Genomic DNA, 56,594 nt, shown 5'->3' with positions numbered 1-56,594 from the left:
GAGACTCGTTCGCCCACTCCCCCTCGGGCGAACGACAGGGGCGCCGCTGTCCCCCCATTTCTGCGGCGCCCCGTCCCTCTTGCGGGGAACGGCGCTTACTTGACGCCGTGCATCCAGCGCTTGAGCGGCCAGCTGAGCAGCAGCAACAGAAGCCCAAGCCCGATCGCCCATTCCGAGATCAGCGTGAACACGCTGAGATAGGTCTCCAGGCTGACCTTCAGATTGGTCACCTGGCCGCCCACCGTCTCGACGCTGGCGAACTGCGCGATCACGCCCGCCACGTACTGCGCGACCGAGATCGACAGGAACCACACGCCCATCATCATGCCGACGATCCGCGCGATCGACAGCTTGGTGATCATGCTGAGGCCCACCGGCGAGATGCACAGCTCGGCGAAGCTGTGGATGAAGTAGAGCCCGGCGATCCACCAGACCGACACCTTGAAGCTGGTATCGGCCCATTGCGCGCCCCACACCAGGAACAGGAAGCCGCCGCCCACGGCAATCAGCGCGATGCCGAACTTCACCGGAATGCTCGGCTCGAGGCCGCGCTTGGCGAGGCCCGCCCACAGCATCGACATCAGCGGCGCGAGCAGCACGATGAACAGCGCGTTGAAGCTCTGCGTCTGGCCCGCCGTCATGGTGAACCAGCCGAAGATCGACAGATCGGTGTTGCGATCGGCGAACAGGGTGAGCGAGGAGCCGGCCTGCTCGAACAGCGTCCAGAAGACGACATTGAACACGATCAGCACCATCGCGGCCATCATCATCTGGAATTCGCGGCGATCGCCGGCGAAGAAGGACCAGATGAGGATCGCCGGCACGCCGATCAGGAAGGTGCCGAACAGCAGCTTGCCCATCAGCGACAGCGACGCGACATAGCCGAGGAGGCCCGAACCGGCCGGCGCTGGCTCGGCCGCCATCAGATTGATGTAGAGCAGGTAAAAGAGCGGGATGACGCACAGCGCGCCGATATAGATCAGGATCTGCTGGCGGCCGGTCGCGGCCTTGGCCGGCGGCTCGCCGATGCCGTTGAGCTTGCCGCCGTCCAGCTGGATCAGCGCCCAGGAGCAGAGCATGCCGATCGCCGCGAGGCCGAAGCCGGCCCACCAGCCGACCGCAACGGCCAGCCACGGGCACAGTGCCTGCGACAGCATCGAGCCGAGATTGATGCCCATGTAGAAGATGGTGAAGCCGGCGTCGCGGCGACTGTCTCCGGCCGGGTAAAGCTCGCCCACCATGGTGGAGATGTTCGGCTTGAAGAAGCCGTTGCCGACCGAGACCATCGACAGCGCGATCAGCATCACCATCACGTAGAAGGGGCTGCGATCGGCCTCGGATTCGAACCCGCCCTTGGCGATGGTGCGGACCGTCTGTCCGTTCTCGCTCAGCGTGATCGAGCCGTCGTCATTGCCCTTGATCAGCTGCTTGTGGCCGGAATCGAGCACATAACGCTGCTCGCCGGCTGCGGTCTTCTCGATCGCCACTTCGTAGCGCTGGCCGTCGATCTTGGCATAGGGCGTCGCGGTCTGGCCGCCGAAGCACAGCACGAAATAGCCGATCGACATCAGGATCGCGCCGAACTTCACCGCGCGCTTGGAGCCGAGGAACTGGTCCGCCAGATAGCCGCCGACCAGCGGGGTCAGATAGACCAGCGCGGTATAGCCGCCGTACAGGCCGGTGGCCTCGCGATCCCCGAACAGAAAATGCTGGGTGAGGTACAGCGTCAGCAGCGCCCGCATGCCGTAGAAGCCGAAGCGCTCCCACATCTCGGTGGAGAAGAGGCGCGCCAGCTGGCGGGGATGGCCAAACCAGGTCTTTTCGTCGGCGGGGTTTACGCGGGAGATATCCGGTTCTGCCGGGGAATCGGCAGTGGGTGTGTCGACCATGCAGGTTTGCGTCCTAAGTTGGGATCCGGGCGCATGGGCCCGGTGCATGGCGCGCAGACTAGAGCCTGCATCGCCGCTGTAAAGTCGCGCGGCTTGGCGGGGGCGGGACAGCACCCTAGATGCGCCCCATGACCTTCAACGATCGCACCACGCCGCTCCGCCTCCTCAAGACCCGTCGATCGGGCAAGCCGCGCGACCTGGTGGCGCCGGGGCCCAGCCCCGAGCAGCTCGACCAGATGGTGGCGATTGCCGCGCGCACGCCCGATCACGGCAAGCTCGCGCCCTGGCGCTTCGTGATCGTGCCGGACGAAGCGCGTCCGGCGCTGGCGCTGAAGCTGGTCGAGATCCTGCGCGCCGAAAAGCCCGATGCCACCGCGCGCGACGAAGAGGCGGCCGCGCAGTTCGCCACCCAGGCGCCGGCGCTGGTGGTGGTGCTCTCGGCCCCCGTCCAGCCGCACAAGGTGCCGCTGTGGGAGCAGGAGCTGTCGGCAGGGGCCGCCTGCATGAACCTGCTCCACGCCGCCCACGCCATGGGCTTTGCCGGCGGTTGGCTGACCGGCTGGCCGGCCTATTCGGATGCGGTGCGCGACCTGTTCGGCAGCGAGGGGCAGCGCATCGCGGGCTTCGTCTTTATCGGCACGCCCGGCCGTCCGCTGGAGGAGCGTCCGCGCGGTGAGCTGAGCCAGCTGGTCCATCGGTGGAATCCCTGAGTATGGACTCGAAGGCCATCTGCTGTATTATGGCAGCATGACAGCCTTGGAGCACGAAGACAGCCCGGTCTACCTCAAGCTGCGCGCGATCATCGCCGCGGCGATCCTGCGCGGTCAGTACCGCGCCGGGGACCAGCTTCCCTCGGTCCGCGCGCTCGCCGCCGAGCATGGCGCGAACCCGCTGACCGTGGCCAAGGCCTATCAGAGCTTCCAGGACGACGGCTATGTCGAGGTCCGTCGCGGGGTCGGCATGTTCGTGGTGTCCGGCGCGGTCGAGCGGCTGCGGACGGCGGAGCGCGAACGCTTCCTCACCGGCTTCTGGCCGCGGGTGAAGGACCATATCGCCCTGCTCGGCCTCGATGCACGCGAACTGCTCGATGGCAGCCACGAGATCGCCTGACGCCATGGCCGAGACCAAGCCGAGCTGGAAGCGCACGCTGGCCGGGTGGGCGGCGACGCTGGGCATCTTCTTCCTGTTCCAGAGCGCGGTGGCGCGGCCCTATTACATCCCCTCGGGATCGATGATGCCAGCGCTGCGCACCGGCGACCGGCTGGTCGCCACCAAATTCCCCTATGGCTTCTCGCAGGCCTCGCTGATGCTCCACGGCAAGGACATTGCGGCGACGCGCCTGTTCGGCGGTACCCCGGCGCGCGGCGACATCGTCATCGTCGTCCGGCGCGGCGACGGCGAGGATCTGATCAAGCGGGTGATCGGCGTGCCGGGCGACACGGTGGCGGTGCGCCACGGCGTGGTGATCCTCAACGGCAAGCCCGTGCCGCGCGTGGCGGAGGGGCGCGCCAGGATCCCGGTCGACGCCGCGGTGCCGTGCGACGAGGGCCCGCTCGCCGCGTTCCGCACGCAGGAGGCGGACGGGAAGCTCTATTGCGAGCCCCCGCTCTATCGCGAGACGTTGCCGAACGGCGCCAGCTACGACGTGATCGACCTGGGCGATACCGTGCTGCCCAACGGCTTTCTCAGCCCCGGGGACAATTACGGGCCGATTACCGTGCCCGCGGGCCATGTCCTCCTGATGGGCGACAATCGCGACCAGTCCGCCGACAGCCGCTTCGGATCGGACGAACTGGGACTCGGCGGCCCGGTGCCGCTGGAGACGATCGCCGGCCGTGCCGAGCTGGTGACGCACAGCTTCGACGGCGAGGGATCGTGGTTCAACCCGCTCGCCTATGTGACCGCGGTCCGCTGGGATCGCAGCTTCACCAGCCTGCGGCCCAAGCACGACTGATGCAGCTCGACGGGGACTATGGTCGGGATGGCTATGCCCTCGTGCGCGGGCTTGTGCCGCCGGCGGTATGCAACGCGCTGCTCCGGCAGATTGAAGGGGACGTCGTCTCGAAGGTGCCCGCTGGCCAGTTGATGCGCCAGCCGAACCTGCTCAAGCGCGAAGCGGTGGAGCTGTACGGCTTCCACTATCCGCCGCTGCTGGGCTTTCTGTGGGGGCTGACTCCCACCGTTTCGACGCTGCTTGGGCTCGATCTACTGCCGAGCTACAGCTATTTCCGCATCTATCGCGAGGGCGATGTCTGCCGCGTGCACTGCGATCGCTATGCCTGCGAGGTGAGCCTGTCGCTGACGCTCGACTATAGCGATGGGGTTCCCTGGCCGCTGGAGATGGCCGGGGCCGCGGTGCCGCCCAGTGCACTGGTGGAGGATGATTTCGGCACGCTGCCCTTCGCCTCCGTGGAGATGCAGCCGGGAGACGGCGTGCTCTATCAGGGCGTCGAGCGCCGCCATGGCCGCATCACCCCCAATCCCAATGGCTGGTCGGCGCATCTCTTCTGCCACTGGGTGCGCCGCGAAGGCCCGCATCTCGCCTATGCTTTCGACGGGCGTGCCGAGGCGGCGCAGCCGGTCAATTTCCGGCTGGGTTGAGACGATGCACCTGCTCGTCACGCTCGGTGTCATGCTGGTGGTGATTGCCACGATCCCGCTGCTGGTGCGGCTGGGCCGGCGCCAGGCGAAAGGGCGTATGGGCGGCGCTGCGCTGATGCTCGGTCTCGCCTTCGGGCATCTGTTTGACCCAGCCAAGGCCCAGGCCACCGAGTCCCTCCAGAAGCGCCGCGAGCAGGGCGAGGCGGCTGGCGAAGAAGCCGCTGCGCCGCCATTGGGTACTTCCCCTAAGCACCTCTCCGAATAGGGTTTTCGTAGCTCCGGGCGCATGCCTCCCGCCGACAGGGTTTCGGATGGAGGAAGCGATGTTCGAGCAGGCAATCCAGACCATGCGGACGCAAGGGCACCAGCCCGCCCGCTATGGCAATTTCATCGGCGGCCGCTGGGTGGATCCCGTCGAGGGCCGCTGGTTCACTGATCACAGCCCGATCAACACCAGGCCGCTGGCCGAGATCGCCCAGTCCACGCCCGCCGATGTGGAGGCGGCGCTCGATGCCGCGCATGCCGCACGGGTGCGCTGGGCCGCCGTGTCGCCGCAGGAGCGCGCGCTGATCCTCAACCGCGTCGCCGATCGGCTCGAGGCAAATCTGGAGCTGCTCGCGCTCGCCGAGACGATGGATAACGGCAAGCCGATCCGCGAGACCCGCGGCGCCGACGTGCCGCTGGCGATCGACCATTTCCGCTATTTCGCGGGCTGCGTTCGCGCCGCCGAAGGCACGATCTCGACGATCGACGCGAAGACCATCGCCTATCACTTCAAGGAGCCGATCGGCGTGGTCGGCCAGATCATCCCGTGGAACTTCCCGCTGCTGATGGCGGCGTGGAAGATCGCGCCGGCGCTGGCGGCGGGCAATTGCACGGTGATCAAGCCCGCCTCGCAAACCCCGCTCAGCCTGCTGCTCTTCGCCGAGCTGACCGCGGACATCCTGCCGCCGGGCGTGGTCAACATCGTCACCGGGCCGGGCGCCTCGGTCGGCCGGGCGATTGCCGCCAATCCGCGGATCGGCAAGGTGAGCTTCACCGGCGAGACCACCACCGGCCGCCAGATCATGCAATATGCTGCCGAGCACCTTATCCCGCAAACGATGGAGCTGGGCGGCAAATCGCCCAACATCTTCCTCGCCGACGTGATGCAGGAGGACGACGCCTTCCTCGACAAGGCGCTGGAGGGCTTCGCGCTGTTCGCCTTCAACAAGGGCGAAGTGTGCACCTGCCCGAGCCGCGCGCTGGTGCAGGAATCGATCTTCGAGAAGTTCATGGAGCGTGCGGTGAAGCGCGTCGGGGCGATCAGGGTCGGCGATCCGCTCGATCCTGCCACCCAGATGGGGCCGCAGGCCTCCGAGGACCAGCTCCACAAGATCCTCGGCTATATCGACATCGGCCGCAGCGAGCTGGCCGAGTGCGTGACCGGCGGCAAGCGGGCGCTGCCCGGCGGCGAGCTTGACCAGGGCTATTTCGTCGAACCGACCGTGTTCGTCGGCCACAACAAGATGCGGATCTTCCAGGAGGAGATCTTCGGACCCGTCCTCTCCGTCACCACCTTCAAGACCGTGGAAGAGGCGATCGAGATCGCCAACGACACCGTCTACGGCCTGGGCGGCGGGGTATGGAGCCGCAACGGCACCCATGCCTACGAAATTGGCCGTGCGATCGAGGCCGGGCGCGTCTGGACCAATTGCTACCATGTCTATCCCGCGCATGCGGCCTTTGGCGGGTACAAGGAGTCGGGCTTCGGGCGCGAGACGCACAAGATGATGCTCGACCATTATCAGCAGACCAAGAACCTGCTGGTCAGCTACGACACCGCCGCGCGCGGCCTGTTCTGAGAAACCGGAGGGGAGCCCCATGCTCAAGACCATGAAAGCCGCCGTCGTCCGTGAATTCGGCAAGCCGCTGGTGATCGAGGAAGTGGCGGTGCCGCAGGTCGGCCCCGGCCAGATCCTGGTGAAGATCGCGGCGAGCGGCGTGTGCCACACCGATCTCCATGCCGCCGAGGGCGACTGGCCCGTGAAGCCCAAGCCGCCCTTCATCCCCGGCCATGAAGGCGTCGGCCATGTCGCCGCGGTGGGGGCGGGCGTCACCCATGTGAAGGAGGGCGACCGGGTGGGCGTCCCCTGGCTCTACACCGCCTGCGGTCATTGCATGCACTGCCTGGGCGGCTGGGAGACGCTGTGCGAGAGCCAGCAGAACACGGGGTACTCGGTCAACGGCGGCTTTGCCGATTATGTGCTGGCCGACCCCAACTATGTCGGCATCCTGCCCGACAAGGTCGGCTTCGTCGAAATCGCGCCGGTGCTGTGCGCAGGAGTGACGGTCTACAAGGGCCTCAAGGTCACCGACACCAAGCCGGGCGACTGGGTGGCGATTTCCGGGATCGGCGGGCTCGGGCACATGGCGGTGCAATATGCCAAGGCGATGGGGCTGAACGTCATCGCGGTCGACATCGATGACGAGAAGCTGGCGTTGGCAAGGAAGCTGGGCGCCGAACTGACGGTGAACGCGCGGCACGAGGATCCGGCGGCGTTCGTCAAGAAGGCGGTCGGCGGCGCGCGGGGGGTGCTGGTGACCGCGGTCTCCACCAAGGCGTTCCAGCAGGCGCTGGGCATGGTCGGGCGCGGCGGCACCGTGTCGCTCAACGGCCTGCCGCCGGGGGACTTCCCGCTCTCGATCTTCGACACGGTGCTCAACGGCATCACCGTGCGCGGCTCGATCGTCGGCACCCGGCTGGACCTGCAGGAGGCGCTCGACTTTGCCGGGCAGGGCAAGGTCCATGCGACCGTGGCGACCGAGCGCCTGGAGAACGTCAACAGCGTGTTCGACCGGATGCGCAAAGGCGAAATCGAAGGGCGGATCGTGCTCGACATGGCCTGACGAGCGCGACCTCCCATCCGCCGTCATCCCGGCGGAGGCCGGGATCCATTGGCCTGTGCGGTCCGGTTCTTTCCCCCGGCCAAGTGGCGAATGGATTCCGGCTTTCGCCGGAATGACGATTTGGTGGGGCGGGGTGGCTTCCGCTGGCCGCGCCTTGCGTTAAGCTGCCGCCCATGCAGGACAATCTCACGGCCGAGCGGCCAAGCTTCGTCACCCATCTCGAATGCTCGATGACGGGCGAGACCTATGCGGCGGACCAGTTGCACGGGCTCTCGCGCGTCGGGCGGCCGCTACTGGTGCGCTATGATCTGGCGGGGGTGGGCGGGGCGCTGACCCGCGACGCGCTGGAAGCACGACCGACCGATCTGTGGCGGTGGCGCGAGCTGCTGCCCGTGCGCCGGGCAGAGAATATCGTCTCGCTGGGCGAGATCGAGACGCCGCTGATCGCCATTCCCAAGTCCGGCGGTCCGGGCGCGATCGTCAAGGACGAAGGCCGGCTGCCGACAGGCTCGTTCAAGGCGCGCGGGCTGGTGATGGCGGTGAGCATGGCGCGCGAGCTGGGCGTCACCCGCATCGCGATGCCGACCAACGGCAATGCCGGCGCGGCGCTCGCCGCCTATGCCGCGCGCTGCGGCATCGAGACGGTGATCCTCTGCCCGGAGGAGACGCCGGAAGTGAATGTCCGCGAAATCGCCGCGCAGGGCGCGCGGGTCTACCGGGTCAACGGCCAGATCGACGAATGCGGCGCGATCGTCGGGCGGGGGGCGGCCGAGGGGCGCTGGTTCGACATCTCGACGCTCAAGGAGCCCTACCGGATCGAGGGCAAGAAGACGATGGGGCTGGAGCTCGCCGCACAGTGCGGCTGGGAACTGCCCGATGCGATCTTCTACCCCACCGGCGGCGGCACCGGGCTGATCGGGATGTGGAAGGCGTTCGACGAGCTGGAGCGGCTCGGCTGGATCGGATCGAAGCGGCCGCGCATGTACGCGGTGCAGGCCTCGGGCTGCGCGCCGATCGTCCGCGCCTACGAGGCGGGCTCGGAACATGCCGAGCGCTGGGAGAATGCCGCGACGGTGGCGGCGGGAATCCGCGTGCCGCGCGCGGTGGGCGACTTCCTGATCCTGCGCGCGGTGCGCGAGTCCGGTGGGCGGGCGCTGGCGGTGGGCGATCCGGCGATCCTCCAGGCGGTGGAGGACTGCGCGCGCAAGGATGGGCTGCTGCTCTGCCCCGAGGGCGGGGCGACGCTGGCGGCGTACCGGCAGGCGATGCGGGACGGGCTGGTCGATCCCGAGGAGCGGACCGTGCTGTTCAACTGCGCGACGGGGCTGAAATATCCGCTGCCCGAGGCGGGGACGTGGCTGGACAAGGATGCGGTGGGGGATCTGGGGGCGTTGTAAGCGAGTGCGTCGCGTACCTTCCCCTCCGATCCGCTGCGCGGGCCACCTCCCCCTGGCGGGGGAGGATTTTACACCGCTCCCCTCACGCCGCGAACGCCTCCGCCTCCACCGCATACAGTACCGCCGCCTTCGCCATCGCCGCTGCGCGCAGGCCGAGGGCTTCGGGCACGATCTGCTCGACATAGAAGCGTGCCGCGGCCTGCTTCATCTTGAGGAAGCCCGGCTCGCCGTCGCTCTCCGCCGCCAGCCGCCCGCTCTTCTCCATCAGCCAGCCGCAGACCGCGACCGACAGCATCGTCAGGAACGGATAGCTCGCCGCCAGCCGGTCGTCGGTATCGCTGCCCAGCAGGTTGCGGCCGACCTCCTCGCATGCGTCGATCAGCGACCGCAGGCCGGCATCCTCGGCCTCGGCACGCATGTCCGCGAGCAGGCCGAGCAGGGTCGCGCCATTGTCCATGCTCAGCTTGCGGCCGACCAGGTCGGCGGCCTGGATGCCGTTGGTGCCTTCGTAGATCGGGGTGATCCGCGCGTCGCGGAAATGCTGGGCGGCGCCGGTCTCCTCGATATACCCCATGCCGCCATGGACCTGCACGCCCAGGCTCGCCACTTCGTTGCCGAGATCGGTTGCGTGCGCCTTGGCGAGCGGGGTCAGTAGTTCGACGCGCTTGTCCGCCTCCGCATCGCCGGCGCGGCCGCGATCGAGCTGGCCGAAGGCGTAATAGACCAGCGCGCGCGCCGCCTGGGTCTGCGCCTTCATCCGCAGCAGCATGCGGCGCACGTCCGGGTGCTCGATGATCGCCGTCGGTGCGCCGCCGCGATAGCCCTGCACCCGCTCGCGGGCATAGGCGACCGCGCGCTGGGTGGCACGCTCGGCGACCTGCACGCCCTGCAGGCCGACGTTGAGCCGCGCATTGTTCATCATCGTGAACATCGCGCGGATGCCGCCCAGCTCCGGGCCGATCAGCTCGCCGATACAGTCGTCGTTGTCGCCGAAGCTCAGCACGCAGGTGGGCGAGGCGTGCAGGCCCATCTTGTGCTCGATCGAGACGACCTTGATGTCGTTGAAATCGCCCGGCGTGCCGTCGGCGTTCAGCCGGTATTTGGGCACGAGGAACAGCGACAGCCCCTTGGTGCCCGCCGGCGCGCCCGGGGTGCGGGCCAGCACGAGATGGACGATATTGTCGGCCATGTCGTGGTCGCCGAACGAGATGTAGATCTTGGTACCCTTGATCTTCCACTTGCCGTCGCCGGTCGGCTCGGCCTTGGTCTTCACCGCGCCGACATCCGATCCCGCCTGCGGCTCGGTGAGGTTCATCGTGCCGGTCCATTCGCCGGTGGCGAGTTTCGGCAGATACTGCGCCTGCTGTTCGGGCGAGCCGTGGTGGTGCAGCGCCTCGACCGCGCCGACGGTCAGCACTGGGCAGAGGCAGAAGCCCATATTCGCGGTACCCAGTGTCTCCAGCACTGCGACCGACAGGCTCACCGGAAGCCCCTGGCCGCCATGCTCGGCGGGCGAGCCGATCGTGCCCCAGCCGCCCTCGACATAGGCGCGGTACGCCGCGGCGAAGCCCTCCGGCATCGTCACGCCCCGGTCGGTCCAGCGCGCGCCTTCGGTGTCGCCCAGCCGTTCGAGCGGCGCCCATTCGCCGGCGGCGAACTGGCCGGCGCCCTCGAGCACGGCGTCGAGCAGGTCGGGCTTGGCCTCTTCGCTGATCTCGGACAGGCGGACGATATGGTCGAGCACGAAACGCTGCTCGGCGGTGGCGGGGGTGAACATCAGGCCTCTCTCTTGTGATCTTGTTGTGGGCAATATAGCGCCTTCCGCGTGACCCCAGCAAATCCGCGCATCTTACCCTACGGCGAGGCCGCGCTCGGCGACGCGGCAGCGCTGATTCGCGCACGTCAATGCGTCGCAGTGCCGACCGAAACCGTCTACGGGCTCGCCGCCGACGCGACCGATTCGGATGCGGTGGCGGGGATTTACGCGGCCAAGGGGCGCCCCTCGTTCAACCCGCTGATCGTGCATGTGGCGGACATCGCCCAGGCGCAGACGATCGCGCGGTTCGACGAAGAGGCGCTCGCGCTGGCGGCGCGCTTCTGGCCGGGGCCGCTGACCATGGTGCTGCCGCTGGCGGAGGGCTCGCCGGTGGCCAGCCTTGTCACCGCCGGTTTGCCCACCGTGGCGCTGCGCATGCCCGACCACCGCGCGATGCAGGGGTTGATCCGTGCGAGCGGCCGCCCGCTCGCCGCGCCCTCGGCCAATGCGAGCGGCGGCATCAGCCCGACCCGTGCTGCCCATGTCGCTGCGAGCCTGGCCGGTCGCATCCCGCTGGTGATCGACGACGGCGCTACCAGCGCGGGGATCGAGTCGACCATCGTCGAGCCGGGCACGCGGCGCATCCTGCGGCCGGGGCCGATCACCGCCGAGCAGCTGCCCGGTTATGGCAGCGGGGCGACGCCGGGTGCGATCACCGCGCCTGGCCAGCTCGCGAGTCATTACGCTCCCGCAAAGCCGGTACGGCTGGACGCCGAGCGGGCGGGGGCGGGGGAATGGCTGATCGGCTTCGGCGCGATCGCGGGTGACGATACGCTTTCCGCCGCGGGGGACCTCCGCGAAGCAGCCGCGCGTCTCTTCGATGCGCTGCATCGGGCGGATGCTTCCGATCGGTCGGGGATCGCCGTGGCGCCAGTGCCCTCGCACGGGCTCGGGCTGGCCATTCGGGACCGGCTGGCGCGGGCGGCGCATCCGCGAACCTGATCGCCGCCGTGGTTTGTCAGACTAATGCCGGGTATGATCCAGGCCCGGATCTGGAGGGTATACGATCAACTCATACCGCCGCTGGCTGTCGCGACGGCAAAGACGAAGTTAACCGAACTGGACTGACCTGGCCAGTAAGGCAGATCGACCAATCGTTTGTCTTCTGCAATATTGAACCAAACTGGATAACTTTAGCTGTAATTCCCATTTCGGGTAGGCTGTATACGATCTTGCCTTTACAGCGGGTGCGAAGGGTCTAGGTTCCGGCGCGTCGTATAGCTTGCGCAACAAAGACGAGCGACGCGGCAACTGCTGGACGATCGTCCGCGCCGCCGTCGCCCAACTATCGGGCCGCGCGTGTGGCGCTCGGGTCAGCGGACGAGAGCGGAACCCGAATGGCGCCGAGTTGCCCCCGCAGCCCCGCGCGCCTTCGTTCCGCGGCCGGCCTTCGCAAGCCGGCCGCGGTCTCGAACACCCCCGTGGGAGGGCGCGGCCTTATGCGGCTGCGCCCTCTTTGGTGCGGTTGGCGAAGCTCTTGCGCAGCTTGCGGAGCTTGGGCGGGATCACCGCCAGGCAATAGGGGTTCCGCTGGCCGTCGCCCTGCCAATATTCCTGGTGATAGTCCTCGGCCGGCCACCACTGGCCCAGCGGCTCGATCGCGGTGACGATCGGTTGCGGCCAATCGGGGCGGGCGCGCTCGATCGCGTCCAGCGCCTCGCGCTCCTGCTCCGCCGAATGCGGGAAGATCGCCGAGCGGTACTGGGTGCCGATGTCGTTGCCCTGGCGGTTGAGCTGGGTCGGGTCATGGGTGGCGAGGAAGATGTCGAGGATCTCGCCATAGCTCACCACGTCGGTGTCGAAGCTCACCCGGATCGCCTCGGCATGGCCGGTGTCGCCGGTGCAGACCTCCTTGTAGGTCGGGTTTTCCTTGGTGCCGCCGATATAGCCGCTCTCGACGCCCTGCACGCCGATCACGTCGTTGAACACGGCTTCCGTGCACCAGAAGCAACCGCCGGCGAGCGTCGCCGTTACAATGGTCATGTCTCAGGAACTCCTTGCTTGTGCGCCCAAGATAGGGTGGAGCCGGTGCGGAACAAAGAGGATGACGTGATGCGCGACGGTGCGGTGCTGGTGACGGGCGGGGCAGGCTATATCGGCAGCCATGCGGTGCTGGCCTTGCTGGACGCGGGCTGGCGCGTGGTGGTGGTCGACAATCTGGTCACGGGGTTCGACTGGGCGGTGGATCCGCGCGCGACTTTGGTGGTGGCGAACATCGACGATGCCGATGCGGTGCGCGGCGCGATCCGCCAGCACGGCGTGATCGCGGTGATGCACTTCGCCGGATCGGTGGTGGTGCCGGAATCGGTGACCGACCCGCTCAAATATTACCGCAACAACACCGTCGCCAGCCGCGCGCTGATCGAGAGCGTGGTGGCGGAAGGCGTGCGCCACTTCATCTTCTCCTCGACCGCGGCGACCTATGGCATCCCCGACCAGGTGCCGATCCGCGAGGATGCGCCCAAGCAGCCGATCAACCCCTACGGCATGTCCAAGCTGATGACCGAGATCATGCTGAAGGACGTTGCCGCGGCGCATCCGCTCAACTATTGCGCGCTGCGCTATTTCAACGTCGCGGGGGCCGATCCCAAGGGACGGAGCGGCCAGTCGACTGCGGGGGCCACGCACCTGATCAAGGTCGCGGTCGAAGCGGCGACCGGCAAGCGCGAGCATGTCTCGGTGTTCGGCACCGATTTCGCGACGCCGGACGGCACCGGCGTGCGGGATTACATCCACGTCAGCGATCTCGCCGCCGCGCATGTCGATGCGCTCGACCTGCTGATCGCGCGGCCGGAGGAGAGCCACACGATGAACTGCGGCTATGGCCGCGGCTTTTCGGTGCTGGAGGTGCTCGACGCGGTCGACCGGGTGACGAACATGACCATCGCGCGCAAGCTGGAGGGTCGCCGTGCCGGCGATCCCGATGCGCTGGTGGCCGACAACAGCGCCATTCTCGCGGCGCTGCCCTGGCGGCCGAAACATGCCGATCTCGGCGAGATCGTCCGCGACGCGCTCGCCTGGGAGCGCAAGCTCGCCGAACGCGGGCGATAGGCAGCGGCCTTGCTGGCTGTTATGCTGGCGCGTAGCTCGCCGGGGGAGGCGAGGCGCGTCGGGAGGTTGCCATGTTGCTGGTCCTGTTGCTGCTGTCGATCACGGGGGAGGATGTTCCGGCTGCTGCGGCGGTCGAGGCTGGGGCAAAAGCGCCCGCAACGCGCTGCGAGAATGCCAGCATCCAGTCGGTGCGCGCGCCGGCTGATGCTTCTGCCAGCCTGCGATCGCTGGGGGAGGAGCCGCTTGCCAATGCCTATCGGCCGGTCGTGCGCGATGTGCGCTGCGATCGTCCCGAACTCGTCGCCGAGCGCGTCGGCCAGCGGCAGCGCTGATCGCGGGGAGTCGCCCGAGGCTTAGTCGCTCCGGCGACGCTCAGGCCTGACGGTGAACGATGTCAAGACTATCCGCCGGAGGCGTCCCGCTGCTCTTCCGGCGTCGCCGCGCGGTGGCCGTAGCTCAGCACGGTGGTGATCCGCCACCGGCCGTTCTGCTTTGCCCAGACCATCACGAACTTGGCGATGCCTTCGCAGCGTCCGCTCGCCAGCTCGCAAAAGCGGTGCTCGCCTTCCTCGATCGCGCCATAGTCCTTGATCGGAGAGACGCGGAACGAGGCCGCGATCCGCTCGCGCCGGACCTTGCCGCAGATATACTTGCGCACGCCGTCGACCATCGCTTCGCGGTCGAAGGTCGCGCCGCCATTGTCGTGGTAGAAGGCGACCTTGGGGTCGAAATAGCCGGAAAAGGCCGGCAGGTCGCAGCGATTATAGGCGTCGAAAACTGTCGCATCGAGCGCGCTGATTTCGGCCGTGAGTGGATCGGCGCCGGACGGGTCTGCGGTGGCGAGCAGCGCGGCAAACAGCGCGACGGCAGTCATGATCTTCCCTCTTTTTGCACGCCTCGTGTGCGCGGGGCGGGAGCCTAGCCCCTCTCGTTCGCTCCACCAACAACGCAATCGGCCCGGGGGATCGCTCCCCCGGGCCGATGCTGTTTCCCGAAGCTGGAAGGCTCAGACGTCCGCCGGCGCTTCCTTCTTGCCCTTCTTGGGCTTCTTCGGTGCGGCCGGCACGATCTCGAACGCCAGCGCATTGTCCTTCAGCTTCACGTTCACCTCGCCGCCATGGACGAGCTTGCCGAACAGCAGCTCCTCGGCGAGCGGCTGCTTGATCTTCTCCTGCATCAGGCGGCCCATCGGGCGCGCGCCGTACAGCTTGTCATAGCCGCGCTTGGTGAGCCACGCCTTGGCTTCCTCATCCAGATGGATGTGAACGCCGCGATCGGTGAGCTGCAGTTCCAGCTGGAGCACGAACTTGTCGACCACGCGGGCGACGACTTCCGGCGGCAGATAGCCGAACGGCACGATCGCATCGAGGCGGTTGCGGAATTCGGGGGTGAACAGGTTCTTCACCGCCTCTTCCTGCACGTCCTCGCGGCTGAGTTCGCCGAAGCCCACGCTTTCCTTCGCCATGTCCGACGCACCGGCATTGGTGGTCAGGATGAGGATGGTGTTGCGGAAGTCGACGGTCTTGCCGTGGTGGTCGGTCAGCTTGCCGTTGTCCATCACCTGCAAGAGGATGTTGAACAGGTCCGGATGCGCCTTCTCGATCTCGTCGAGCAGCAGCACCGAATGCGGGTTCTGGTCGACCGCGTCGGTCAGCAGGCCGCCCTGGTCATAGCCGACATAGCCCGGAGGGGCACCGATCAGCCGGCTGACCGAGTGGCGTTCCATATACTCGGACATGTCGAAGCGCTGAAGCGGGATGCCGAGCAGGTTGGCAAGCTGCTTCGCCACCTCGGTCTTGCCGACGCCGGTGGGGCCCGAGAACAGATAGTTGCCGATCGGCTTGTCCGGATCGCGCAGGCCCGCACGGCTCAGCTTGATCGCCGAGGACAGGACCTCGATCGCCTTGTCCTGGCCGAACACGACGCGCTTCAGATCCTGCTCGATATTGGCGAGCACCTTGGTGTCGTCCGACGAGACGGTCTTCGGTGGGATGCGCGCCATGGTCGCGATGACCTGCTCGATCTCCTTGGGGGTGATGACCTTCTTGCGCTTGGACGGCGCCACCAGCATCTGCATCGCGCCGACTTCGTCGATCACGTCGATCGCCTTGTCCGGCAGCTTGCGGTCGTTGATGTAGCGTGCCGACAGCTCCACCGCCGACTTGATCGCGTCCGGCGTGTACTTCACCGAATGGTGCTGCTCGAACGCCGAGCGCAGGCCGGCCAGGATCTTCACCGTATCCTCGACCGACGGCTCGTTGACGTCGATCTTCTGGAATCGGCGAAGCAGCGCGCGGTCCTTCTCGAAGTGGTTGCGGAATTCCTTGTAGGTGGTCGAGCCGATGCAGCGGATCGAGCCGCCCGACAGCGCCGGCTTGAGCAGGTTCGACGCGTCCATCGCGCCGCCGCTGGTCGCACCCGCACCGATCACGGTGTGGATCTCGTCGATGAACAGCACCGCGTGCGGCAGCTTCTCGAGCTCCGAGACGACCTGCTTGAGCCGCTCCTCGAAGTCGCCGCGGTAGCGGGTGCCGGCGAGCAACGCGCCCATGTCGAGCGAGTAGATCACGGCGTCCTTGAGGACGTCCGGCACTTCGCCCTCGACGATCTTGCGCGCCAGGCCCTCGGCGATGGCGGTCTTGCCGACGCCGGGATCGCCCACGTACAGCGGGTTGTTCTTGCTGCGCCGGCAGAGGATCTGGACGGTGCGGTCAACCTCGGACGCGCGGCCGATCAGCGGATCGACCTTGCCGATCTTCGCCTTCTCGTTGAGGTCGACGGTGAACTGCTTGAGCGCGCTCTCACCCTTGCCCGTCTTCGCCTCCTGCTTGTTCGACTTGTCTTCCTCGGCAGCGCCCTTGGGGGTGCTCGCCTCGGTGGGCGTGGTACCGCCCTTGCCGACGCCGTGGCTGATGAAGCTGACGGCATCGAGCCGGCTCATGTCCTGCTGCTGCAGGAAATAGACCGCATAGCTCTCGCGCTCGCTGAACAGCGCGACCAGCACGTTGGCGCCGGTCACTTCGTCGCGGCCCGAGGACTGGACGTGCAGGATCGCGCGCTGGACGACGCGCTGGAACCCGCTGGTGGGGGAAGGATCGGTGGCATTGTCCACCTTCAGCGCTTCCAGCTCGGTATCGAGATAGTGCGCGACGGTGGTCTTCAGTTCGCCCAGGTCCACCCCGCACGCGCCCATTACCTTCGAGGCGTGTTCGTCGTCGATCAGCGCGAGCAGGAGATGCTCGAGCGTCGCATATTCGTGCCGGCGCGAGGACGCAGCCTCGAGCGCCTTGTGGAGGGTGGCTTCGAGAGCGGAGGCGAAACTAGGCATTCGGATACAACTCCAGTCGGGCCGAAAGGGTGCTGAGCCCGTCTTCCCCTATGTCGGGAGTGGCAGGCCCCGCATCAAGCGCTGCGGCCCCGCACCGGAGGTTCGTGGCGTATCGCCCGAATTCCGGTGCCTTGACGCTCATCTCTTAAATAGAGCGTCAGCGCTTGCACGATGGTGAACGGCGCGTTGAATCTTTTCTCGACATCGGACGATCTCGGTTTCGAGCAGCCGGATTCGGGCCTCTAGTTCGGCCACCGAAAAGGGGGCGAGGTCCTGCTTTGCCAGCTGCACCGCGAGATCGTCGGATCGACGCGGAAGATTTTCGTCGGCGTCCATGCGAGGAAACGTTGACCCTGGGGAGGTCGATGTCAATAAGGCCCCGAAGTTCCCCTTAGGCCAAAAAGCGACGAACCGAATGATCGCAGCCGAAATGATGCTGGCCATCGACCCCGATGCGCCAGGCGGCCCCGAAGTCCTTGTCCCCGTCGAGCGACCCGTGCCCCAGCCGGGCAAGGGCGAGGTGCTGGTGCGAGTCGCGGCGGCCGGTGTGAACCGGCCGGAAGTGCTGCAGCGGCAAGGCAAATATCCGCCGCCGCCGGGCGCGCCCTCGATCCTTGGCATGGAGATCGCCGGTACAGTGGTGGCCCTGGGTGAAGGCGCCGACGAGTCGTTGATGGGCAAGCAGGTCTGCGCGCTGATCGCGGGCGGGGCCTATGCTGAATACGCCGTGGCACCGGCTGGCCAGTGCCTCGAGGTGCCCGAAGGGCTGAGCCTCGTCGAAGCGGCGGCGCTGCCCGAGACCCTGTTCACCGTCTGGTCGAACCTGTTCGATCGTGGCTGGGCGCAGCCGGGCGAGAGCGTGCTGGTCCATGGCGGCACCAGCGGCATCGGCACGATGGCGATCGCGCTGGCCAAGCTGTTCGGGCTGACGATCCTGGTTACCGCCGGATCGGACGAAAAGTGCGCGGCGGCGCGCAAGCTCGGCGCCGATCTGGCGATCAACTACAGGACGCAGGATTTCGTCGAGGAAGTGAAGCGCTTCACCAGCGGCAAGGGCGTGGAGATCGTGATCGACATGGTCGGCGGCGACTATGTCGCGCGCAACCTCCAGTGCCTCGCCGAGGATGGCCGCCACGTCTCGATCGCGGTGCAGGGCGGGGCGACTGCTACCATTCCGGTGTGGGATGTGATGCGCCGCCGGCTGACGCTGACCGGATCGACGCTGCGGCCGCGCTCGGTCGAGTTCAAGTCGCTGCTGGCGGACGAGCTGCGGCGTCATGTCTGGCCGCTCGTTGCCGAGGGCAAGCTCAGGCCGATCATCGACCGCAGCTTCCCGCTGGCCGAGGCGCCCGCCGCGCACCGCCGGATGGAAGCGGGCGAGCATGTCGGCAAGATCGTGCTGACGATCGGCAACCAGCACGCCTGATCAGGCGGCGAGGGGGCGCTGCTCCAGCGCTTCCTCGGCCATCGGCAGCAGCAGCTGCTCCTGGTGCGCGGCGCGGCGCTCGCAGAGCCGCAGCAGGCGCTGCGCGGCGGCGCGATGGCCATGCGGATCGGCGAGAATCTTGCGGAGCGTCCAGGCGGCGCAATGGTCGAGCGTTCGCTGCCGCCACTCCAGATCCTGCTCGGTGGTGCGGCGCGCCATCGCCTGGTGCGCGCAATCGTCGCTCTCGCGCAGCGTGGCGAGCAGCAGCCTGTCCTTGACGAGGGTGTGGACGCGCATCGCATCGAGAAGACGCTCGCGCGCCGCGTTGAGCGCGATGGCGGTCGGTCGGGGGTCTAGCTGGGAGAGCGCCTTGGCGGCGTCGGTGAGATCTTGCGTGGCGGCGAACAACGATTGGAATGGCATGACGCCATTCTAGCGGCGTTTCAGGCAGCTGGTCGTTTTAGCGACGAAATGAGTCCAACGAGTGCGGGATAGGCGGTCTGCTCGGCGTAGAGCGTGCGTGTGCCCATCCAATCCAGTACGCGACGGACGTCGGCGCGATAGCCAAAGGGGTCTTCCAATATGCGGGCGAGCGGCCAGCGCTGGTAATGCTCCAGCCCCATCTGCCGTCCTTCCAGATCGCGGTCGATACAACTCCGGGCGATCGCCATCAGGGCCGGGTTGCCGCTTTGGCGAAGCGGCTGGAGCAACGCGCGTTCCTGCTCGGCAAAGAGGGTGTTGTGTGCCAGCGCGACCTTCTTGCGCAGCTCGGCCAGGCGCGGCGGGTCGATTGGCGGCTCGGCGGCGTGGAGGATCGCCTCCGTCATCGCCAAGATCTCGCACGTGATCGCGCGCAGCTTTTGCACGGGCATGCGTTCGTCCTCCCCGGGCGCATTGTAGAGGCGGTCGCCGCTGCGTGGCGATGGCTACCTCGAATTGTATCGTCGGCCTACCCCACAGCCGCGACTATGACAGTCCGGTGAAATCCGAGGGATTCGATTTGTAACAATGCCGCGGCATAGGCGAGTCCCGGTACAGGGCAGCTGCACGGGAACTTGGGCATGGCCACGATCACCAGGCTTTCGTTTGACGTCGCGGGTCTCGCGGACTTCCACGCGACGACTCCCACGATTCCGGAACGACCGATCGGTACGCGGCGCAAATATCGCGCAATCTGGATTTCCGATGTCCATCTCGGCACGCGCGGCTGCAACGCCGAAATGCTGATCGACTTTCTCGACCATGTCGACAGCGAAATCATGTATCTGGTGGGCGACATCATCGACGGCTGGGCGATGAAGAAGCGGCTGTACTGGCCGGCGACGCACAACGACATTGTCTGGCGGGTGCTCAAGCGCGCAAAGCGCGGTACCGAGATCGTCTATATTCCGGGCAACCATGACGAGATGTTCCGCCAGTTCACAGGGCTCGACTTTGGCGGCGTGCAGATCAAGCGCCAGGCGGTCCACACCACCGCGGATGGCCGCCGCCTGCTGGTGCTCCACGGCGACGAATTCGACGCGATCACCATGTCGCACCGCTGGCTCGCCCATCTGGGCGACGCCGCGTACGAAATAATGATGACGCTCAACCGCTGGCTTAATGCGGTGCGGCGCTGGATGGGCCTGCCCTATTGGTCGCTGTCCAAATACGCCAAGCAGAAGGTGAAGAACGCGGTGTCCTTCATCTCCAAGTTCGAGGAAATCGTCGCGCGCGAAGCCGGCACGCGCGGCGTCGACGGCGTCATCGCCGGGCACATCCACAAGGCCGAGATCCGGCCGATCGACGGCATCGAATATTATAACGACGGCGATTGGGTAGAGGGTTGCACAGCGCTGGTGGAGCATTACGACGGGTCCATGGAAATTCTCCACTGGGCCGACGAGATGGCAGCGCGCGAGTCGCAGCCGGAGTCCGAGGCCAGACTGGCGGCGGCGTGACGGCAGCGGCGGAGATCGAGGCCGTGCGTATCGCGATCGTGACCGATGCCTGGGAGCCCCAGGTCAACGGCGTCGTCCGCACGCTCCAGTCGGTGCGGCGGGTGCTGGAGAGCCAGGGGCATCAGGTGCTGGTGGTCTCTCCCGACAAATTCTATTCGCTGCCCTGCCCGACCTATCCGGAGATCCGGCTGGCGATCACCAGCGTCGCGGCGGTGGGCGCGATGCTCGAGGAATTCGCCCCCAACGCGATCCACCTGGCCACCGAAGGGCCGCTCTGCGTCGCCGCGCGGCGCTGGTGCCTGCGCCAGAAGCGGCCTTTCACCACTGCCTATCACACCCAGTTTCCCGATTACGTCTCGGCGCGCTCGGGCGTGCCGGCGGAATGGATCTGGCGCTATATCCGCTGGTTCCACACCCCCAGCGCGACGATCCTCGCCTCCACCGCGTCGATCCGCCAGTCGCTGGTCGATCACGGTCTGCCGCAGGTGCGCCATTGGGGGCGAGGGGTCGACCTTGCCAATTTCCATCCCGGGCTTGCGCCGCACCCGCGCATGGCGGCGCTGTCGGGACCGGTGATGCTCTATGTCGGTCGGGTGGCGGTGGAGAAGAATCTCGAGGCGTTCCTGAGCGTCGATCGGCCTGGCACCAAGGTGGTGGTGGGCGACGGTCCGGCGCGCGCGATGCTGGAGGCGAAATACCCGGACGCGCTGTTTCTCGGCGCGCAGTTCGGCACCGATCTCGCCAGCGCCTATGCCGCGGCGGACGTGTTCGTCTTCCCCAGCCGCACCGATACTTTCGGGCTGGTGATGATCGAGGCGCTGGCCTGCGGCACGCCGGTCGCCGCCTATCCGGTCACCGGCCCGGTCGACGTGCTGACGCCCGAGAGCGGCGCGATGGACGAGGACCTGGGTACGGCGATCGAAAAGGCGCTGACGCTCGACCGCATGGCCTGCGCCGCCTATGGCCGCAGTTTCACCTGGGAGGCGAGCGCGCACCAGTTCCTCACCGCGCTGGTCCCGATCGGCTGCGAGAAGGCCGCCGCCTGAATTGCGGAAACGCTTGCTCCTGCGGGCAAGCTCCCCTACATCAAGACCATGTGTGGCCGCCCGTGATGGGCGGCCCTTATTGTTTCAAGTTCCGGAGATCCACCGTGGCCCAGCCGCTGATGCCGCACGCGACCGCTTCCTGGCTGGTCGACAACACGTCGCTGTCGTTCGAGCAGATCGCCGAGTTCTGCGGTCTCCACATCCTCGAAGTGCAGGCGATCGCCGACGATACCGCCGCGACCAAGCTCACCGGCCGCGATCCGGTGCGTGCGCACGAGCTAACGATGGACGAGATCGAGAAGGGGCAGGCGAACCCCAATTACGTGCTCAAGATGCAGAAGGGCCCCGAGCAGGTCCGCCGCACCAAGGGCCCGCGCTACACGCCGGTCTCGAAGCGCCAGGACAAGCCGGACGGCATCGCCTGGATCCTGCGCAACCATCCGGAAGTGTCGGACGGCGCGATCGGCAAGCTGATCGGCACCACCCGCACCACCATCGCCGCAATCCGCGACCGTACCCACTGGAACATCGGCAACATCGTGCCGAAGGACCCGGTGACGCTCGGCCTGTGCTCGCAGCGCGAGCTCGATGCGCTGGTGGCGAAGGCCGCCAAGGCCGCCGGCATCGAGGCGCCGACCGACACCCGCCTGGAGGGCGACCGCGAGGCGCTGATCGAGCAGCTCCGCGCCGAGCGCTATGCCGCGAGCCACGTGCCCGAGGCGCAGGAGGCCGCACCGATCGAGCATACCGCGGAAAGCCTGTTCAAGCATTGATTTCGCCTTCCCGGGCGTGAACGAGCGGGCCCCGGCGCATGCAGCGCCGGGGCCCGTTCTGCTTCTCGGGGCAGCTTTGCGGGGGCGGTGGGCTGAGGTATCAGAGCTTTCGCCCTCTCCCGCCTGCGGGAGAGGGAGGGGCCCGCTGCCGCAGGCAGTGGGAGGGTGAGGGTGAGTCGGGTCAAAGAGCCCCCAAAAGGAGGAGGATCGCCATGTGTGACGAACATACCGCAGCCGACAACGACCGCGCCCTGGGCGGCCTGACCCGCCGCGGCTTCACCGCCGCCGCCGCCGCGACAGGCCTGATGGCGATCCTGCCCAGCCCCGCCAATGCCGCGGCGGTCAAGGGCCGCGACGTCACGATTCCGACCGCGGACGGCACCGCCGACGCCTATTTCGTCGCGCCGACCAGCGGCAAGCACCCCGCCGTGCTGGTCTGGCCCGACATCATGGGCCTGCGCCCGGCGTTCCGGCAGATGGCCGATCGGCTGGCGCAATCGGGCTATGCGGTGCTGACCGTCAACCAGTTCTACCGCTCGACCAGGGCGCCCTTCCTCAAGCCGGGCCAGTCCTTCGACCAGCCCGAGGTGCGCGCGATGATCATGCCGTGGCGCGAACCGCTCACCCCCGCGGCGATCGCCGCCGACGCGACGACGTTCGCGGCATTCCTCGACGCGCAACCCGAAGTGGATACCAGGCGCGGGATGGGCAGCACCGGCTATTGCATGGGCGGGCCCTTCGTCGTCCGCACCGCCGTCGCGCTGCCGGGGCGAGTAAAGGCCGGGGGCAGCTTCCACGGCGCGCCGCTGGTCACCGACGCGGCCGACAGCCCGCACAAGCTCGCGCCGCAGCTGCAGGGTCGCTACCTGTTCGCCATCGCCGGGAATGACGATGCTCGCGCCCCCGGCGACAAGGACGCGCTGCGCGCCGCCTTTGCCGCCGCGAAGGTTCCGGCGGAGATCGAGGTCTATGCCGGCACGATGCACGGCTGGTGTCCGCCGGACAGCCGTGTCTACAACGCCGCCCAGGCCGACCGCGCTTGGGATCGCCTGCTCGCGACCTTCGCCAGCCTGTGATCGGTTGACCCGCTGGCGGTTTCGTGTTCCCTTCTTGTTCCCGGCTGATTGAGTCGGGAGCAACAGGGGTACGGGGCCATGACGGACGAACTGATTCTCTATACCAACCCGCAATCGCGGGGCCGCATCGCGCGCTGGATGCTCGAGGAAGTGGGCGCCACCTACCGCGTCGAGGTGCTCGATTACGCCTCGACGATGAAGGGCGAGACCTATCTGGCGATCAACCCGATGGGGAAGGTGCCGGCGATCGTCCATGGCGGCAAGGTGGTCACCGAATGCGCGGCGATCTGCGCCTATCTGGCCGAAGCCTTCCCTGCGGCAGGGCTGACGCCGCTTCCGGAAGAGCGTGCCGACTATTATCGCTGGCTGTTCTACGCGGCGGGCCCGGTGGAGCAGGCGACGACCAACCATTTCGCCAAGTTCGATTCGGGCGAGCAGTCGCGCATGTTCGGCTATGGCAATTACGACCTGGTGGTCGACGTGCTCGACGGGCTGCTCTCGTCGCGGCCCTACGCGACCGGCGACCGCTTTACCGCGGCGGACGTCTATCTCGGCTCGCAGATCGGCTGGACGGTGATGTTCGGCATGCTGCCCAAGCGTGACTCGTTCCTCGCCTATATCGAGCGCGTGCAGAGCCGCGAGGCGTACCAGCGCGCCTGGGCGCTCGACGACGCAGCCGCGGCCGAGCTGCAAAAGACCGCTGAACCCGCTTGATCCGCACGCCCCGCTCGCCGATGCTTGCGCGGTGAGCGGGGACGGGATGCAGCACGAGCGCACCGAACAGGGGGCGGCAACCAAGGCAACAAGCTGGATCGCGACCGCAGGGCGCTATCCGCCGCGGCTGATCGAGGCGGCGCTGGCGTTGCACGACAATCAGCTGCACCTCGCCGAGCCGCTGCTGCGCGCGCATCTGAAGGACGATCCGTTCGACGTCGCCGCGATCCGGATGTTCGCCGAACTGGCCGGGCGGATCGGCCGCTACCGGGATGCCGAGTCGCTGCTGCGCCGCGCGGTGGCGCTGGCGCCCGGCTTCACCCCGGCGCGCGCCAACCTCGCGCTGGTGCTGTACCGGCTCAACCGTCCGGTCGAGGCATTGGCCGAGCTCGACCGTGTGCTTGTCGACGAGCCGGACAACCCCACCCATACCAATCTCCAGGCGGCGGCCAACGCGCGCCTTGGCGACTTCGACGCCGCGATCGGCCTCTACGAGCGCGTGCTCGACCAGGCGCCGAACCAGCCGCGGGTGTGGATGAGCTACGGCCATATGCTCAAGACCGTGGGGCGCCAGGCCGATGCGGTGGCCGCCTATCGCCGGGCCATCGCGCTGCTGCCCGCGCTGGGCGAAGCGTGGTGGAGCCTCGCCAACCTCAAGACCGTCCGCTTCGACGACGCCGACCTCGCCACGATGCAAGCCGCGCTGACCGGCGGCGACCTCGCCGAGGAGGACCGCTTCCACCTCGATTTCGCGCTGGGCAAGGCGCTGGAGGAGCGCGGGCAGGCCGCCCCCGCCTTCGCACACTATGCCGCCGGCAATGCGCTCCGCCGCAAGTCGCTCCGCTATGCCGCCGAGGACACGACGCGGCTGGTCGATGCCCATATCGCGCACTGTACCCCCGCGCTGCTGGCGGCGCGCGAAGGGCAGGGGTGCCCCGCGCCCGACCCGATCTTCATCCTCGGCATGCCGCGCGCCGGATCGACGCTGGTCGAGCAGATCCTGTCGAGCCACAGCCTGGTCGAAGGCACCGCCGAGCTCGCCGACCTGCCGGTGCTCGCGCGCGACATCGCCGGCTATCCCGCCGGCCTGGCGGACCTCTCGGGCGAACAGCTCCGGGCAATCGGCGAGGCCTATCTCCGCCGCACGCGGATCCAGCGGCGCACCGATCGTCCCTTCTTCATCGACAAGCTGCCCAACAACTGGGCGCATGTGCCGCTGATCCTGCTGGCGCTGCCCAACGCCAGGATCATCGACGCGCGGCGCCACCCGCTCGGCTGCTGCTTCTCCAACTTCAAGCAGCACTTCGCCCGCGGGCAGGGCTTCAGCTATGCGCTGGAGGACATGGGCCGCTATTACGCCGATTATGTGCGGCTGATGGCGCATGTCGATGCGGTCGCGCCCGGTCGCGTCCACCGGGTTTTCTACGAGGCCATGGTCGAGGATACCGAGGCGCAGGTCCGCGCGCTGCTCGCCGCCTGCGGGCTCGACTTCGAGCCGGGCTGCCTCGCCTTCTACGAAACCGAGCGTGCGGTGCGCACCGCCAGCTCCGAACAGGTGCGCCGCCCGATCTTCCGCGACGGCGTCGAAGGCTGGAAGCCGTTCGAGCCCTGGCTCGATCCGCTCAAGGCCGCGCTGGGCGACGTGCTGGCGGTCTATCCCGAGGTGCCGGCATTTCCCGCCAAGTGACGGTGCATCTGCTTCGTTGCTCAATTGTCACACGAAGCGAACAATCCTTGCGCGAACTGCTGCGCTAACCTTCGCATGCTTGACCGAAAGATCGTTGCGCAGGACGCTGCGACGCAACAATCTGGGGGTCTTCCATGCCGCTCAACCGGTGCGTCGTCCGTTCGCTGCTGCTCGCGTCCACCATGCTCGCCGCGGCGCCGGCGCTCGCCCAGCAACAGGCCGACGCCCCGCCGACGACCACCGACTCGAACGACATCGTCGTCACGGCGCAGAAGCGCAGCGAGAGCCTGCAGAACGTTCCCCTCAGCATCCAGGCGCTGAGCACGCAGAAGCTGGACGAGCTGAACGTCAGCAACTTCACCGATTACGTCCAGCAGCTGCCCTCGGTCTCGTTCCAGGCGCTGGGCGGCACGCCGGGCACCAACGTCGTCTATATGCGCGGCGTCGCCTCGGGGGGCGACGGCAACCATTCGGGCTCGCTGCCCTCGGTGGGCGTCTATCTCGACGAGCAGCCGGTCACCACGATCGGCGGCAATCTCGACGTCCATGTCTACGACATCGCCCGGATCGAGAGCCTGTCGGGGCCGCAGGGCACGCTCTATGGCGCCTCGTCGGAAGCGGGCACGATCCGCATCATCACCAACCAGCCCGACCACAGGGGCACCTATGGCCGCGTCGACGGCGAGGTGAACACGGTCAACAAGGGCGGCACCGGCGGCAAGCTGGAAGGCATGCTCAACCTGCCGATCAACGAGATGGCGGCGCTGCGCTTGGTCGGCTTCTACCAGCATGACGCGGGCTATATCGACAATGTCGCCGGCTGCCGCAGCTTCCTGCCCGAGCCGACCGGCACCGCCTGCACCGCCACCAAGGGCGGGGTGGTCGTCGACAACAAGGCCTTCGTGAAGAAGGACTATAACGACACCGATATCTGGGGCGGCCGCGCCGCGCTGAAGGTGGACCTCGACGAGAACTGGACCGTCACGCCTGCTGCGATCTACCAGGAAACGCGCAGCCACGGGGCCTATGGCTATGATCCCAAGGTCGGCGACCTGCAGGTCCAGCACTTCTTCCCCGAATATCGCCGCGATCGCTTCCTCCAGGCGGCGCTGACGATCGAGGGCAAGCTGGGCAATTGGGACCTCACCTATGCCAGCGCCTATCTCGACCGGCGCGCCGCCCAGTCGAGCGACTATACCGATTATGCCGAGGCCTATGACTCGCTCTATTCCTCGGTCGGCGGGCTTGCGGGCTATTTCTACTTCTCCGACAATGCCGGCAACCCGATCGACCCGCGCCAGCGCATCGTCGCCACCGATCATTTCAAGAAGCTGAGTCAGGAACTGCGGATCGCCTCGCCGTCGAGCGATCGGCTGCGGCTCGTCGCGGGGCTGTTCTACCAGCGCCAGTCGAACGACATCCACCAGGATTATCGGGTGACAGGGCTCGCGGACGACCTGTCGGTCAACGGCCATCCGGGCACGCTGTGGCTTACCCAGCAGCACCGCGTCGACCGCGACTATGCCGCGTTCGGCGAGGTCAGCTACGACCTGACCGACACGCTGACGGCAACGGCAGGCGGCCGCGCCTTCATCTACGACAACACGCTGATCGGGTTCTTCGGCTTCGGCCGCAATCCCGCCGACCGGTTCAGCGCGACGCCCTATAACGGCGCGGGCAGCTCGCGTACCGGCGTGGCGCAGTGCTTCACCACCGACGGGATGCGCCTGCGCGACGCGGTCGATGCGGGGGCGAGCACGACGCTGCTGCCGGCGGCGGTGGCGGGCGGGCCTTGCACCAACCTCGCGGTCTATGCGCGCGGTGCCGGGCTGCTGCCGGTGCGTGCGCAGGGGCAGGGGGCGACCTATCGCTTCAACCTCAGCTGGAAGCCGGTACAGGGCGTCCTGGTCTACGGCACCGTCTCGCGCGGTTTCAGGCCCGGCGGCATCAACCGCCGCGTCGACGTAGCGCCCTATCAGGCGGATTACCTCACCAACTACGAGCTGGGCGCGAAGACGACCTGGCTGGACGGTGCACTGCGGCTGAACGCGGCGGTCTATCAGCAGGACTGGAACAAGTTCCAATTCTCCTTCCTCGGCGCGAACAGCTTCACCGAGATCCACAATGGCCCGAACGCTCGGATCCGCGGCGTGGAGGCGGATGCGGCCTTCACCCGCGGCGGTCTCTCGCTGACGGCTGCTGGCAGCTATACCGATGCCAAGACGACCCGGAATCTCTGCCTGTTCGATGATCCCAGCTTCACCTGTGCCGGGCCGGACAACCTCGTGTCCGCACCCAAGGGGACGCGCCTGCCGATTACCCCGCAGGTCAAGCTGAGCGGCACCGCCCGCTACACGGTGCCGGTGGGGAGCGCCAAAGCCTATGGCCAGGCAACGGTGTCGCATCAGAGCTCGGCCGCGTCGGATATCCGCACGGCGATTCTTCAGACGGGAACGGGGGCGATCGTCAGTCCGGCCGAGCAGCTCGGTCGGCTGGCGGCGTTCACCACCGTCGGACTTGCCGCCGGCGTGAACTTCGAACGGTTCAACATCGAGCTGTTCGCCACCAACCTCACCGACGAGCGCGGCCAGCTTTCGCGCTTCCAGCAGTGCGGCTCCTGCGGGCAGCGGACCTATATCGTGCCGATCGCGCCCAGGACGATCGGCATCCGGGCGGGGGCCAAGTTCTAGGCGGCGTGGCCTGACGCGTGGCTGCTGGCCGGGCTGGTCGGGCGGGGCGGCTGTGCCGCACCCGCGCACGAACTCAGGCGTCGATCGTGTAGTTGAGGAAGTCCGGGATCGGGCCGTTCCAGCCGTCGTCCGGGCCATCATCCTGGTCGCGGCGGCGGCGGCGATCGTCGCGGGCAGGCCGCTCGTCGCGGACCGGGCGCTCCTCGCGGACGGGACGCTCTTCGCGCGCCGGACGCTCGTCACGGGCCGGGCGCTCCTCGCGCTGCGGACGGGCGCGGCTTTCCTCGCGCGGCGCGGGCGCTGCAGCTGCTTCCTCGCGGGCCGCGGCAGCGCGGCGCGACCTGGGCTTGGCCGGCGCTTCTGCTGCGGCTTCCTCGCGCCGCGGCTCGGCCTTCTTGGTGTCGCGCTTGCCGCCGCGGGTGCGCTTCGGCGCCGGCGCGTCGTCGGCACCGTCGACCGCGACGGGGCTCGGTACGCGCTCGATCTTGTGGCCGGTCAGCTTTTCGATCTCGACGATGTTCTCGGCATCCTCGGGCGTCACCAACGTGTAGGCGATGCCAGTCGCGCCGCCGCGGCCGGTGCGGCCGATCCGGTGGACATAATCGTCCGGGTGCCAGGGGGCGTCGAAGTTGAAGACGTGGCTCACGCCCTTCACGTCGATGCCGCGCGCGGCGACATCCGAGGCGACGAGGATGTTGACGTCGCCGTTCTTGAACCGGTCTAGCTCGGCGATGCGGGCCGACTGGTCCATGTCGCCATGGATCTCGGCCGAGCGGAAGCCGTGCTTCTTCAGGCTCTTGTTCAGGTCGCGCACGGTCGTCTTGCGGTTGCAAAAGATGATCGCGTTGGACACTTCATCCTGCTGCAGCAGGCGGCGTAGCACCTGGCGCTTCACATGCGCGGTGGCCGGCACCTGGACGATGCGCTGGGTGATGTTGGTGTTGGTGCTGGCGGGGCGCGCCACTTCGATCGTCTTGGGATCGGAGAGGAAGCGATCGGCCAGCTTCTTGATCGGCGGCGGCATCGTCGCAGAGAAGAGCAGCGTCTGGCGCACCTTGGGCAGCTTGGTGCAGATTTCCTCGATATCGGGGATGAACCCCATGTCGAGCATCCGGTCCGCCTCGTCGATCACCAGCAGGCTGCAGCCGGTGAGCAGGATCTTGCCGCGGCCATAGAGGTCCATCAGCCGGCCCGGCGTGGCGATGAGGACGTCGACGCCCTTTTCCAGCGCCTTGACCTGGTCGCCCATCTGCACGCCGCCGATCAGCAACGCCATCGAGAGCTTGTGGTTGACGCCGTATTTCTCGAAATTCTCGGCGACCTGCGCGGCCAGTTCGCGCGTCGGCTCGAGGATCAGCGAGCGCGGCATCAGCGCGCGGGTGCGCCCTTCGCCGAGCACGTCGATCATCGGTAGCACGAAGGCGGCGGTCTTTCCGGTGCCCGTCTGGGCGATGCCGATCAGGTCCTTGCCCATCAGCACCGACGGGATCGCCTGGCGCTGGATCGGAGTCGGCTCTGTATAGCCGGCGTCGGTCACCGCGCGGAGAAGGTCGTCAGAAAGGCCGAGGTCGGCAAAGCTCATGCATATGTCCGGAAATAGGGCGCGTTGCTATGCACCTTTACAGAAGCCATGGCGCTTGCGGATTCAGCCGCAAAAGTCAAGCTTCACCGTGCGCGAACGAGGTTCTTGAACGCCTGAACGGGGCAGGTTCTACCCGATCTGGAACGCAGCGCATCACGTCCGGCGCAGAATTTGCTGTCCTTTGTCGGCTTCAGATAGGCGCCCGAATAGAAGCCGAGCGCCGGGCATTCGGCGCCGAGCTTGGCGCGGAGCAGCGATCCGTCCTCGAGGATGAGGTCGACGCTGTCGGCGGCGTTGACGGTGAAGCCCTGGATGCGGCCGACATCGACGCAGCTTTTCGCGCGGCGCTCGATCACCGCCGGGGATTCGCGTACGACGATCGTCGTGGTGGTCACCGTCATGCGGGGCACGTGGATCGAGACATGCTGCTGAAAGGACGGCGCAATAGCGGCGTCGACGGCCATGGCCGGGCGCGCCGCGGGGGCGGCGAGCAGCAGCGCAAGGCCGGCAGCGGCGATCGGCAGTTTCAACATGGTGGGGCGGGACGGTAGATACATCGGCTTGAACGGTGGATGAACTGCCGCACGCCATGCTAGTGCGCAACCATCATGATGACTCTCGAGCAGCAGCGCATCACTGCCTTCGCCGCCGAACGCTTCGGCCCCAAGGCGGTCACTACCGATCCGCAGGACATCGAGCCTTGGCTCACCGATTGGCGCCGGCGCTACCATGGCGCGGCACCCGCGATCCTGTCCCCGGCCTCGACGGAGGAGGTCAGCGCGCTGGTGGCGCTCGCCAATGATCTCGGCGTCGCGCTGGTGCCGCAGGGGGGCAATACCGGCATGGTTGGTGGCGCGATCCCGCCCGCGGACGGATCGGCGCTGCTGCTCTCGACGCGTCGAATGAACCGCATCCGCCGCATGGATGCGGACGCAAACCTCGCCGTGGCGGAAGCGGGGGTGATTCTCGGCACCTTCCGCGATGCGGCCGAGGTGGCCGGGCGGCGCTTCCCGCTCGATCTCGGCGCGCGGGGGAGTGCCACGATCGGCGGGCTTGTCTCGACCAACGCGGGCGGCGTGCAGGTGCTGCGCTTCGGGACGATGCGCGCGCTGGTCGCGGGCGTGGAGGCGGTGCTGCCCGACGGTTCGGTGCATGACGGGCTGTCGGCGCTGAAGAAGGACAATCGCGGCTACGACCTCAACCAGCTGCTGGTCGGTGCCGAGGGGACGCTCGGCATCGTCACCGCCGCGACGCTGCGGCTGGTGCCGGCCGCCGCGGCGCGGGCGGTGGCCTGGGTAGGGCTGGAAAGCCCCGCCAAGGCACTCACCCTGCTGCGCCGGCTGCAGGCCGCGACCGACATGATCGAAAGCTTCGAGATCATGCCCGACGATACCGTCGCGCTGGTGCTCGAGCATGTGCCCGGCACGCGGCTGCCGCTTGGCGGCGCACATCGCTGGCACGTGCTGATCGAAGCGGTGACCAGCGACCCCGCCGCCGAGGCACCGGCGACGGTGTTGGAGCGGATGCTGGCCCAGGCCTTTGAGGCAGGACTCGCCCAGGACGCGGTGATCGCCGCGAGCGAAGCGCAGGCTGAAAGCTTCTGGCGCATCCGCCATTCGATCTCCGAAGCCGAGCGTTCGGCTGGGCCAGCGGTGCAGCATGATATCTCGGTGCCCGTCGAGGACATGCCCCGCTTCATGGTGGAAGGCGGGACAGAGGCCGAGGCGCGCTTCCCGGGCACCCATGCAATCGCCTATGGGCATCTGGGCGACGGCAACGTCCATTTCCACGTCCGCGCACCCAAGGGTGTCGATCGCGATCGCTGGTATGCGGAGGACGGGCCTCGGATCACCTGCCTGGTGCACGACATGGTGGTCGCGGCGGGTGGATCGATCTCGGCCGAGCATGGCATTGGCCAGATGAAGCGCGACGAACTTGCGCGCCTGTCGCCCCCGGCGCGGATGGCGACGCTGCGCGCGATCAAGACGGCGCTCGATCCCAAGCTGATTCTGAATCCGGGAAAGCTGGTCGCGCTTGCGCCGACCATCGCCAGCACATAGACCGCGGGCCGGTTGAAACGCCTTTCGACGAAAAAAGTTCTCAGGAGATCCTCATGGCCAGCGCGCCGCAGCAGTCGCTTCCCTTGTTCTACAATCAGCTCGAGCCGCTTTCGAGCCAGGTCCATGCCGATTTCCGCTCGCGTTCGACCGACCGCGCGCCGTTCCTCGCCAACCAGCACGCGGTGCCGGTGACCGTCGAGGAATTCCCGCTGGTGCAACGCTTCATGCCGATCGTCTTCTCGGTGGGCGAGGATCCTGTACCGCTGGCGCTGATGGGCCTGAACGAAGGCGTGAACACTTTCTTCGACGCCGAAGGCAAGCTGGTCGACCCGAACTTCTACGTGCCGGCCTATATCCGCCGCTATCCGTTCCTCCTCGCGCGCCTGCGCCCGGAAAGCGACGAGCTGTCGCTCTGCTTCGATCCGACCTCGGACGTGATCGGCAAGTTCGAGGAGGGCGAGGCCCTGTTCGAGAATGGCGAGCCGAGCGAGATCACCAAGAACATCCTGCAGTTCAACGAGCAGTTCGAGACCGCTGGTGCCCGCACCAGCCAGTTCATGCGCGAGCTGAAGGACATGAACCTGCTGATCGACGGCGAAGTCTCGATCCAGCCGGACGGCGCCGCGCAGCCCTTCATCTACCGCGGCTTCATGATGGTCGACGAGAACAAGCTGAACGAGATGCGCGGCGACCAGCTGCGCAAGATCGTCCAGAACGGCATGCTGCCGCTGATCTACGCGCACCTCTTCTCGCTGGCGCAGATGCGCGAGCTGTTCGCCCGCCAGATGCGCTCGGGCTGGCAGCCCGAGGTCCAGCTGGTCGGCTGATTTTTGCCGGGGGCGTTCGGCCCCCGGCATTTCTTTAAGCCCCTCCTCCTTGGAGGAGGGGTTTGGGGGTGGAGGGATTCCAGACCATCTGGTTTCTGCGAGAGACGGCCCCACCCAAACCCCTCCCCCGAAGGGGAGGGGCTTAGATGTCCCCGGTTAATCGGGCATCTCCGGTCCTCGTGGCCTCAAAAACCTCCCCGCCGTTCAATCGAAGAACTTCTGCGATGAGTTGCCTTGAACTCGGTCGCCTGCTCTCTATATCTTGTAGGTACGGCTCGTGTCCCCCCTTTCGCGATGCCGTGCGACGCGCCTTCGGGCGTGTCTCCTCCCTGAACCTTGGCCACCTCGTGGGTAACCACGGGGTGGTTTTTTTATGGGCGTTTCACTCGGCGGCGAGCGCGCCGGGCAGGGTCTCGTCGGCCAGCGCGTCGATGATCGCGCGCAGCAGCGCGGTCACCGCCTCGGCACCCGGGCCGAGGGCGTCCAGCGCCGCATCCAGATAGAGTGATCGATCTATTTCGAGCTGCAGCGCATGCACGCCGCGGCGCGGGTCGCCGTGGCGTTCGAGGATATGGCCGCCGGCATAGGGCGTGTTGGCGGCGACCGCGATGCCGTGCTGCCGCGCCACTGCCTCCACCCGCGCCCCGAAGCGCGCGGCGGCGGCGCGGCCGAAGCGGTCGCCGATCACCAGTCGCGGCGCGCTCTCGGGCGATCCCAGCGGCGGCATCGAATGGATGTCGAGCAGCAGTGCGATTCCGAAGCGCGCCCGCGCCGCGGCCAGTGCTTCGCCCAGCGCGAGATGATAGGGACGGTGGTCGGCATGGATGCGCGCCGTCACGTCCTCAGCAGCGAAGCGCCCGCGCCAGAGCTGGCCGAGCGTGCCGACCCGCCGCGGTATTAACCCCAGCCCGCTGCGTACCTTGGCCGAGAGCGGCCGGCCGAGCAGATGCGCACCCTCGTCGATCTGGGGATCGCGCTCGTGCTCGGCGCGGTTGAGATCGATCCAGGCGCGGGCGCGGGTGGCGACGAACAGCGTCTCGTCGCGCCGTGCGCCCAAGGCCAGCGAGTCGACATGGCGGTCCTCCAGCGCGCGCAGCACGGTGGGCGAGACGCGCAGAGCCGCGAGAAGCGACTCCGGATAGTCGCGCCCGCCATGGGGAGCGGAGAGCACCACGGGGCTTCCCGGCGGAACAGGCCCATGGCGATCGAAGCTGGCGGCGCTAGTCACCCCGCCAGCCTAGGCCGGTGCGCCCGTGCGGGCAAATGATAGGGTTGCGGCGGCTGGAAAATCTTAAGGCCTTGCCGCATAAGGAGCGGGCGGTTGGTACCTAAGGGGTGAAGATGATCCGGATTCTGCTGGCCGAGGACGACCGCGTGATGCGCGAATACCTCACCCGCGCGCTGGAGCGTTCGGGCTATGCGGTCAGCGCCGTCGATCGCGGCACGGCGGCGGTGCCGCTGCTCGAGACCGAGCGATTCGACCTGCTGCTGACCGACATCGTCATGCCCGAGATGGACGGGATCGAGCTCGCCCAGCGTGCTGCGGAGATCGCGCCCGAGATGCGGGTGATGTTCATCACCGGCTTCGCCGCGGTGACGCTGCGCGCCGGCAAGCAGGTGCCGCAGGCGCGCGTGCTCTCCAAGCCGTTCCACCTGCGCGACCTGGTGCTGGAAGTGGACCGCATGTTCGAATCGGAGAATGTGGGGCAAAATTGAAATTAGCGCTTGCGCGGGGGGCGGACCCCCGCTAGAGGCGCGCTTCCCGAGTTTCGGGCGCGTAGCTCAGTGGTAGAGCACTGTGTTGACATCGCAGGGGTCGCAAGTTCAATCCTTGCCGCGCCCACCATCAAAGACCCCGCTGAGCCCTTGGCTTGGCGGGGTTTTTTGCTTTCAGAACACAATCGCTTTCGTCGCGCATGCGGGGTTTGTCGCGCTGGTACAGAACCGCGCCGGAATCCGCTGATCGGGTGAATCAAGGGGTTCGTGGAAAGTCGCTCGGTTGTGCCATGGAGCATGGCGTAGTTCGTGCTCGATCGTCATGGTCAGGCAGCACATCGATGGCGGCAAGAAGATTGTCGCTGTCACCATGGCGCTCGTCGCTACGGTCGCGGGGAGGGGGAGCAGCCGCAGCCTGGAACCAATGCGGCGCTGCTGATGCGGGACCTTGGCGCGAGAGGCGTTCCGGCGTATCGCACGCAGGTACAAGCGGCGCGCGCGGATTGGCAGAAAAATTTTTCGATCTTGGTGCGGGTCCGGCCCATCGGCATCGTCTTATCGATGTGGATTGTTTTCGCTGAACATTCTGCGGGCTTGTTTCGACCATTCGGAGCATGCTGGTTGATCCGGCGTGCCAGGCGCGAACAAAAGCTGGCAAGCTGGCGAGACGATCGCAACGATGGCAAGGGGATCCGCGATTGTCGCCACATTATAGCAGCGGACGAATCCGCGTCCTCACCTTTCTCCACAGTTTCGCGCCGGGCGGCGTGGAGCGCGTGGCACTGCGACTCGTCCGGCACTGGCGTGCGATGGGAGTGGACGCGCCCTTGTTCCTCGGCCGCGAAGACGGGGCGATGCGCGACGAGTTCGCGGACATCCGCTATGATATGCCGCGCCAGCCGCGGCGGCACCAGGGCGGCTGGGAAACGCTGTGGATGATCCTCACGCTGCCGGCCGCGATCCGCCGGCTGCGCCCCGACGTCCTGTTCGTCGCCGGCTCCACCTACACGATCGTTGCCGTGGCAATGACGCTGCTGCTCGGGCGGCGCTGCCCGCCGATCGTGGTCAAGGTCAGCAACGATCTCGCGCGGCGCGACCTCAATCCGCTTGGCCGTTTCTTCTGGCGCGCCTGGCTGCGCATCCAGGCGCGGTGCGCGCGCAGCTGGGTGGTGATGGACGAGGCGATGCTGCCCGAATTGCCGCCGGTGATGGCGCAGCGGGGGCATGTCGTTCACGATCCGGCGATCTGCGCAACGCAGCTGTTGCCCGAGCGCGCCCCGCGCCCCGCCGGACCGCGCCGCTTCGTCGCGATCGGCCGGCTGGCGCCGCAGAAGCATTTTGCGCTGATGCTGCGCGCCTTCGCCCGTGCGGTGCAGCCGGGCGAAACGCTGACGATCTTCGGAGACGGCGCCGAACGTGCCATGCTCGAGGCGCTCTCCGCATCCCTGGGCATAGCCGATCGCGTCCGCTTTGCCGGCCATGTCGCCGATGCCCCCGCGCACCTGCACGACTATGACGTGCTGCTGATGTCCTCGCGCTACGAGGGCGTGCCGGCGGTGGTGATCGAGGCGCTCGCCGCAGGCCTTGCCGTCGTCTCCACCGATTGCGGTGCCGGCCTGCGCAGCCTGCTCGGGCAGGGACGCTTCGGCATCATTGTGCCGCAGAACGAGGCGCTGCTCGCCGAGGCGATCCGCACGGCGCCCAGCGCCGCGCCCGATCGACCGGCGCTGCTCGCCTCGCTGCGACGCTTCACCATCGAGCGTTCGGCGCAGGATTATCTGGCGCTGTTCGTCGCCGCAGCGGAAGCGCGCGGCGCCAGCCGGCCGATGCCGCTGGAGCAAGAGGTTCCCGCATGAAATTCCCCGTGCCGGCGGTACGCGCCGCCTATGCATCGCTTTCGACGACCACCCGGGAGCGGCTGCTCGCGATCATCGGCCTCGCCTTCTCCGCGGCCATCCTGATCGCGGTGTTCTGGCAGCTGGACGGAATCGACTTTACCGTCCTCACCCAGACGCCGACCAATCCCCTGTTCTGGCTGGTCTTCGTCGCCACCTATGTGCTGTCGCCGTTCATGGACTGGCTGATCCTGCGTCGTATCTGGGGGCTGGGTGCGGCCGCTTTCCCGGCGCTGCTGCGCAAACAGGCCGCGAATGAAGTGGTGCTCGGCTATTCGGGCGACGCGCAGCTCTATGTCTGGGCGCGACGGACGCTGGGCCCCGAGGGCCGGCCGTTCGAGACGCTGCGCGACGTGGCGGTCACCTCGGCACTGGCCGGCAATCTCGTCACGCTGGCGATGCTGGTGCTCAACGCGCCGATCGTCCAGGGGCTGGCCAAGGGCACGCTGTTCACCACGTTGCTGATCTCGACCGCGACGATCGTGCTGTCGTCGCTGGCGATCTTTCTCTTCCGGCGCTTCGTCTTCGCGCTGCCGCCGCGGCAGCTGGCAATGACGATCGGCATCCACACCGCCCGCATCCTGCTCAGCCTGGTGCTTACCGCGCTGCTGTGGAAGCTGCTGCTGCCTTCGGTATCGGTGGCGGCGCTGTTCCTGGTCGGCACGCTGCGAATGATGATGTCGCGCCTGCCCTTCGTGCCCGCGCGCGAGGCGCTGCTCGCGCCGCTGATCGTTGCGCTGCTCGGCGACGCTGCCGGGCTCGCCGGTGCGGTGCTGTTCGTCGCTACGCTGATGCTGGCGGCGCATGTCGTCGTGGGCGGCGTCTCGGCGCTTGCCGACTTCGTCACGCGTCCCCGACCGCGCCTGGCCTGAGCTCCGGACCGAAAAAGACTCTGGCATATGCCTGAAGCTGCCGCCATCAGCCGCCCCGGATAACGAAAGGGACGGGCTATGGCGAAGACGGCGCTGGTGATCGGCGCGCTGCTGGCGGGAGTGCTGCTCGGCTTTGCCGCGCGCTGGCCCGCAGGCGCGTTCCTGGTGCCGTGGATCGACCTGGTCGCGCCGATCGGTGCTTTCTGGATCCGCGCGCTGACCATGACGCTGGTGCCCTTGGTGTTCGCGCTGGTGGTTAGCGGCGTGGTCAACGCGGTGCGCCACGGCCAGGGCGGGCGGCTGCTCGCGACCAGCTTCGCGGTGTTCCTGCCGATGCTGGTGCTCGCCGCGCTGCTTGCCTGGGCGGCGCTGGAGATCGTGCTGTGGCTGTTCCCGCTGGGCCCCGATCCGCTGGCGGGCTTGCTGACCGCCGGGCCGCCGGCGGTGCCGCATGTCCCGAGTGCCTCGGAACAGATCCTCGCGATCCTCCCCGAAAACCCGATCGCGGCGGCGGCCAGCGGCGCGATGCTGCCCTTGGTGGTGTTCGCGGTGCTGCTGGGCGTGGCGATCGCGCGGACGCAGGGCAACGCCCTCGCAGGCGTGATCGACGAACTGGCCAAGGCGATGACGCGGATCGTCGACTGGATACTGCTCGCCGCGCCGGTCGGCATCTTCGTGCTGGCGATGGGGGCGGGCAAGGCAGCGGGGGCGAGCGTGGCGGGCGTGCTCGCGCGCGACGTGGCGGCGGAGATCCTGTTCTGCCTGCTCGCGATCGGCATGTGCTATCTGCTGGTTTTCGGGCTGCGGGCGATGCCGCTTGGCCGGTTCGCGCGCGGAATCGTGCCCGCCCAGGCGACCGCGGCGGGCACCTGCTCGTCGATGGCGACGGCGCCGGTGTCGATGGACGTCGCGCTGAACGGCCTGCAGCTGCCGCAGGAAGTGGCGGGGACGACGCTGCCGCTCGCCATCTCCACCTTCCGGCTGGCGACCACCGGCGTCACCGTGATCGAGGTGTTCCTGGCGGCGCATGCGGCGGGGGTGCACGCCTCGCCGGTGCAATGGGTGCTGGCCGGCCTATCCGCGGTGATCGCGGGCATCGCCACGCCAGGGCTGCCGGGGGCGGCGATCCTCTACGCCTGCGACGCGCCGGGCATGCAGATCCTCGGTGCGCCGCTGGCGATGATCCCGCTCTACATCGCGGTTTCGGCAATCCCGGACATGTTCATCACCACCGCCAGCGTCACCGGCCAGGTGACCGCGACCACGCTGGTCGCGCGGCTGGTCAGGCGAGCGCGCTGAGGCCGGGGAGCGTGCCTTCGGCGATGGTCATGCTGCGGCCACCGATCCAGGCCTGTCCATCCGCATCATAGTCGACGAAGATGCGGCCGCGCCGATCGAGCCGGGTACCTTGCGCGGCGACATAGCCGCCGGTCACGCGGCCGCTCTCATAGAGCCACTGCGCCGCCGAGGCGTTGAAGCTGCCGGTCACCGGATCCTCGATGACCGCACCGAACGCGCCGCTGAAGATCGTGCGGATCTCCCAGTCGACCGGCCCGCCGGCCGAATGCGCGCCGATCAGGCCGATCTCGATCCGCGCGTCCGAGTGGCGCACCGGCTCGACCGCCAGCACCGCCTCGGCGGATTCCAGCAATACGGCGATCCAGCCGGGGCCGTTATCCGCCCAGGCGGCATCGACGATCGCGGACGGGTCTATCCGCAGCGCCTGCGCCAGCCCGGCGCGCGTCTCCGCATCCACCGGGCCGCCTCGCAGCAAGGGCGGGGCCGCGAAAGCGAGCCGATCGGCATCGCGGCGGAGCGGGATCAGTCCTGCGCCGCATTGCTGGACGATTCTATCCGACGCGGCGGGCACGCCGCCCGCCGCCAGCCAGGCATGGCAGGCGCCGAGCGTGGGGTGGCCGGCAAAGGGCAGCTCGCGATCGAGCGTGAAGATGCGCGCGTGATAGTCCGCACCGGCCACGCTCGGCGGCAGCAGGAACACCGTCTCGCTCAGGTTGAACCAGCGGGTGATGGCCTGCATCGTCGCGGTATCGAGGTCGCCGCCGCCCCGCACCACCGCCAGCGGATTGCCGGTGAACGGGCCGTCGTGGAACACGTCGACGAGTGAAAAGGGCGTGGTCATGCGGTGCGTCTCCCCTGCCGCGCGCGCGGCGCGGGCAGGGGATCGCCGATTGGAGCGCACGTGGCAAGCGTCAGCCGGGCGACGCCGCCGATCCCGCCAGCAGGCCGCCGTCGACCTGCAGCTCCGCGCCCGTGATGTAGGTCGCCTCATCCGAAGCCAGCATCGCCGCGACCGCTGCGACTTCCTCGGCCAGCCCGAACCGCCGCAGCGGCGTATCCGCGACAAAGGCCCGCATCCGCGCCTCCCGGTCTGGCCCGTCGCCCAGCATCGGCGCCCACATCGGCGTCAGAATGGCGGCGGGATGGATGCTGTTGCAGCGGATCTTCCAGCCCTGCTGCGCGCAGTAAAGCGCCACGCTCTTGCTGTGGTTGCGGATCGCCGCCTTGGACGAGGCATAGGCGGCCGCGCCGGGAATGCCGACCATTCCCGAGCGCGAGGAGATGTTGATGATCGATCCCGTGCCAGCGGCCTTCATCGCGGCGATGGCATAGCGGCAGCCGAGAAAGGTGCCGTCCAGATTGACGCGGTGCACGGCACGCCAGTCCTCCAGGCGGGCATGTTCGGGGTCGTGGGCGATCATGCCGGCTTCGAAACCGGTGATGCCGGCGTTGTTGACGACAACGTCCGCTACGGGGACGCGCGCCGCCAGCCGGGCCCAGTCGGCTTCCTCGCAGACGTCCAGCGCCTCGAACCGGCAGCCGATCTCGGCTGCGGCCGCGGCGCCGGCTCGGGTATCGCAATCGGTGAGGATCACCGTACCGCCTTCCTCGTGGAAGCGAGCGGCGATGGCGCGGCCGATGCCGCGGGCTGCGCCGGTGACGACGCAGGTCTTGTTGTTCAGTCGTTGCATGAAAGTCTCGAAACCAGGGTCCAGGGGCGCGGCGTTACCGCGGGCTGTGGTTTTCCGCTTCAGCGGTGACGGTGGACCATGTCGAGAACTCCCTTGAGCGCTGCGAACCTAAGCGCGGCGCAAGGGCAGGGCAAGCGTCGAACCGAACCGGCCGCTGCCCACTGGGGGCGGCGGCCGGCCGGTGGATCGTCGGATCAGAAGGTGACGCCGAAACCGGCGCTGACCGTCTGCCCGCTATCCTTGCCGGTGAAGGAGCCGGCGCGATTGTTGGTCTTCCAGCTGATCAGGTTCAGCTGGAGGCGAATGATGCTGTCCAGATACCAGTTGGTGCCGATCGTCGCGGCGCTGCCCTTGGTCGCGTTCGGGATGCCCGAATATTCCAGGTTCTCGTAGCGGGCGAGGATCTCGATCGCACCGGGGCCGCCGTCGAACACCGGCCGCAGCACACGCGGCTGGGCGAAGGTGCCGAGGCGCGGATTGTACGGCGGCAGGTCACCGGTGACGAAGAAGCCGGTCGACAAGCTCCATGCCTTGCTCTCGAAGTCCGGACGCCCGGCGTTGAGATGCGCGACGCGCTTGCCGGCTTCGCCCATCACCCAGAACGGGCCGGCATAACCGCCCAGTTCCGCGCCGTAGCCGGTGGTGCCGGTGCCGCCGGTGAGCGCACCGGTCTGCACGCGCAGGTTGCCGTTGAAGCGGCCGCCGATCACGGTGTTGCGGGTCAGCGTGCCCGGGCTGCGCGACGACAGCGCCTCGTCGAAGCCCCACAGGCCGACATGGACGATCGAGCGATCGGTCTTGAACGGGTTCCAGTGCACACGGCCGAGCACGGTGCGGCTGTCGTTCATCGCCTGGCTCGCGTCGACGCTGTCGCCGCTGATCGTCACCGAGGCGTGGCCGGTCTTCCAGAACAGGCGCGGCATCAGCGCGATGCCGTAGAAGCCGCGCTGCGGGATGATCGAGGTCGCCACGACGTTGCGCTCAAGGAACGGCGGCGCGTCCGACCCGCTCGAGCCCTCGAAGCTGCGGTCGTTGAACATGTTGCCGAAGCGGACGTCGTAGGAGACCTTGCCCACGTCATCCCGCCAGCCGACGAACATCGTGCCGACGTCCGAGGTGTTGTCGGCGAAGTCGTTTTCGAACTGATAGAAGAAGTGCGGGCCGACGGCGCCCTCGATACCGATACGCAGCGCGCGGGCGCCGGTCGTCGTGATGTTGCGGGCATCGTAGTTCGAGCCGAAGGTCGAGCTGACATGGTTGATGATGCGGCCGCGCATCTTGAACAGGAACTTGCCGTCTGCCGAACGGAAGATCGGCAGGCCGCCGCGCCATTCGGTGGTGACGTTGGAGACGTTCGCGGCCGCACGAGCCTGAGCCACGCTCTGGTCGGCGAGGCCGACGGGGGCGAGCTGCGGCGCGAAGGAATCGGCGACGGTCTCGTCGTTGGCGACGTTGGTGCGCCTGGCCTGCACGGCCTGCGGTGCCGCTGCCGGGGCACCGGCTTGAGCGACCGGCGCAGCGGCCTGGCTGCCTTCGATCTTGTCGAGGCGCGCGCGCAGCGCGGCGATCTCTTCGGCCTGCGCCTTGAGCAGCTTGACCAGCTCGGCCTGATCCCCCGGCGTGCTCTGGGCAAGCGCCGGCGTGGCAAACAGCAGCGCCGAAAGCGCCGCGCCCGCCAGGAACTTCATCTTCATCGTGACAACCCCGTTTGTTGATCCTGCGTCGCCATGGGCAACCAAGTATCAATATAGGACGGGCGTGTGCGGATGATCCGGCAATGAAATGAAAGATGATACCTTACGTATAAATCCGTTGTCTGCTAGATTGCGAGATGGCTGGTATGGTTTTGTGCCGAAACATTTTATTAAGAAATGCATTTATTGTTGAGCGCGCTGGGGTTGGGCGCCTAATTTGAGGATTTGTACTGCTTCTAGATACGATTTGGTTAGCGAGATATTGCTTGGCGCCTAGGGGATTTTGCGGGGCCACCCGCGCCCTCAGAGTGTCCTTTCCATGCGCACCAGCGGCACCTGCACCCCGTCGATCGGGGCGGACAGGATCCTCTCGATAGGGCGGTAGCCGCAAGCTTCGTAGAGGGGGACGCCGGCCATGGTCGCCATCATCTCGGTGCGGACGAACCCGGCAGCGCGGGCGGCGTCTTCGCAGAGACCGAGTAAACGGCGGCCGATGCCGCGGCGGGTAAAGGCCGGGTCGGTGTACATCGCCCGGATCTTGGCGGCGTCGCGCGCCGGATCGAGACGCTGGGGTTCGCGCGCGACGATGCTCGTGTCCCCGCCATAGAGGGTCGCGCGATAGGACCAGCCGCCGCAGCCGGCGATCGTACCGGCCTAGTCCTCGACGAGGAAATAGGTCTGGTCGGCGATCAGCTGGGTGTCGAGGCCCATCACCCGGTGGCTGGCGGCGACCTGCTCGGGGGTGAGGAAACCGTGCTGCAGCTGCGCGATCGCGCGGGACATTACCGCCCGCAGCGCTCCCAGGTCGGCTGGCTGGGCGAGGCGGTGGGTGAACATGTGGCTCCTTTACGATCCTCCCCCGCCAGGGGGAGGTGTCAGGCCTAGCCTGACGGAGGGGGCGGAAGCCAGACCCTCGCGGCCGGCGCTTCCTCCCCCTCCGTCGCCTGCGGCGCCACCTCCCCCCGGCGGGGGAGGATAGAGGGTGTCAGTGGTTGTCGCGCGGGATGCCGTGGGTCTGGGCGATGCGCTGGAACTGCTCGGCGCCTTCCAGGATCGCGCCGGTGTTCATCTGGCCGACCACGGCGCGCTGGATCGCCTGCCACGGCGTCTGCGACGCCGGATAGGCATAGCCGCCCGCCTCGGCCAGCACGCGGCGGCGCTCGGCGAGTTCGTCGGCCGGGATCAGCACGTCGGCGGTGCCGCGCTTGAGATCGATCCGCACCCGGTCGCCGGTCTTGAGCAGCGCAAGGCCGCCCATCGCCGCCGCTTCGGGCGAGGCATTGAGGATCGAGGGCGAGGCCGAGGTGCCCGACTGGCGGCCGTCGCCGATGCACGGCAGCGCGTGCACGCCTTCGCGGATCAGATGCGCGGGCGCGCGCATGTTCACCACTTCGGCCGCACCCGGATAGCCGATCGGGCCGGCGCCGCGCATCACCAGCAGCGTGTCCGGGGTGATGCCGGTGGCGGGATCGTCGATGCGGTGGTGATAGTCCTCGGGACCGTCGAACACCACGACCGGGCCTTCGAACGCCTCGGGGTCCTCGGGGTTGGAGAGATAGCGGTCGCGGAATTCGGGGCCGATCACGCTGGTCTTCATGATCGCCGCGTCGAACAGATTGCCGCGCAGTACGATGAAGCCGGCTTCTTCGACCAGCGGCTGGTCGAAGGTGCGGATGACCTTTTCATCCTCGATCACGGCATTACGGCAATTCTCGCCGATGGTCTTGCCGTTGGCGGTGATCGCATTCTCGTGGATCAGGCCCTGCTGCATCAGCTGGGCGACCACCGCGGGCACGCCGCCGGCGCGGTAATAATCCTCGCCGAGATATTCGCCCGCCGGCTGCAGGTTCACCAGCAGCGGCACCTTGTGGCCGTGCGTCTGCCAGTCATCGAGCGCGAGCTCGGCGCCGACATGGCGGGCGATCGCGGCGAGGTGGATCGGCGCGTTGGTCGAGCCGCCGATCGCCGAGTTGACGACGATCGCGTTGAGGAACGCCTCGCGCGTCAGGATGTCGGAGGGCTTGAGGTCCTCGTGCACCATGTCGACGATGCGCTTGCCGGTGCGATAGGCGGCTTCCTGCCGGTCGCGATAGGGGGCGGGGATCGCCGCCGAGCCCGGCAGCATCATGCCCAGCGCCTCGGCCAGGCTGTTCATCGTCGTTGCCGTGCCCATCGTGTTGCAATAGCCGGTCGACGGTGCCGAGGAGCTGACCAGGCGGATAAAGCCCTCATCGTCGATCTCGCCCGCCGCGAGCAGCTCGCGCGCCTTCCACACGATCGTGCCCGAGCCGGTCCGCTCGCCGCGGTGCCAGCCGTTGAGCATCGGTCCGACCGACAGCGCGATTGCCGGGATGTTCACCGTCGCCGCCGCCATCAGGCAGGCCGGGGTGGTCTTGTCGCAGCCGGTGGTGAGCACCACGCCGTCGATCGGATAGCCGTAGATCAGCTCGACCAGGCCGAGATAGGCGAGGTTGCGATCGAGCGCAGCCGTGGGCCGCTTGCCGGTCTCCTGGATCGGATGGACCGGGAACTCGATCGCGATGCCGCCCGCCTCGCGAATGCCTTCGCGGATGCGCTCGGCGAGCACGAGGTGGTGGCGGTTGCACGGGCTGAGGTCCGAGCCCGTCTGGGCGATCCCGATGATCGGCTTGCCCGAGCGCAGTTCCTCCAGGCTCAGCCCGTAGTTGAGATAGCGCTCAAGATAGAGCGCCGTCATGTCAACGTTATCGGGGTTGTCGAACCAGGCGCGGCTGCGCAGCTTGCGGGCAGTATCGGTCATCGGAAAAGCCTTGCGGGAGGAAAAGGTCAGCGGGTCGTCGAGAAACGATAGACGATCACGTTGCGATAGGTCTGCCCCGGATCGAGCCGTGCCGAGCCGAGCGCCGGCTGGTTGGGCGTGTCCGGGAAGACCTGGGGTTCGAGTGCGAGCGCGTCGCCCTGGCGATAGGCGTGATTGGACTTGCCGATCGCGGTGCCGTCGAGGAAGTTGCCGGTATAGAATTGCACGCCGGGCTGGTTGGAGAGGATCTCCATCACCCGGCCGCTCGACGGATCCTCGACGCGGGCATGGAGCACCGGCTGGGCCGAGGGCGCCTTGGCGATCACGAAATTCTCGTCATAGCCCTGGCCGAACACGATCTGCGGATCGCGGCCGTCGCGGATGCGGGCACCGATCACGGTGGGCTTGCGGAAGTCGAACGGGGTGCCTTCCACCGGGCGGAGCTGGCCGGTGGGGATCAGCGTCTTGTCGACCGGCGTCGTCGTCTCGGCGGGGATGGTCACGACATGGTCGTAGATCGAGCGCTGCGAGGCTTCGCCGGCGAGGTTGAAGAAGCTGTGGTTGGTGATGTTGACGATGGTCGGCTTGGTCGTCGTCGCGGTGTACTCGACCGACAGCTCGTTCTTCTCGTTCAGCGCATAGGTGGCGGTGACGGTGAGTTGGCCGGGATAGCCTTCTTCGCCATCGGCCGCGACATAGCGGAGCGTGACGCTGGCATTCTCGCCGCTGGTCACCTTCTCCACCGTCCACAGGCGCTTGTCGAAGCCCTTCAGCCCGCCGTGCAGCGCGTTGGGGCCGTTGTTCTTGGCGAGCGTATAGGTCTTGCCGTCGATGCTGAAGGTGCCGCCCTTGATGCGATTGGCATAGCGGCCGACGGTGGCGCCGAAATAGTTGGGCGCGACGAGATAGCCCTTCATGTCGTTATAGCCGAGCGTCACGTCCTCGGACTTGCCATTGCGGTCCGGTGCCGACAGCGACTGGAGGATCGCGCCATAGCTGAGGATGGTGGCGCGCATACCATGGCCGTTGGTGAGGGTGATCGCTTCCACCTTCTGGCCGTCGGCGGTGGTGCCGAAGGCGGCGCGGGTCGCTTCGCCAGCCTGTGCGGACAGCGGAATCATCGCGGTGGCGAGCAGCGCGCCCTTGATAAGATAATTCATGCAATACCTCTCCCTATCGGTTATCGCTGCTGCAAGCGGCGACGCGGCCGTTGACGCTGGACATCGGGTTTAATACTCCGACTAGAAAGCGAAGAGCAACCCCGCCGCGTCTCCCCGTGGCAAAAAACGAGAGGATCATACCAGCATGGCGGTCGTGCCAACCTCAAAGGCTGCTCCGGCGGGGGCCGGGCAAGCCTCTCCCCCAACGCAATATGGACGCGCGCTGGCCCTGCTGGCCACGCTGTTCTTCATGTGGGGCTTCATCACGGTGATCAACGGCACGCTGCTGCCGCATCTGCGCAGCGTGTTCGAGCTCAGCTATTTCCAGGCGGCGCTGATCGAGAGCGTCTGGTTCATCGCCTATTTCTTCGCCTCGATCCCCTCGGCCAAGCTGATCGAGCGGATTGGCTACCAGAAGTCGCTGGTCGTCGGGCTGCTGATCATGGCAGCGGGCGCGCTGGGGATGACGCTGGCGGCGAGCCTGCCCTCCTATGGCGTGACGCTGTTCATGCTGTTCGTGATCGCCAGCGGCATCACGCTGCTGCAGGTGGCGGCCAACCCCTATGTCGCGGTGATCGGCCCGTCCGAGACTGCCTCGTCGCGGCTCAACCTGGTGCAGGCGATGAACTCGGCGGGCACGATGCTGGCGCCGCTGTTCGGTGCGTATCTGATCCTCGGCCGCTCGAAGGGCGGCACGGCGGAGGCGGGCGCGACGCTCACCCAGGCCGAGCGCTTGGCCGACGCGCATGCGGTGATCCTGCCGTACGTGCTCGTCGCCGTCGTGCTGCTGGTGCTGGCGATCGTGATCGCCCGCTTCCCGCTGCCGGCGATGGGCTCGGCGACCAGCCGCGTCGCCAAGGAAGAACGCAAGCACCACTCCTTGTGGAACCACCGCAACCTGGTGTTCGGCATCGGCGCGATCTTCATCTACCTGATCGCCGAGATCGGCGTCGGCAACCTGTTCGTGAACTTCGTCAGCCGTCCCGAAATCGGCAACATGACCACCGAGCAGGCGGGCCGCTACCTAACCCTGCTGTGGGGTGGGATGATGGTCGGCCGCTTCGTCGGTTCGGCGATCATGCAGAAGGTGGATGCGGGCATCGTGCTTGCCGCCTTCTCGATCGCGGCCTTCATCGTGATGATGGTCACCGTGTTCACCCAGGGCGAAGTGGCGATGTGGTCGCTGATCCTGGTGGGTCTGTTCCACTCGATCATGTTCCCGACGATCTTCACCCTAGGCATCAAGGGCCTCGGCCCGCTGACCGAGGAGGGCTCGGGCCTGCTGATCATGGCGATCGCCGGCGGTGCGCTGGTGGCGGTGCAGGGCTGGCTGGCCGACACCTATGGCCTGCAGCACTCGTTCCTGCTGACCGCGATCTGCGAGCTGTACATCCTGTTCTACGCGCTGTGGGGCAGCAAGCCGACCAACGCGATCGAGGACTGATCGAAATCCTCCCCTGGAAGGGGAGGTGGCAGGCCGAAGGCCTGACGGAGGGGTGTCCCCGCTTCGGGGCACCCCTCCATGTAGGGGTAGATACCCCTCCACCACCGCCTTCGGCGGCGGTCCCCCTCCCCCTCCGGGGGAGGATTTTTTCACATCGACAGGCGGGTATCTTCCAGTGCCAGATCCACCAGCGTGCGCATCGCCGCCGCTGCCGCATCCGGATCGCCGGCCGCGATCGCGTCGAACACCTTGATGTGGTCCGGCACCGGATCGCGCGGCAGGGCGCGGGCGCGCTGCTTGTACTTGGTCGTCCAGCTCACCGCCGCGCCGATGCTGGCGCTCAGCGCGATCAGCGCGTTGTTGTGCGTGGCTTCCAGCAGCGCGTCATGGAAATCGCGATCCGCCGCGCGCCCGGCATCGGTCGCCAGCGTGTGGCGGCGCATCTGGGTGAGCGCGTCGCGCATCGCCTTCACGTCGTCGCGGTCGCGGCGCTCCGCGGCGAGGCGGGCGGCGGCGGGCTCGACCACCGCGCGCAGCTCGAACAGATCGCGGACGAAATCGGTGTCGGGCTCGCCCGAAAAGGCCCAGGCGAGGACCTGCGGATCGAGCATGTTCCAGCGGGCACGCGGCAGCACCCGGGTGCCCGCCTTGGGACGGCTCTCCACCAGCCCCTTGGCGGTGAGCACCTGCACCGCCTCGCGATAGGCGCTGCGCGACACGTCGAGCGCTTCGGCATTGGCGACTTCGCCGGTCAGCTTCTCGCCGGGCGCGATCGCGCCGGAGACGATCTGGGTGCCGAGATAATGCGCGATGGCGCCCCGCAGGCGGCGGCCCGAGCCCTTGGGCGTGCGGGTGATCGGCTGCACGCCTGCCTCGTCCAAACCGTCCGCCTGATCGTCCACTGCCATCCGCTCGCTCTCCTGCATATCCTTACCGTGTAGCGCGAAGCCGTGCCGTCCCGCAAACGATGCGCGATTGCCAAGTGGGACAGAGACTAATAAGTCGGACTAAACCAAGACAAGGAGTGGTTCGATGGCGTTGCGGCTGATGCAGTATCGAGGGGCGGACGGGCAGCGGCGGGTGATCGCCGCCGACGACAGCGGGGCGCGCTTCGTCCGCGGCTTCGCCGATATCCGCAGCCTGGCGCTGCACGCGATCGAAGCCGGGCAGTCGCTCGCCGAGGCGGTGGCGGCGGCAGGCAGCGACGGCGACGCCGATCCGGCGGCGGCGCTGGCGGCGGGCCAGCTGCTCGCGCCGATCGACCATCCCGATGCTGCGCACCTGGTGCTGACCGGCACCGGGCTCACCCATCTCGGCTCGGCCGAGGGGCGCGACAAGATGCACCGCGATGCGGCCGCGGCCGAGCACAAGACCGACTCGATGCGCATGTTCCTCGAGGGCGTCGAGGGCGGCAAGCCGGGTGCGGGCGCGATCGGGCAGCAGCCCGAATGGTTCTACAAGGGCAACGGCCACCACCTCGTCGGCCCCGGCGAGACGCTGGCAATGCCCGGCTTCGCGCAGGACGGCGGCGAGGAGCCCGAACTGGCCGGCATCTATCTGATCGGCCCGGACGGCACCCCGTTCCGCCTCGGCCTGTGCCTCGCCAACGAGTTCAGCGACCATGTGACCGAGCGGCACAATTATCTGTGGCTGGCGCATTCCAAGCTGCGCCAGGCAGCGCTCGGGCCCGAGCTGCTCGTCGGCGAGGCGCCGAGCGACGTGCGCGGCACCAGCCGGATCGTGCGCGACGGCGCGACCTTGTGGGAAAAGCCGTTCCTCTCGGGCGAGACGAACATGTCGCACAGCCTCGCCAATCTCGAGCATCACCACTTCAAGTACGGGCTGTTCCGCCAGCCGGGCGACGTGCACGTCCATTTCTTCGGCACCGCGACGCTGTCGTTCAGCGACGGGGTGAAGACGGAAGTGGGGGATACGTTCGAGATCGAGGCGGCGCCGTTCACCCTGCCGCTGCGCAATCCGCTGGCGCAGGTGGAGGATGCGGGGATCGCGGCGGTGAAGACGCTGTGACTTGAAAATCTTCCGCATAAATTCCCCTCCCGCCTGCGGGAGGGGCTAGGGGAGGGTGCGACGTGGAGGTTCTAGCTGCGGCGGTTTAGCCTGCGACCCTCACACCCTCCCCCGTCCCCTCCCGCAAGCGGGAGGGGTGCGAAAGAACCGCAGTGTCAGCCTTCGATCGCCACCACCGCGACCGACTTTGCCGGCAGCTCCAGCGTCACCCCGCCCTTGGCCACGGTGCCGCGGATCGGCTTCGGCACCACGGTGTTCGGCGCCTCGAAGCTATTGACCGCATCCACCTTCGCCGCGGTCAGCACCTCGCCAACGGCACTCTTCGCCGCCACCCCGGCGAACTTCACCGCGACCCGCGCCGGCTTGCCCGCATCGAGGTTGGTCACCGCCAGCCACAATTTGCCGTCCTTGCCCCGCGCGGCGACCGCGTCGACGCGGGGCATCGTCACGCCGCCCTGCGTGTAGGTCCCCGCGTCGAACGCCACCGGCACCGCCTGTGCATCCTGGAACGGCACGTACATGCGGAACACATGGTAGGTGGGCGTGAGGACCATCTTCTCCTTGTCGGTGAGGATCATCGCCTGGAGCACGTTGATCATCTGGGCGATGTTGGTCATCCGCACCCGGTCGGCATGGCGCGCGAAGATGTTGAAGTGGAGCGCGGCGATGATCGCATCGCGCAGCGAGTTCTGCTGGTAGAGGAACCCCGGGTTGGTGCCCGGCAGCGGCGCCAGCCATACGCCCCATTCGTCGACGACCAGCGGTACCTTCTTGTCCGGATCGTACTTGTCCATGATCGCCGAATGCTTGGCGATCATCCCGTCCATCGCCAGCGCCGCCTTGACCAGCTTGGCATAGCCGGTCTCGTCGAACCCGACGCTGGGATAGGAGGGCGGCCAGCCGCCGGTGGTATAGGCGTGCATCGACAGGCCCTCGATGTTCCACGCCCAGTCATGGCCCTTCCACGCCGCCATCACCGCTTCGGTATAGCTGGTGTCGTTGTCGTTGGGGCCGACGGCGATCCGCTGCATCGGCTCCGCGCCCTTCTCGCCCTGCACCGGATCGAGATTGTGGGTGAAGCGGGCGAAGCGCTTCATCAGATCGATATAGGCGTCGGGCCGCATCGATCCGCCGCAGCCCCAGCTTTCGTTGCCGAGACCCAGCCACTTGACCTTGTACGGCGCGACATGGCCGTTGGCCGCGCGCTCCTTGCCGGCGGTGGTGGAAGGATCGGCGGTCATATAGGCGAGCCAGTCCGCCGCCTCCTGGATCGTGCCCGAGCCGACATTGACCGAGACATAGGCCTCCGCGCCGACCTGGTCAGCGAAGTCCATGAACTCGTCGGTGCCGAAGCTGTTGGGCTCGCCCGACCCGCCCCAATTGGTGTTGACGCTGCTGCGGCGCTTGTCCTGCGGGCCGATGCCGTCGCGCCAGTGATATTCGTCGGCGAAGCAGCCGCCCGGCCAGCGCACCACCGGCACGTGAATCGCCCGCAGCGCCGCCACTACGTCCTTGCGGATCCCGCGGGTGTTTGGAATCGGCGAATCCTTGCCGACCCAGATGCCGCCATAGATGCCGCTGCCGAGATGCTCGGCGAACTGGCCGAAGATGTGCCGGTCGATCACCGGCCCAGGCTTGGCTGCGGCGTCGACCGTGACCGTCACGTCCTGCGCGAGCACGGGGGTGGGCGCGAGCAGCAACGCCGCGCCGCACAGCAATGTCTTTCGAAGCATGGATCCTCCCTGATCTTTTCTCAGGGCAGCCATGCCACGGATTCTACTCCGACTAAAGAGGCCGCGTTCAGAGCGGCGGCAACGCCGGCGGCAGGGTCCAGCGCGCGACGATCACCACCGCGGCGACCACGACAACCCCCAGTACCGCAACCAGCACGCGCTGCGGCGACGGCCGGGTGCCGCTGGCGGCGAGCAGCGCCAGCCCGGCGGCAAGCATGCCCCAGACATGGTAACGATAGTCAGAGGCCACCCCGACCACGCCGAATGCTAGCTCGGTGAGGATTGCCGAGAGCGCCAGCGTCACCGCGACGCCCCCCGCGCCGTCGCGCGCGGGCCAACTGCAGAACAGCACGCCGAACGCGACCGCGAACCACAGGATCGGCGCGCCCGCCGCGCTGCTCGCCAGCGTATAGCCGAGCTTCTGGAAGCCGTTGATCCGCTTGTCGGGCGAGCCGAGCCCGATCGTGTTGGGCTCGGAGCGCGCCAGCGGCCCGGTGCCCGGCATGGTGGTGGGCATCCACAGCCGCATCTCGCTGTTCCAGTGCGCGATCCGGTGCTCGGCATAGGCGAGCGGATGGGTGGCGATGGCCTCGACCCAGGCGCTCCGCAGCTTGCTGCCGGGCGCGGCACGCTGGAGCGTATCGACGATATAGCCGCAGGCCTTGTCGTCGCCGAGTGGGTCCCACAGGATCGGGGTGAGGCAGCCCTTGGCCTCGGCACGGCGCCAAAGCCGGGCGGGTACCTGCGGCACTGCCTGCGGTCCCGCATGGTGGGCGATGCCGGCGAGATCGAACAGCGGCAGCGAGCGCTCGACCCCGCTCGGCGCGGCGTGCAGCAGCCGCTGGTTGATCGGCGTCAGCACGGCGATCACCGCGGCGGTCGTCGCCACCACCAGCGCCAGCTGGAAGCGCGGCCGGTCCCAGCGCCAGCCGCCGAGCAGCCCGAAGGCGAGCGGCACGGTGGCGAAGGCGGCGTTGAACCGCACCAGCGTGGCATAGCCGAGCAGCACCAGCACCAGCGCTGCCGCCCAGAGCGGCAGCCCCCGGTCGTCCAGCCGCCACCAGCTCGCCAGACCCACCGCGGCGAGGATCGCGCCCGCCATCTGCCCGTCCTTGAGCACCGCGACCTGCCAGCCGAGCATCGGCGGCCAGATCCCAAGCAGCAGCACGGCCAGCGCCGCGATGGCCTGTCCCCGGCGGGCGAGCGCGCCCGCGAACAGCGCCAGGCCGCCCCAGTAGAGCAGCAGTTGCAGCGCGAACATCGGCGCCTGTCCACGCCAGCCCAGGCCATGGAACACCGCCCACAGCCGCGCCATGGCCGGCGGGTGCCAGTCGTCATACTGGCCGCGCAGCACCTGCTGATATTGGACGACGCTGTCATAGCTGGCGACGCCCGGCCAGAAGAAGGCGAGGGTGATCCCGGCGAGCAGGACGGCGACGATCAGCGCCGACAGCGCCTTGCGCCGGGTGCCGACCGGCCTGCGCTGCAACGCGCGCGCGCCCCGGCCACGCGGCGACCCGCCAAAGCCCTGGGAACGCGAGCGGTACATGGTCATCGAGCGGCTTTCCTGGCGGACAAGGGCGAAGTGCCGTGCGACTCTAGGAGGGAACCGCGTGCGACGCCAGCGCACGCCCTCGCGCAGGAAAGGCGGTTCGTCGGCTGAGCAGCGGTGTAAAATTGCGTAGAGTATCTCGGCAGATGGTTTTGTAACATGCCAAGTGCGCGAAGTGCGTATTGCGAACCAGTGCAAGTAGCGTAAAATTAAGATGCGTTAGCGAGTCGTTGCTGTCGCGGGGTGGCAAAACAACGATAAAACAACCGTTGGAAGCAGAGTTGGCCTTAGGCGCCGGTCTGTTTGCAGTCGTTTGCATTCGGGCTCCTCGCACATGTCGGGTGGCGGCAGAATGCATGGTCTGGCAGGAGAGGGACAATGACGGTATTTGCGATTCAGAATCAGTGGGGCGGCAGCGGTGCGCCTTGGCACGAAGGCGGCATCTTCAATATCGGCAACCGCGCCGACCAGCGCCCGATCGCGCTGAAGATCCAGTCGGGGGATGGCGGACACAGCTTCTCCGGCACGATGACCTATCAGGGCGAGGGGCCGATCGGCATGCGCGCGACCCTTGTGACTACCAACACCTATCGCGTCGAGAACCAGTGGGGCGGCCCGAACGCGCCCTGGCACGATGCCGGGCTGTTCCTGCTCGGCGCGCGCAATGGCCAGAACGCGGTCGCTTTCGATCTTCATTCGAACGACCAGGGACAAACGCTCACCGGCACGATGCGCTACCAGGGCGAGGGCGACATCGGCGTCAAGGCTGCCGTGTCCGACGGCGTGGCCTATGACGCGCAGAATCAGTGGGGCGGCGATCACGCGCCCTGGCACCCAGGCGGCCTGTGGGTGCTCGGCTGCCGGCCGCAGCAGGCGGTCGTTGCGATCGACGTCTCCAGCGGCGATGCCGGCAAGACGCTGGCGGGCACGATCACCTACAAGGGCGAGGGCCCGATCGGCTTTCGCGGCACGCTGATCATGGCCAACACCTATAGCGTGGTGAACCAGTGGGGCGGCAACGACCAGCCCTGGCATCCGGGGGGCACCTGGGTGCTGGGCTGCCGCACCAACCAGGGCGTGGTGGCGATCAACGCCAAGGGCAACGGCGTCGAGATCGACGGCACCATGACCTATCAGGGCGAGGGCCCGATCGGGCTGGAACTCGAGCGCGCGTCGCAGCAGGCGCTCGCCGAGGCCTGAGGGCGACGCCCCGCTGCGATGTCGGGCTTGCCTCGATGTGATCCCCCCATCGAGGCCGGCAGGGCGGCGCGACGGCGCGGCCTGAAACGGCTCCGGCCCGGGTTTCCCCGGGCCGGAGTTTCTCGTTCATGGGGCGGGCAGCGCGGGTTGCGCCGCCGCCGCCCGATCAGATGTGCAGCGCGCGGCCGTAGGCGCCGAGCACCGACTCGTGCATCGCTTCGCTGATCGTCGGGTGCGGGAACACCGTTTCCATCAGCTCGGCCTCGGTCAGCTCGCCGGTCTTGCCGATCGTATAGCCTTGGATCATCTCGGTCACTTCCGCGCCGATCATGTGCGCGCCGAGCAGCTCGCCGGTCTTGGCGTCGAACACCGTCTTCACGAAGCCCTCGGGCTCGCCCAGCGCGATCGCCTTGCCGTTGCCGATGAACGGGAAGTTGCCGACCTTCACCTCATAGCCGGCTTCCTTGGCCTTGGCTTCGGTGAGGCCGACGCTGGCGATCTGCGGGTGGCAATAGGTGCAGCCCGGGATGTTGCGGACGTCCATCGCGTGCGGGTGGCCGCCGTTGATCGCTTCCACCGCGATCACGCCCTCATGGCTGGCCTTGTGCGCGAGCCACGGCGGCGCGGTGACGTCGCCGATCGCCCAAAGGCCCTCGACATTGGTGCGGCAGGCGGCGTCGGTGACGATATGTCCGCGCTCGGTTTTCACGCCCAGCGTCTCCAGCCCGATATTCTCGGTGTTCGGCACGATGCCGATCGCGACGATGACGTGGCTGAATTCCTCGACGGTGACCTTGCCGTCCTTGCCCTTGATCGACGCCTTCACGCCGCTCGCCGTCACGTCGAGCTTCTCGACGCCGGTCTGGGTGAGGATGGTCATCCCCTGCTTCTTGAACGCCTTTTCCAGGTGCGCGGAGATGTCCTTGTCCTCCACCGGCACGATCCGATCGAGCATCTCAACGATGGTCACGTTCGCGCCCATGTCGTTGTAGAAGCTGGCGAACTCCACGCCGATCGCGCCCGAGCCGATGACCAGCAGCTTGGTCGGCATCTCAGCAGGCGTCATTGCGTGGCGATAAGTCCAGATGCGCTTGCCGTCGGCCTTGGCGAAGGGCAGGTCGCGGGCGCGGGCGCCGGTCGCGACGATGATGTTCTTCGCTTCGAGGTCGGTCTTCTTGCCGTCCGCGGCGGTGACGGTCAGCTTGCCCTTCGCGGTCAGCACGCCGGTGCCCATGTGCACCGCGATCTTGTTCTTCTTCATCAGGTGCGTGACGCCCTGATTGAGCTGCTTGGCGACGCCGCGCGAGCGCTTCACCACCGCGTCCAGATCGGCGCTGATCTGGTTGGCGATCAGGCCGTAATCCTTGGCGTGCTGCATATAGTGGAAGATTTCCGCCGAGCGCAGCAGTGCCTTGGTGGGGATGCAGCCCCAGTTGAGGCAGATGCCGCCGAGCAGCTCGCGCTCGACAATGGCGGTCTTCAGGCCCAGCTGGGCCGCCCGGATCGCCGCGACATAGCCGCCGGGGCCCGAGCCGAGAACGATGACGTCGTAGGATTCAGCCAAGGTGTGCTTCCTTCTGCTCCCTTCCCGCTTTCAGGGGAGGGCTGGGGAGAAATAGTGCGGAGCCGGCGAATTGCATCGCACGCCGTAGTTCCGCACGGGCGTTACGCGATCTGGTCCACCGGCCGCGGACGCTTGTTCTCGTCGACCGCAACGAACACGAACTGCGCCTGGGTGACGAGGCAGCTTTCCTCGACATGCCGGCCGCGGCGCCAGGCCTGGACCTCGATGGTCATCGAGGTGCGGCCGACCTTGACCAGCTCGGCATAGACCGACACCTCGTCGCCCACCGCGACGGGGGAGTGGAACTTCATCCCCTCCACCGCCACCGTGACCGCCCGGCCGCGCGAATAGCGCGAGGCGAACAGCCCCGCCGCCATGTCCATCTGGCTCATCAGCCAGCCGCCGAAGATGTCTCCATAGGGATTGGTGTCCGCCGGCATCGTCGTCACCCGGATCGCGGGCTGGCGATCGGGCGGGCCGCCCTGTTGATCAATCATCGCGAGCCTCCTGGTTGCCGTGCAAGCGGGCGCGGTCTTCGGCATAGGCTCGCCGCAGCGGGCCGATGCCCATCGCCACCACCGCCACCATCGCGACATAGGCGACCAGCCAGATGTCGTGGGTGGCGCGGCGGTAGGACCAGGCGGCGAGCGACGCGATGATCCACGCCGCGATCAGGCCGACCACGATATGGATGACTTCGATCAATACGCGCACCGCCCGGCTCCTCCGATCAGGCGATCATGCCCATCGGGGCTTCGACGAGTTCCTTGAAGACCTTCATCATCTCGGCCCCGTCGGCACCGTCGATGGCGCGATGGTCGAAGCTGCCGGTGGCGCTCATCACCGTCGCCACGCCGAGCGCGTCGTCGACGATGTACGGGCGCTTCTCGCCCGCGCCGATCGCCATGATCATGCCCTGCGGCGGATTGATCACCGCTTCGAACTGCTTGATGCCGTACATGCCCATGTTGGACAGGCTGGCAGTGCCGCCCTGATATTCCTGCGGCTGCAGCTTGCCCTCGCGGGCGCGGGCGGCGAGGTCCTTCATCTCGGTCGCGATCGCCGAGACGCTCTTGTTCGCCGCATCCTTGACGATCGGGGTGATCAGGCCGGTCGGGGTCGACACCGCGACCGACACGTCGGCGCGGCTGTACTTGATCAGCTTGTCGCCGGTG

The 56,594-nt window shown here is 67.5% G+C and carries 51 protein-coding genes, 1 tRNA gene and 1 pseudogene (1 of these 53 running past the window's edge); 29 read left to right on the top strand and 24 right to left on the bottom strand.

From position 1 onward, the window contains the following. Positions 1–95: 95 nt before the first annotated feature. Positions 96–1,889 (bottom strand): peptide MFS transporter, encoded by a 1,794-nt coding sequence (locus QZ670_RS02860; RefSeq protein WP_294251887.1) that lies wholly within the window; start codon positions 1,887–1,889, stop codon positions 96–98. A 128-nt stretch (positions 1,890–2,017) separates the two neighbouring features. Here QZ670_RS02860 and QZ670_RS02855 point away from each other — a divergent pair, with 128 nt between their 5' ends. The 8 genes from QZ670_RS02855 (at position 2,018) to QZ670_RS02820 (ending at position 8,776) form a co-directional block, all read left to right on the top strand. Beyond that, on the top strand, positions 2,018–2,599 hold the full coding sequence (locus QZ670_RS02855; protein ID WP_294251883.1) for a nitroreductase: 582 nt from the start codon (positions 2,018–2,020) through the stop codon (positions 2,597–2,599). Between the two features lie 37 nt (positions 2,600–2,636). After that, a complete protein-coding gene (locus QZ670_RS02850) occupies positions 2,637–2,999 on the top strand; it encodes a GntR family transcriptional regulator (protein ID WP_294251880.1) in 363 nt (120 codons plus the stop codon). Then, positions 2,977–3,843, top strand: coding sequence for a signal peptidase I (gene lepB, locus QZ670_RS02845; RefSeq protein WP_294251876.1), 867 nt, complete (start codon positions 2,977–2,979; stop codon positions 3,841–3,843). The genes QZ670_RS02850 and lepB overlap by 23 nt, the downstream gene beginning before the upstream one ends. Continuing rightward, positions 3,843–4,490 carry a hypothetical protein gene (locus QZ670_RS02840; protein ID WP_294251873.1) on the top strand — a complete coding sequence of 216 codons (648 nt, stop codon included), beginning with the start codon at positions 3,843–3,845 and terminating at the stop codon, positions 4,488–4,490. Before lepB ends, QZ670_RS02840 begins: the two co-directional genes overlap by 1 nt. Positions 4,491–4,494: 4 nt before the next feature. Next, positions 4,495–4,755, top strand: coding sequence for a hypothetical protein (locus tag QZ670_RS02835; RefSeq protein ID WP_294251870.1), 261 nt, complete (start codon positions 4,495–4,497; stop codon positions 4,753–4,755). 58 nt (positions 4,756–4,813) lie between these two features. Continuing rightward, positions 4,814–6,334 (top strand): aldehyde dehydrogenase family protein, encoded by a 1,521-nt coding sequence (locus QZ670_RS02830; protein WP_294251865.1) that lies wholly within the window; start codon positions 4,814–4,816, stop codon positions 6,332–6,334. A 19-nt stretch (positions 6,335–6,353) separates the two neighbouring features. Beyond that, a complete protein-coding gene (gene adhP / locus QZ670_RS02825; protein ID WP_294251863.1) occupies positions 6,354–7,379 on the top strand; it encodes an alcohol dehydrogenase AdhP in 1,026 nt (341 codons plus the stop codon). Between the two features lie 173 nt (positions 7,380–7,552). Continuing rightward, positions 7,553–8,776, top strand: a complete 1,224-nt coding sequence (locus QZ670_RS02820) for a threonine synthase (protein ID WP_294251860.1) — start codon at positions 7,553–7,555, stop codon at positions 8,774–8,776. 82 nt (positions 8,777–8,858) lie between these two features. Here QZ670_RS02820 and QZ670_RS02815 read toward each other — a convergent pair whose 3' ends face one another. Next, positions 8,859–10,553: an acyl-CoA dehydrogenase gene (locus QZ670_RS02815; RefSeq protein ID WP_294251857.1), complete on the bottom strand. Its 1,695-nt coding sequence runs from the start codon at positions 10,551–10,553 to the stop codon at positions 8,859–8,861. Positions 10,554–10,601: 48 nt separating this feature from the next. Between QZ670_RS02815 and QZ670_RS02810 the strand changes: the two genes are divergently transcribed. Beyond that, complete coding sequence (locus QZ670_RS02810; protein WP_294251853.1) at positions 10,602–11,534, top strand: L-threonylcarbamoyladenylate synthase; 933 nt, start codon at positions 10,602–10,604, stop codon at positions 11,532–11,534. Positions 11,535–12,029: 495 nt separating this feature from the next. Here QZ670_RS02810 and msrA read toward each other — a convergent pair whose 3' ends face one another. Further along, a complete protein-coding gene (gene msrA / locus QZ670_RS02805; RefSeq protein ID WP_294251850.1) occupies positions 12,030–12,575 on the bottom strand; it encodes a peptide-methionine (S)-S-oxide reductase MsrA in 546 nt (181 codons plus the stop codon). 69 nt (positions 12,576–12,644) lie between these two features. Here msrA and galE point away from each other — a divergent pair, with 69 nt between their 5' ends. Together galE and QZ670_RS02795 are read left to right on the top strand one after the other, a co-directional pair. Further along, the gene (gene galE / locus QZ670_RS02800) at positions 12,645–13,643 is read left to right on the top strand and encodes a UDP-glucose 4-epimerase GalE (RefSeq protein WP_294251986.1); all 999 of its coding nucleotides are present in this window, start codon (positions 12,645–12,647) and stop codon (positions 13,641–13,643) included. A gap of 71 nt (positions 13,644–13,714) precedes the next feature. After that, positions 13,715–13,975 carry a hypothetical protein gene (locus tag QZ670_RS02795; protein ID WP_294251846.1) on the top strand — a complete coding sequence of 87 codons (261 nt, stop codon included), beginning with the start codon at positions 13,715–13,717 and terminating at the stop codon, positions 13,973–13,975. Between the two features lie 68 nt (positions 13,976–14,043). Here the strand turns inward: QZ670_RS02795 and QZ670_RS02790 are convergent, their stop codons facing one another. The 3 genes from QZ670_RS02790 to QZ670_RS02780 all read right to left on the bottom strand — a co-directional run bounded on the left by QZ670_RS02790 (position 14,044) and on the right by QZ670_RS02780 (position 17,307). Next, positions 14,044–14,517: a nuclear transport factor 2 family protein gene (locus QZ670_RS02790; RefSeq protein WP_294251843.1), complete on the bottom strand. Its 474-nt coding sequence runs from the start codon at positions 14,515–14,517 to the stop codon at positions 14,044–14,046. Between the two features lie 132 nt (positions 14,518–14,649). Continuing rightward, positions 14,650–16,971 carry an ATP-dependent Clp protease ATP-binding subunit ClpA gene (clpA, locus tag QZ670_RS02785; RefSeq protein ID WP_294251840.1) on the bottom strand — a complete coding sequence of 774 codons (2,322 nt, stop codon included), beginning with the start codon at positions 16,969–16,971 and terminating at the stop codon, positions 14,650–14,652. A 138-nt stretch (positions 16,972–17,109) separates the two neighbouring features. Then, positions 17,110–17,307: a DUF1192 domain-containing protein gene (locus tag QZ670_RS02780; protein WP_294251837.1), complete on the bottom strand. Its 198-nt coding sequence runs from the start codon at positions 17,305–17,307 to the stop codon at positions 17,110–17,112. A 79-nt stretch (positions 17,308–17,386) separates the two neighbouring features. Between QZ670_RS02780 and QZ670_RS02775 the strand changes: the two genes are divergently transcribed. Continuing rightward, positions 17,387–18,397, top strand: a complete 1,011-nt coding sequence (locus QZ670_RS02775) for an NAD(P)H-quinone oxidoreductase (RefSeq protein WP_294251834.1) — start codon at positions 17,387–17,389, stop codon at positions 18,395–18,397. Here the strand turns inward: QZ670_RS02775 and QZ670_RS02770 are convergent, their stop codons facing one another. Together QZ670_RS02770 and QZ670_RS02765 are read right to left on the bottom strand one after the other, a co-directional pair. Further along, positions 18,398–18,820, bottom strand: a complete 423-nt coding sequence (locus QZ670_RS02770; protein ID WP_294251832.1) for a hypothetical protein — start codon at positions 18,818–18,820, stop codon at positions 18,398–18,400. A gap of 20 nt (positions 18,821–18,840) precedes the next feature. Then, positions 18,841–19,263 (bottom strand): hypothetical protein, encoded by a 423-nt coding sequence (locus QZ670_RS02765; RefSeq protein ID WP_294251829.1) that lies wholly within the window; start codon positions 19,261–19,263, stop codon positions 18,841–18,843. A 195-nt stretch (positions 19,264–19,458) separates the two neighbouring features. Here QZ670_RS02765 and QZ670_RS02760 point away from each other — a divergent pair, with 195 nt between their 5' ends. The 7 genes from QZ670_RS02760 (at position 19,459) to QZ670_RS02730 (ending at position 28,323) form a co-directional block, all read left to right on the top strand. After that, on the top strand, positions 19,459–20,337 hold the full coding sequence (locus QZ670_RS02760; protein WP_294251826.1) for a UDP-2,3-diacylglucosamine diphosphatase: 879 nt from the start codon (positions 19,459–19,461) through the stop codon (positions 20,335–20,337). A gap of 23 nt (positions 20,338–20,360) precedes the next feature. Further along, a complete protein-coding gene (locus QZ670_RS02755; protein ID WP_294251982.1) occupies positions 20,361–21,383 on the top strand; it encodes a glycosyltransferase family 1 protein in 1,023 nt (340 codons plus the stop codon). Between the two features lie 119 nt (positions 21,384–21,502). Continuing rightward, entirely contained in the window at positions 21,503–22,156 is a 654-nt protein-coding gene (locus tag QZ670_RS02750) for a DUF1013 domain-containing protein (protein WP_294251979.1), read from the top strand. 212 nt (positions 22,157–22,368) lie between these two features. Beyond that, positions 22,369–23,232, top strand: a complete 864-nt coding sequence (locus QZ670_RS02745; protein WP_294251823.1) for a dienelactone hydrolase family protein — start codon at positions 22,369–22,371, stop codon at positions 23,230–23,232. Positions 23,233–23,310: 78 nt separating this feature from the next. Then, positions 23,311–23,946: a glutathione S-transferase family protein gene (locus QZ670_RS02740; protein ID WP_294251817.1), complete on the top strand. Its 636-nt coding sequence runs from the start codon at positions 23,311–23,313 to the stop codon at positions 23,944–23,946. 46 nt (positions 23,947–23,992) lie between these two features. Then, the gene (locus QZ670_RS02735) at positions 23,993–25,633 is read left to right on the top strand and encodes a sulfotransferase (RefSeq protein WP_294251977.1); all 1,641 of its coding nucleotides are present in this window, start codon (positions 23,993–23,995) and stop codon (positions 25,631–25,633) included. 134 nt (positions 25,634–25,767) lie between these two features. Continuing rightward, positions 25,768–28,323 (top strand): TonB-dependent receptor, encoded by a 2,556-nt coding sequence (locus QZ670_RS02730; protein WP_294251814.1) that lies wholly within the window; start codon positions 25,768–25,770, stop codon positions 28,321–28,323. A 73-nt stretch (positions 28,324–28,396) separates the two neighbouring features. Here the strand turns inward: QZ670_RS02730 and QZ670_RS02725 are convergent, their stop codons facing one another. Both QZ670_RS02725 and QZ670_RS02720 read right to left on the bottom strand, forming a co-directional pair. Then, positions 28,397–29,905: a DEAD/DEAH box helicase gene (locus QZ670_RS02725; RefSeq protein ID WP_294251810.1), complete on the bottom strand. Its 1,509-nt coding sequence runs from the start codon at positions 29,903–29,905 to the stop codon at positions 28,397–28,399. A gap of 83 nt (positions 29,906–29,988) precedes the next feature. Then, the gene (locus tag QZ670_RS02720) at positions 29,989–30,438 is read right to left on the bottom strand and encodes a hypothetical protein (RefSeq protein ID WP_294251807.1); all 450 of its coding nucleotides are present in this window, start codon (positions 30,436–30,438) and stop codon (positions 29,989–29,991) included. Positions 30,439–30,513: 75 nt separating this feature from the next. Between QZ670_RS02720 and QZ670_RS02715 the strand changes: the two genes are divergently transcribed. Then, positions 30,514–31,965: an FAD-binding oxidoreductase gene (locus tag QZ670_RS02715; protein ID WP_294251804.1), complete on the top strand. Its 1,452-nt coding sequence runs from the start codon at positions 30,514–30,516 to the stop codon at positions 31,963–31,965. 53 nt (positions 31,966–32,018) lie between these two features. Then, entirely contained in the window at positions 32,019–32,792 is a 774-nt protein-coding gene (locus QZ670_RS02710) for a SapC family protein (protein ID WP_093298056.1), read from the top strand. A 382-nt stretch (positions 32,793–33,174) separates the two neighbouring features. Here the strand turns inward: QZ670_RS02710 and QZ670_RS02705 are convergent, their stop codons facing one another. Further along, positions 33,175–34,020, bottom strand: coding sequence for an N-formylglutamate amidohydrolase (locus QZ670_RS02705; RefSeq protein ID WP_294251803.1), 846 nt, complete (start codon positions 34,018–34,020; stop codon positions 33,175–33,177). Between the two features lie 113 nt (positions 34,021–34,133). On the opposite strand from QZ670_RS02705, the gene cpdR reads away from it, so the two are divergent. The 5 genes from cpdR to QZ670_RS02680 all read left to right on the top strand — a co-directional run bounded on the left by cpdR (position 34,134) and on the right by QZ670_RS02680 (position 38,574). Then, on the top strand, positions 34,134–34,508 hold the full coding sequence (cpdR, locus tag QZ670_RS02700; RefSeq protein ID WP_084583107.1) for a cell cycle two-component system response regulator CpdR: 375 nt from the start codon (positions 34,134–34,136) through the stop codon (positions 34,506–34,508). Positions 34,509–34,563: 55 nt separating this feature from the next. Further along, positions 34,564–34,638, top strand: a tRNA-Val gene (locus QZ670_RS02695). 568 nt (positions 34,639–35,206) lie between these two features. Continuing rightward, positions 35,207–36,364, top strand: a complete 1,158-nt coding sequence (locus QZ670_RS02690; protein WP_294251799.1) for a glycosyltransferase — start codon at positions 35,207–35,209, stop codon at positions 36,362–36,364. Beyond that, entirely contained in the window at positions 36,361–37,275 is a 915-nt protein-coding gene (locus QZ670_RS02685) for a hypothetical protein (protein WP_294251796.1), read from the top strand. Before QZ670_RS02690 ends, QZ670_RS02685 begins: the two co-directional genes overlap by 4 nt. Before the next feature lie 78 nt (positions 37,276–37,353). After that, on the top strand, positions 37,354–38,574 hold the full coding sequence (locus tag QZ670_RS02680; protein ID WP_294251791.1) for a cation:dicarboxylase symporter family transporter: 1,221 nt from the start codon (positions 37,354–37,356) through the stop codon (positions 38,572–38,574). Here the strand turns inward: QZ670_RS02680 and QZ670_RS02675 are convergent. The 6 genes and pseudogenes from QZ670_RS02675 to QZ670_RS02650 all read right to left on the bottom strand — a co-directional run bounded on the left by QZ670_RS02675 (position 38,558) and on the right by QZ670_RS02650 (position 45,898). Further along, positions 38,558–39,415, bottom strand: coding sequence for a PhzF family phenazine biosynthesis protein (locus tag QZ670_RS02675; RefSeq protein ID WP_294251788.1), 858 nt, complete (start codon positions 39,413–39,415; stop codon positions 38,558–38,560). The genes QZ670_RS02680 and QZ670_RS02675 overlap by 17 nt on opposite strands. 70 nt (positions 39,416–39,485) lie before the next feature. Then, positions 39,486–40,265, bottom strand: coding sequence for an SDR family oxidoreductase (locus QZ670_RS02670; protein WP_294251786.1), 780 nt, complete (start codon positions 40,263–40,265; stop codon positions 39,486–39,488). A 194-nt stretch (positions 40,266–40,459) separates the two neighbouring features. Continuing rightward, positions 40,460–41,959 carry a porin gene (locus QZ670_RS02665; protein WP_294251784.1) on the bottom strand — a complete coding sequence of 500 codons (1,500 nt, stop codon included), beginning with the start codon at positions 41,957–41,959 and terminating at the stop codon, positions 40,460–40,462. A 303-nt stretch (positions 41,960–42,262) separates the two neighbouring features. Beyond that, a pseudogene (locus QZ670_RS02660) lies at positions 42,263–42,796 on the bottom strand (GNAT family N-acetyltransferase). A 148-nt stretch (positions 42,797–42,944) separates the two neighbouring features. Further along, positions 42,945–44,738, bottom strand: coding sequence for an IlvD/Edd family dehydratase (locus QZ670_RS02655; RefSeq protein WP_294251782.1), 1,794 nt, complete (start codon positions 44,736–44,738; stop codon positions 42,945–42,947). A gap of 26 nt (positions 44,739–44,764) precedes the next feature. Next, a complete protein-coding gene (locus tag QZ670_RS02650) occupies positions 44,765–45,898 on the bottom strand; it encodes an aldose epimerase family protein (RefSeq protein ID WP_294251780.1) in 1,134 nt (377 codons plus the stop codon). A 145-nt stretch (positions 45,899–46,043) separates the two neighbouring features. Here QZ670_RS02650 and QZ670_RS02645 point away from each other — a divergent pair, with 145 nt between their 5' ends. Further along, positions 46,044–47,342, top strand: coding sequence for a sugar MFS transporter (locus QZ670_RS02645; protein WP_294251778.1), 1,299 nt, complete (start codon positions 46,044–46,046; stop codon positions 47,340–47,342). 149 nt (positions 47,343–47,491) lie between these two features. Here QZ670_RS02645 and QZ670_RS02640 read toward each other — a convergent pair whose 3' ends face one another. Beyond that, a complete protein-coding gene (locus tag QZ670_RS02640) occupies positions 47,492–48,250 on the bottom strand; it encodes an FCD domain-containing protein (protein ID WP_294251775.1) in 759 nt (252 codons plus the stop codon). Positions 48,251–48,374: 124 nt separating this feature from the next. On the opposite strand from QZ670_RS02640, the gene araD1 reads away from it, so the two are divergent. After that, on the top strand, positions 48,375–49,370 hold the full coding sequence (gene araD1, locus QZ670_RS02635; protein ID WP_294251772.1) for an AraD1 family protein: 996 nt from the start codon (positions 48,375–48,377) through the stop codon (positions 49,368–49,370). A 155-nt stretch (positions 49,371–49,525) separates the two neighbouring features. On the opposite strand, the gene QZ670_RS02630 is transcribed toward araD1, so the two are convergent. Both QZ670_RS02630 and QZ670_RS02625 read right to left on the bottom strand, forming a co-directional pair. After that, positions 49,526–51,103, bottom strand: a complete 1,578-nt coding sequence (locus QZ670_RS02630; protein WP_294251769.1) for an alpha-L-arabinofuranosidase C-terminal domain-containing protein — start codon at positions 51,101–51,103, stop codon at positions 49,526–49,528. A gap of 67 nt (positions 51,104–51,170) precedes the next feature. Next, a complete protein-coding gene (locus tag QZ670_RS02625; protein WP_294251765.1) occupies positions 51,171–52,658 on the bottom strand; it encodes a hypothetical protein in 1,488 nt (495 codons plus the stop codon). 375 nt (positions 52,659–53,033) lie between these two features. Between QZ670_RS02625 and QZ670_RS02620 the strand changes: the two genes are divergently transcribed. Further along, positions 53,034–53,855, top strand: coding sequence for a lectin ESA-2 (locus QZ670_RS02620; RefSeq protein WP_294251762.1), 822 nt, complete (start codon positions 53,034–53,036; stop codon positions 53,853–53,855). A gap of 166 nt (positions 53,856–54,021) precedes the next feature. On the opposite strand, the gene lpdA is transcribed toward QZ670_RS02620, so the two are convergent. The 4 genes from lpdA to QZ670_RS02600 all read right to left on the bottom strand — a co-directional run. Next, the gene (gene lpdA / locus QZ670_RS02615) at positions 54,022–55,419 is read right to left on the bottom strand and encodes a dihydrolipoyl dehydrogenase (protein WP_294251759.1); all 1,398 of its coding nucleotides are present in this window, start codon (positions 55,417–55,419) and stop codon (positions 54,022–54,024) included. 101 nt (positions 55,420–55,520) lie between these two features. Further along, positions 55,521–55,916 carry an acyl-CoA thioesterase gene (locus QZ670_RS02610; protein WP_294251755.1) on the bottom strand — a complete coding sequence of 132 codons (396 nt, stop codon included), beginning with the start codon at positions 55,914–55,916 and terminating at the stop codon, positions 55,521–55,523. Beyond that, the gene (locus QZ670_RS02605) at positions 55,909–56,133 is read right to left on the bottom strand and encodes a hypothetical protein (protein WP_294251752.1); all 225 of its coding nucleotides are present in this window, start codon (positions 56,131–56,133) and stop codon (positions 55,909–55,911) included. The genes QZ670_RS02610 and QZ670_RS02605 overlap by 8 nt, the downstream gene beginning before the upstream one ends. 16 nt (positions 56,134–56,149) lie before the next feature. After that, positions 56,150–56,594, bottom strand: partial view of a pyruvate dehydrogenase complex dihydrolipoamide acetyltransferase gene (locus tag QZ670_RS02600; protein WP_294251749.1) — the final stretch only. It continues 857 nt past the right edge of the window; only the last 445 of its 1,302 coding nucleotides appear in the window; its start codon lies off the right edge, out of view — the gene reads right to left on this strand; it ends in the stop codon at positions 56,150–56,152.

The sequence above is a fragment of the uncultured Sphingomonas sp. genome, assembly GCF_913774285.1.
GTDB lineage: Bacteria > Pseudomonadota > Alphaproteobacteria > Sphingomonadales > Sphingomonadaceae > Sphingomonas.
This window is presented reverse-complemented; position numbering and strand designations above follow the sequence as displayed.

Coding starts and splice junctions, on each gene's coding strand:
- QZ670_RS02855 (WP_294251883.1), top strand. CDS start 2,018: ATGACCTTCAACGATCGCACCACGCCGCTCCGCCTCCTCAAGACCCGT.
- QZ670_RS02750 (WP_294251979.1), top strand. CDS start 21,503: ATGCCGCACGCGACCGCTTCCTGGCTGGTCGACAACACGTCGCTGTCG.
- QZ670_RS02640 (WP_294251775.1), bottom strand. CDS start 48,250: ATGGCAGTGGACGATCAGGCGGACGGTTTGGACGAGGCAGGCGTGCAG.
- clpA (WP_294251840.1), bottom strand. CDS start 16,971: ATGCCTAGTTTCGCCTCCGCTCTCGAAGCCACCCTCCACAAGGCGCTC.
- QZ670_RS02710 (WP_093298056.1), top strand. CDS start 32,019: ATGGCCAGCGCGCCGCAGCAGTCGCTTCCCTTGTTCTACAATCAGCTC.
- QZ670_RS02790 (WP_294251843.1), bottom strand. CDS start 14,517: ATGACTGCCGTCGCGCTGTTTGCCGCGCTGCTCGCCACCGCAGACCCG.
- QZ670_RS02670 (WP_294251786.1), bottom strand. CDS start 40,265: ATGCAACGACTGAACAACAAGACCTGCGTCGTCACCGGCGCAGCCCGC.
- QZ670_RS02745 (WP_294251823.1), top strand. CDS start 22,369: ATGTGTGACGAACATACCGCAGCCGACAACGACCGCGCCCTGGGCGGC.
- QZ670_RS02770 (WP_294251832.1), bottom strand. CDS start 18,820: ATGCCATTCCAATCGTTGTTCGCCGCCACGCAAGATCTCACCGACGCC.
- QZ670_RS02650 (WP_294251780.1), bottom strand. CDS start 45,898: ATGAATTATCTTATCAAGGGCGCGCTGCTCGCCACCGCGATGATTCCG.
- QZ670_RS02815 (WP_294251857.1), bottom strand. CDS start 10,553: ATGTTCACCCCCGCCACCGCCGAGCAGCGTTTCGTGCTCGACCATATC.
- QZ670_RS02645 (WP_294251778.1), top strand. CDS start 46,044: ATGGCGGTCGTGCCAACCTCAAAGGCTGCTCCGGCGGGGGCCGGGCAA.
- QZ670_RS02720 (WP_294251807.1), bottom strand. CDS start 30,438: ATGTTGAAACTGCCGATCGCCGCTGCCGGCCTTGCGCTGCTGCTCGCC.
- QZ670_RS02760 (WP_294251826.1), top strand. CDS start 19,459: ATGGCCACGATCACCAGGCTTTCGTTTGACGTCGCGGGTCTCGCGGAC.
- QZ670_RS02630 (WP_294251769.1), bottom strand. CDS start 51,103: ATGCTTCGAAAGACATTGCTGTGCGGCGCGGCGTTGCTGCTCGCGCCC.
- QZ670_RS02740 (WP_294251817.1), top strand. CDS start 23,311: ATGACGGACGAACTGATTCTCTATACCAACCCGCAATCGCGGGGCCGC.
- QZ670_RS02610 (WP_294251755.1), bottom strand. CDS start 55,916: ATGATTGATCAACAGGGCGGCCCGCCCGATCGCCAGCCCGCGATCCGG.
- QZ670_RS02675 (WP_294251788.1), bottom strand. CDS start 39,415: ATGACCACGCCCTTTTCACTCGTCGACGTGTTCCACGACGGCCCGTTC.
- cpdR (WP_084583107.1), top strand. CDS start 34,134: ATGATCCGGATTCTGCTGGCCGAGGACGACCGCGTGATGCGCGAATAC.
- QZ670_RS02725 (WP_294251810.1), bottom strand. CDS start 29,905: ATGAGCTTTGCCGACCTCGGCCTTTCTGACGACCTTCTCCGCGCGGTG.
- QZ670_RS02830 (WP_294251865.1), top strand. CDS start 4,814: ATGTTCGAGCAGGCAATCCAGACCATGCGGACGCAAGGGCACCAGCCC.
- araD1 (WP_294251772.1), top strand. CDS start 48,375: ATGGCGTTGCGGCTGATGCAGTATCGAGGGGCGGACGGGCAGCGGCGG.
- QZ670_RS02835 (WP_294251870.1), top strand. CDS start 4,495: ATGCACCTGCTCGTCACGCTCGGTGTCATGCTGGTGGTGATTGCCACG.
- QZ670_RS02850 (WP_294251880.1), top strand. CDS start 2,637: ATGACAGCCTTGGAGCACGAAGACAGCCCGGTCTACCTCAAGCTGCGC.
- QZ670_RS02655 (WP_294251782.1), bottom strand. CDS start 44,738: ATGACCGATACTGCCCGCAAGCTGCGCAGCCGCGCCTGGTTCGACAAC.
- galE (WP_294251986.1), top strand. CDS start 12,645: ATGCGCGACGGTGCGGTGCTGGTGACGGGCGGGGCAGGCTATATCGGC.
- msrA (WP_294251850.1), bottom strand. CDS start 12,575: ATGACCATTGTAACGGCGACGCTCGCCGGCGGTTGCTTCTGGTGCACG.
- QZ670_RS02680 (WP_294251791.1), top strand. CDS start 37,354: ATGGCGAAGACGGCGCTGGTGATCGGCGCGCTGCTGGCGGGAGTGCTG.
- QZ670_RS02735 (WP_294251977.1), top strand. CDS start 23,993: ATGCAGCACGAGCGCACCGAACAGGGGGCGGCAACCAAGGCAACAAGC.
- QZ670_RS02730 (WP_294251814.1), top strand. CDS start 25,768: ATGCCGCTCAACCGGTGCGTCGTCCGTTCGCTGCTGCTCGCGTCCACC.
- QZ670_RS02860 (WP_294251887.1), bottom strand. CDS start 1,889: ATGGTCGACACACCCACTGCCGATTCCCCGGCAGAACCGGATATCTCC.
- QZ670_RS02775 (WP_294251834.1), top strand. CDS start 17,387: ATGATCGCAGCCGAAATGATGCTGGCCATCGACCCCGATGCGCCAGGC.
- QZ670_RS02840 (WP_294251873.1), top strand. CDS start 3,843: ATGCAGCTCGACGGGGACTATGGTCGGGATGGCTATGCCCTCGTGCGC.
- QZ670_RS02625 (WP_294251765.1), bottom strand. CDS start 52,658: ATGACCATGTACCGCTCGCGTTCCCAGGGCTTTGGCGGGTCGCCGCGT.
- QZ670_RS02820 (WP_294251860.1), top strand. CDS start 7,553: ATGCAGGACAATCTCACGGCCGAGCGGCCAAGCTTCGTCACCCATCTC.
- QZ670_RS02780 (WP_294251837.1), bottom strand. CDS start 17,307: ATGGACGCCGACGAAAATCTTCCGCGTCGATCCGACGATCTCGCGGTG.
- QZ670_RS02685 (WP_294251796.1), top strand. CDS start 36,361: ATGAAATTCCCCGTGCCGGCGGTACGCGCCGCCTATGCATCGCTTTCG.
- QZ670_RS02665 (WP_294251784.1), bottom strand. CDS start 41,959: ATGAAGATGAAGTTCCTGGCGGGCGCGGCGCTTTCGGCGCTGCTGTTT.
- lepB (WP_294251876.1), top strand. CDS start 2,977: ATGGCAGCCACGAGATCGCCTGACGCCATGGCCGAGACCAAGCCGAGC.
- QZ670_RS02795 (WP_294251846.1), top strand. CDS start 13,715: ATGTTGCTGGTCCTGTTGCTGCTGTCGATCACGGGGGAGGATGTTCCG.
- adhP (WP_294251863.1), top strand. CDS start 6,354: ATGCTCAAGACCATGAAAGCCGCCGTCGTCCGTGAATTCGGCAAGCCG.
- QZ670_RS02620 (WP_294251762.1), top strand. CDS start 53,034: ATGACGGTATTTGCGATTCAGAATCAGTGGGGCGGCAGCGGTGCGCCT.
- QZ670_RS02715 (WP_294251804.1), top strand. CDS start 30,514: ATGATGACTCTCGAGCAGCAGCGCATCACTGCCTTCGCCGCCGAACGC.